The sequence below is a fragment of the Bradyrhizobium oligotrophicum S58 genome, from assembly GCF_000344805.1.
GTDB lineage: Bacteria > Pseudomonadota > Alphaproteobacteria > Rhizobiales > Xanthobacteraceae > Bradyrhizobium > Bradyrhizobium oligotrophicum.
The window spans coordinates 7,937,722-7,995,392 of sequence record NC_020453.1; the positions used below are offsets into that span (position 1 = coordinate 7,937,722).

At 65.8% G+C, this 57,671-nt stretch carries 51 protein-coding genes (2 of these 51 only partly in view); 21 read left to right on the forward strand and 30 right to left on the reverse strand.

Annotated features, from left to right (window positions below; translation table 11 throughout):
• Positions 1-565 carry the start of an ABC transporter substrate-binding protein gene (locus S58_RS34290; RefSeq protein ID WP_042340421.1) on the reverse strand. The gene continues 620 nt to the left of window position 1, outside the view, so 565 of the gene's 1,185 nt are visible here — the first part of the coding sequence; it begins with the start codon at positions 563-565; its stop codon lies beyond the left edge, outside the window.
• 196 nt (positions 566-761) lie between these two features.
• Between S58_RS34290 and S58_RS34295 the strand changes: the two genes are divergently transcribed.
• Complete coding sequence (locus tag S58_RS34295; RefSeq protein WP_015670034.1) at positions 762-1,553, forward strand: thermonuclease family protein; 792 nt, start codon at positions 762-764, stop codon at positions 1,551-1,553.
• A 48-nt stretch (positions 1,554-1,601) separates the two neighbouring features.
• On the forward strand, positions 1,602-3,068 hold the full coding sequence (locus tag S58_RS34300) for a M48 family metalloprotease (RefSeq protein ID WP_042340422.1): 1,467 nt from the start codon (positions 1,602-1,604) through the stop codon (positions 3,066-3,068).
• A gap of 176 nt (positions 3,069-3,244) precedes the next feature.
• Here S58_RS34300 and S58_RS34305 read toward each other — a convergent pair whose 3' ends face one another.
• Together S58_RS34305 and S58_RS34310 are read right to left on the reverse strand one after the other, a co-directional pair.
• Positions 3,245-4,039: an N-acyl homoserine lactonase family protein gene (locus tag S58_RS34305; RefSeq protein WP_015670036.1), complete on the reverse strand. Its 795-nt coding sequence runs from the start codon at positions 4,037-4,039 to the stop codon at positions 3,245-3,247.
• A gap of 25 nt (positions 4,040-4,064) precedes the next feature.
• Positions 4,065-4,820: an SDR family oxidoreductase gene (locus S58_RS34310; RefSeq protein ID WP_015670037.1), complete on the reverse strand. Its 756-nt coding sequence runs from the start codon at positions 4,818-4,820 to the stop codon at positions 4,065-4,067.
• A 135-nt stretch (positions 4,821-4,955) separates the two neighbouring features.
• On the opposite strand from S58_RS34310, the gene S58_RS34315 reads away from it, so the two are divergent.
• Complete coding sequence (locus S58_RS34315) at positions 4,956-5,846, forward strand: AraC family transcriptional regulator (RefSeq protein WP_015670038.1); 891 nt, start codon at positions 4,956-4,958, stop codon at positions 5,844-5,846.
• A gap of 132 nt (positions 5,847-5,978) precedes the next feature.
• On the opposite strand, the gene S58_RS34320 is transcribed toward S58_RS34315, so the two are convergent.
• The 5 genes from S58_RS34320 to S58_RS34340 all read right to left on the reverse strand — a co-directional run bounded on the left by S58_RS34320 (position 5,979) and on the right by S58_RS34340 (position 12,963).
• Positions 5,979-6,809: a CarD family transcriptional regulator gene (locus S58_RS34320; RefSeq protein ID WP_015670039.1), complete on the reverse strand. Its 831-nt coding sequence runs from the start codon at positions 6,807-6,809 to the stop codon at positions 5,979-5,981.
• Positions 6,810-7,306: 497 nt separating this feature from the next.
• Complete coding sequence (gene fdxA / locus S58_RS34325) at positions 7,307-7,645, reverse strand: ferredoxin FdxA (RefSeq protein WP_015670040.1); 339 nt, start codon at positions 7,643-7,645, stop codon at positions 7,307-7,309.
• Positions 7,646-7,758: 113 nt separating this feature from the next.
• Entirely contained in the window at positions 7,759-8,076 is a 318-nt protein-coding gene (locus S58_RS34330) for an RNA-binding S4 domain-containing protein (protein ID WP_015670041.1), read from the reverse strand.
• Positions 8,077-8,089: 13 nt separating this feature from the next.
• Positions 8,090-11,653: a helicase-related protein gene (locus S58_RS34335; protein WP_042340423.1), complete on the reverse strand. Its 3,564-nt coding sequence runs from the start codon at positions 11,651-11,653 to the stop codon at positions 8,090-8,092.
• A gap of 461 nt (positions 11,654-12,114) precedes the next feature.
• The gene (locus S58_RS34340) at positions 12,115-12,963 is read right to left on the reverse strand and encodes a DUF3108 domain-containing protein (protein WP_015670043.1); all 849 of its coding nucleotides are present in this window, start codon (positions 12,961-12,963) and stop codon (positions 12,115-12,117) included.
• A gap of 534 nt (positions 12,964-13,497) precedes the next feature.
• Between S58_RS34340 and rpmB the strand changes: the two genes are divergently transcribed.
• Complete coding sequence (gene rpmB / locus S58_RS34345; protein WP_015670044.1) at positions 13,498-13,806, forward strand: 50S ribosomal protein L28; 309 nt, start codon at positions 13,498-13,500, stop codon at positions 13,804-13,806.
• 337 nt (positions 13,807-14,143) lie between these two features.
• Complete coding sequence (locus S58_RS34350; RefSeq protein WP_015670045.1) at positions 14,144-15,406, forward strand: DUF2235 domain-containing protein; 1,263 nt, start codon at positions 14,144-14,146, stop codon at positions 15,404-15,406.
• A gap of 61 nt (positions 15,407-15,467) precedes the next feature.
• Here the strand turns inward: S58_RS34350 and S58_RS34355 are convergent, their stop codons facing one another.
• The 3 genes from S58_RS34355 to S58_RS34365 all read right to left on the reverse strand — a co-directional run bounded on the left by S58_RS34355 (position 15,468) and on the right by S58_RS34365 (position 16,458).
• Positions 15,468-15,716: a hypothetical protein gene (locus S58_RS34355; protein WP_015670046.1), complete on the reverse strand. Its 249-nt coding sequence runs from the start codon at positions 15,714-15,716 to the stop codon at positions 15,468-15,470.
• A gap of 159 nt (positions 15,717-15,875) precedes the next feature.
• The gene (locus S58_RS34360) at positions 15,876-16,112 is read right to left on the reverse strand and encodes a hypothetical protein (RefSeq protein ID WP_015670047.1); all 237 of its coding nucleotides are present in this window, start codon (positions 16,110-16,112) and stop codon (positions 15,876-15,878) included.
• Between the two features lie 139 nt (positions 16,113-16,251).
• Entirely contained in the window at positions 16,252-16,458 is a 207-nt protein-coding gene (locus tag S58_RS34365; RefSeq protein WP_015670048.1) for a cold-shock protein, read from the reverse strand.
• Between the two features lie 438 nt (positions 16,459-16,896).
• Between S58_RS34365 and rpsU the strand changes: the two genes are divergently transcribed.
• Positions 16,897-17,220 carry a 30S ribosomal protein S21 gene (gene rpsU, locus S58_RS34370; RefSeq protein WP_015670049.1) on the forward strand — a complete coding sequence of 108 codons (324 nt, stop codon included), beginning with the start codon at positions 16,897-16,899 and terminating at the stop codon, positions 17,218-17,220.
• A gap of 46 nt (positions 17,221-17,266) precedes the next feature.
• Here the strand turns inward: rpsU and S58_RS34375 are convergent, their stop codons facing one another.
• The 12 genes from S58_RS34375 to cobS form a co-directional block, all read right to left on the reverse strand.
• Positions 17,267-17,455: a hypothetical protein gene (locus tag S58_RS34375; RefSeq protein WP_015670050.1), complete on the reverse strand. Its 189-nt coding sequence runs from the start codon at positions 17,453-17,455 to the stop codon at positions 17,267-17,269.
• Between the two features lie 228 nt (positions 17,456-17,683).
• Positions 17,684-19,294, reverse strand: a complete 1,611-nt coding sequence (locus S58_RS34380) for an ABC transporter ATP-binding protein (RefSeq protein WP_015670051.1) — start codon at positions 19,292-19,294, stop codon at positions 17,684-17,686.
• Positions 19,295-19,423: 129 nt separating this feature from the next.
• Positions 19,424-20,263 (reverse strand): ABC transporter permease, encoded by an 840-nt coding sequence (locus S58_RS34385; RefSeq protein WP_015670052.1) that lies wholly within the window; start codon positions 20,261-20,263, stop codon positions 19,424-19,426.
• Positions 20,260-21,231, reverse strand: a complete 972-nt coding sequence (locus S58_RS34390; RefSeq protein ID WP_015670053.1) for an ABC transporter permease — start codon at positions 21,229-21,231, stop codon at positions 20,260-20,262. The genes S58_RS34385 and S58_RS34390 overlap by 4 nt, the downstream gene beginning before the upstream one ends.
• A gap of 81 nt (positions 21,232-21,312) precedes the next feature.
• Positions 21,313-22,860 (reverse strand): ABC transporter substrate-binding protein, encoded by a 1,548-nt coding sequence (locus S58_RS34395; RefSeq protein WP_015670054.1) that lies wholly within the window; start codon positions 22,858-22,860, stop codon positions 21,313-21,315.
• A 322-nt stretch (positions 22,861-23,182) separates the two neighbouring features.
• Positions 23,183-23,608, reverse strand: coding sequence for a hypothetical protein (locus tag S58_RS34400; protein WP_015670055.1), 426 nt, complete (start codon positions 23,606-23,608; stop codon positions 23,183-23,185).
• 194 nt (positions 23,609-23,802) lie between these two features.
• Positions 23,803-24,903: an LLM class flavin-dependent oxidoreductase gene (locus S58_RS34405; protein WP_015670056.1), complete on the reverse strand. Its 1,101-nt coding sequence runs from the start codon at positions 24,901-24,903 to the stop codon at positions 23,803-23,805.
• Positions 24,904-25,085: 182 nt separating this feature from the next.
• On the reverse strand, positions 25,086-26,987 hold the full coding sequence (locus tag S58_RS34410; protein ID WP_015670057.1) for a COG3904 family protein: 1,902 nt from the start codon (positions 26,985-26,987) through the stop codon (positions 25,086-25,088).
• 93 nt (positions 26,988-27,080) lie between these two features.
• A complete protein-coding gene (locus S58_RS34415) occupies positions 27,081-28,193 on the reverse strand; it encodes an NADH:flavin oxidoreductase/NADH oxidase (RefSeq protein ID WP_015670058.1) in 1,113 nt (370 codons plus the stop codon).
• A 103-nt stretch (positions 28,194-28,296) separates the two neighbouring features.
• Entirely contained in the window at positions 28,297-29,373 is a 1,077-nt protein-coding gene (locus tag S58_RS34420; RefSeq protein ID WP_015670059.1) for an esterase-like activity of phytase family protein, read from the reverse strand.
• A gap of 69 nt (positions 29,374-29,442) precedes the next feature.
• Positions 29,443-31,344 carry a cobaltochelatase subunit CobT gene (gene cobT, locus S58_RS34425; RefSeq protein WP_015670060.1) on the reverse strand — a complete coding sequence of 634 codons (1,902 nt, stop codon included), beginning with the start codon at positions 31,342-31,344 and terminating at the stop codon, positions 29,443-29,445.
• 152 nt (positions 31,345-31,496) lie between these two features.
• Positions 31,497-32,495, reverse strand: coding sequence for a cobaltochelatase subunit CobS (gene cobS / locus S58_RS34430; RefSeq protein WP_015670061.1), 999 nt, complete (start codon positions 32,493-32,495; stop codon positions 31,497-31,499).
• Positions 32,496-32,792: 297 nt separating this feature from the next.
• Here cobS and S58_RS34435 point away from each other — a divergent pair, with 297 nt between their 5' ends.
• Positions 32,793-33,449, forward strand: a complete 657-nt coding sequence (locus S58_RS34435) for a DedA family protein (RefSeq protein WP_015670062.1) — start codon at positions 32,793-32,795, stop codon at positions 33,447-33,449.
• A 5-nt stretch (positions 33,450-33,454) separates the two neighbouring features.
• Here the strand turns inward: S58_RS34435 and S58_RS34440 are convergent, their stop codons facing one another.
• The gene (locus S58_RS34440) at positions 33,455-34,678 is read right to left on the reverse strand and encodes a citrate synthase family protein (RefSeq protein ID WP_015670063.1); all 1,224 of its coding nucleotides are present in this window, start codon (positions 34,676-34,678) and stop codon (positions 33,455-33,457) included.
• Positions 34,679-34,760: 82 nt separating this feature from the next.
• On the opposite strand from S58_RS34440, the gene S58_RS34445 reads away from it, so the two are divergent.
• Positions 34,761-35,849: a citrate synthase/methylcitrate synthase gene (locus S58_RS34445; RefSeq protein ID WP_015670064.1), complete on the forward strand. Its 1,089-nt coding sequence runs from the start codon at positions 34,761-34,763 to the stop codon at positions 35,847-35,849.
• Positions 35,850-35,912: 63 nt separating this feature from the next.
• Here the strand turns inward: S58_RS34445 and S58_RS34450 are convergent, their stop codons facing one another.
• Positions 35,913-36,557 carry a J domain-containing protein gene (locus tag S58_RS34450; protein WP_015670065.1) on the reverse strand — a complete coding sequence of 215 codons (645 nt, stop codon included), beginning with the start codon at positions 36,555-36,557 and terminating at the stop codon, positions 35,913-35,915.
• Between the two features lie 110 nt (positions 36,558-36,667).
• On the opposite strand from S58_RS34450, the gene S58_RS34455 reads away from it, so the two are divergent.
• Entirely contained in the window at positions 36,668-36,937 is a 270-nt protein-coding gene (locus S58_RS34455; protein WP_015670066.1) for a BolA family protein, read from the forward strand.
• Between the two features lie 21 nt (positions 36,938-36,958).
• Here S58_RS34455 and S58_RS34460 read toward each other — a convergent pair whose 3' ends face one another.
• The 3 genes from S58_RS34460 to S58_RS34470 all read right to left on the reverse strand — a co-directional run bounded on the left by S58_RS34460 (position 36,959) and on the right by S58_RS34470 (position 40,179).
• Positions 36,959-38,263, reverse strand: coding sequence for an HlyC/CorC family transporter (locus S58_RS34460; protein ID WP_015670067.1), 1,305 nt, complete (start codon positions 38,261-38,263; stop codon positions 36,959-36,961).
• 87 nt (positions 38,264-38,350) lie between these two features.
• Positions 38,351-39,499 (reverse strand): 3-dehydroquinate synthase, encoded by a 1,149-nt coding sequence (gene aroB / locus S58_RS34465; RefSeq protein WP_015670068.1) that lies wholly within the window; start codon positions 39,497-39,499, stop codon positions 38,351-38,353.
• Complete coding sequence (locus S58_RS34470; RefSeq protein ID WP_015670069.1) at positions 39,496-40,179, reverse strand: shikimate kinase; 684 nt, start codon at positions 40,177-40,179, stop codon at positions 39,496-39,498. Before S58_RS34470 ends, aroB begins: the two co-directional genes overlap by 4 nt.
• A gap of 345 nt (positions 40,180-40,524) precedes the next feature.
• Here S58_RS34470 and S58_RS34475 point away from each other — a divergent pair, with 345 nt between their 5' ends.
• From S58_RS34475 to S58_RS34510, 8 genes are all read left to right on the forward strand, one after another.
• Positions 40,525-40,671: a hypothetical protein gene (locus S58_RS34475; protein WP_042341091.1), complete on the forward strand. Its 147-nt coding sequence runs from the start codon at positions 40,525-40,527 to the stop codon at positions 40,669-40,671.
• A gap of 171 nt (positions 40,672-40,842) precedes the next feature.
• Positions 40,843-41,799, forward strand: a complete 957-nt coding sequence (gene xerD / locus S58_RS34480; RefSeq protein ID WP_015670071.1) for a site-specific tyrosine recombinase XerD — start codon at positions 40,843-40,845, stop codon at positions 41,797-41,799.
• A gap of 219 nt (positions 41,800-42,018) precedes the next feature.
• The gene (locus S58_RS34485) at positions 42,019-42,981 is read left to right on the forward strand and encodes an acetyl-CoA carboxylase carboxyltransferase subunit alpha (RefSeq protein ID WP_015670072.1); all 963 of its coding nucleotides are present in this window, start codon (positions 42,019-42,021) and stop codon (positions 42,979-42,981) included.
• A gap of 315 nt (positions 42,982-43,296) precedes the next feature.
• Positions 43,297-44,769, forward strand: coding sequence for a L,D-transpeptidase family protein (locus tag S58_RS34490; protein ID WP_015670073.1), 1,473 nt, complete (start codon positions 43,297-43,299; stop codon positions 44,767-44,769).
• Positions 44,770-45,695: 926 nt separating this feature from the next.
• Positions 45,696-46,214: a hypothetical protein gene (locus tag S58_RS34495; protein ID WP_015670074.1), complete on the forward strand. Its 519-nt coding sequence runs from the start codon at positions 45,696-45,698 to the stop codon at positions 46,212-46,214.
• A 70-nt stretch (positions 46,215-46,284) separates the two neighbouring features.
• On the forward strand, positions 46,285-46,749 hold the full coding sequence (locus tag S58_RS34500) for an Rrf2 family transcriptional regulator (RefSeq protein ID WP_015670075.1): 465 nt from the start codon (positions 46,285-46,287) through the stop codon (positions 46,747-46,749).
• The gene (locus tag S58_RS34505) at positions 46,739-47,446 is read left to right on the forward strand and encodes a class I SAM-dependent methyltransferase (RefSeq protein ID WP_015670076.1); all 708 of its coding nucleotides are present in this window, start codon (positions 46,739-46,741) and stop codon (positions 47,444-47,446) included. Before S58_RS34500 ends, S58_RS34505 begins: the two co-directional genes overlap by 11 nt.
• 260 nt (positions 47,447-47,706) lie before the next feature.
• A complete protein-coding gene (locus tag S58_RS34510; protein WP_015670077.1) occupies positions 47,707-49,032 on the forward strand; it encodes a hypothetical protein in 1,326 nt (441 codons plus the stop codon).
• A gap of 55 nt (positions 49,033-49,087) precedes the next feature.
• On the opposite strand, the gene S58_RS34515 is transcribed toward S58_RS34510, so the two are convergent.
• Positions 49,088-49,978: a hypothetical protein gene (locus S58_RS34515; protein ID WP_015670078.1), complete on the reverse strand. Its 891-nt coding sequence runs from the start codon at positions 49,976-49,978 to the stop codon at positions 49,088-49,090.
• 388 nt (positions 49,979-50,366) lie between these two features.
• Here S58_RS34515 and S58_RS34520 point away from each other — a divergent pair, with 388 nt between their 5' ends.
• Both S58_RS34520 and S58_RS34525 read left to right on the forward strand, forming a co-directional pair.
• Positions 50,367-52,766, forward strand: coding sequence for a membrane-bound PQQ-dependent dehydrogenase, glucose/quinate/shikimate family (locus S58_RS34520; protein WP_015670079.1), 2,400 nt, complete (start codon positions 50,367-50,369; stop codon positions 52,764-52,766).
• Between the two features lie 250 nt (positions 52,767-53,016).
• A complete protein-coding gene (locus S58_RS34525) occupies positions 53,017-55,089 on the forward strand; it encodes a putative bifunctional diguanylate cyclase/phosphodiesterase (RefSeq protein ID WP_015670080.1) in 2,073 nt (690 codons plus the stop codon).
• 122 nt (positions 55,090-55,211) lie between these two features.
• Here S58_RS34525 and S58_RS34530 read toward each other — a convergent pair whose 3' ends face one another.
• The gene (locus tag S58_RS34530) at positions 55,212-56,393 is read right to left on the reverse strand and encodes a substrate-binding domain-containing protein (protein ID WP_015670081.1); all 1,182 of its coding nucleotides are present in this window, start codon (positions 56,391-56,393) and stop codon (positions 55,212-55,214) included.
• Between the two features lie 186 nt (positions 56,394-56,579).
• Here S58_RS34530 and S58_RS34535 point away from each other — a divergent pair, with 186 nt between their 5' ends.
• Entirely contained in the window at positions 56,580-57,023 is a 444-nt protein-coding gene (locus S58_RS34535; RefSeq protein WP_015670082.1) for a MarR family winged helix-turn-helix transcriptional regulator, read from the forward strand.
• Between the two features lie 342 nt (positions 57,024-57,365).
• A protein-coding gene (locus tag S58_RS34540; protein ID WP_015670083.1) for an acyl-CoA synthetase crosses the window boundary here: on the forward strand, positions 57,366-57,671 show its start. Its footprint extends 1,599 nt past the window's final position; the window shows 306 of its 1,905 coding nt (coding positions 1-306); it begins with the start codon at positions 57,366-57,368; the stop codon falls past the right edge of the window.

Genomic DNA, 57,671 nt, shown 5'->3' on the forward strand with positions numbered 1-57,671 from the left:
CGAGCACCTTGCCGCCCGACTTCACCACGACCGCGCTGGTATCCTTCTCGAGATCCTGGCCGAACGCGTAGTCGGCGGTGAGAAAGAACCAGCTGTCGAGACCGGACTTCACAGCCGCGAGGCCGGTGACGTTGGCCTGCGCGAACGTGTCGAACACGTAGTGCACGGTGTAAGGGCCGCAGGCCTCGTTGGAGAGACGCACCGAGCCGGGGCCGTTGAAGATGATGATCTTGTTGCGCGCCTTGGCGATCTCGCCGGCGGCCAGCGCCGTGGCGGACGCGGCAACGTCCCAGATCATCTCGACACCCTGGTTGTCGAGCATGTCGCGGGCGATGTTGGCGGCGAGATCGGCCTTGTTGAGATGGTCGGCCGCGAGCACCTCGATCTTGCGCCCGAGCACCTCGCCGCCGAAATCCTCCACCGCCATCTTCGCCGCGGTCTCGCTGCCGGGACCGGTGATGTCGGCGTAGAGGCTCGACATGTCGAGGATGCCACCGATCTTCAGCGGCGGCTTGCTCTGCGCATCCGCCACGCCTGCAGACAGCGTCAGCGCCGACGCCAGCATGAACAATGACGCCGCCGCGCCGCGGATGGTTCTGCTCATCGATATCCTCCCTGCCGGGCACGTCGCTACGTGGCGACGGCCTCGTTGATAGTTCGCATCATGGCGCAGGCCCCGTGATGCGGCAAGCGCTCAACAAAGGCGTCGCATGCCGCTTCTTTCCGCTCAATGGAATGGAAATTTCGTGCGATGGTGATGCATGACGCGCGCGCTCCCGACCCGCTGCAGAAACTGGCTTCACGGCCTGACGCTGAGCGCTGCGTGCACGGCCGCCTCGATCAGTCACGCCGCGCCGTGCATGTTCGCGGAGCTCGGCGAAGGGCATGTCAGCGACATCGTCGATGCGCGCAGCGTCCGCCTCAGCGACGGCCGCGAGGTGAGGCTCGCCGGCATCGAGGCGCCGCCGGCGGAGCAGCGGACAGCGGCGATGGATGCGCTCGGCGCGCTGCTGCGCGACCGCGACGTCGTGCTGCGCGGCGAAGACGACACGCCCGACCGCTACGGCCGGCAGCGAGCCTTTGCCTATGTGGGCGGCGCGGAGACCCCGGCGCAGAGCGAGCTGCTGCGGCAGGGCGCCGTCCTCCGGGGTATCGACGTGCCGGACCGGGAATGCGCCGTCAGCCTGGGGGCGGCGGAGGCCGAGGCTCGCATCGCCGGGCGTGGCGTCTGGTCGGCCGGGACCGTCATAAAAAACACGGAAAGTCCAGACGATATTTTGGCTCGCGTAGGGCTATTTACGGTTGTCGAAGGGAAGGTGTTGTCCGTACGACAGACGGGGACAACAACTTATCTGAACTTCGCTCGTAGCTGGACACGGGGCTTCGCGGTGATTATTCCAAAGCGTATGATGGCGGTATTGGAAGGTGCCGGTATCGACGTCAAATCACTTGCGAATCGGCAAGTTCGCGTGCGCGGTTGGGTTGAGGCGCATGCGGGCCCGAGACTGGAACTGACGCAGATCGCGCAGATCGAGATATTGAGCGGAAATTGACCGCGTAGGTACGTGAGTAGCGACGTGAACCTGTCTGTTCGAAGGCGCATGATGACGGTGAGGTGCGGTTCGCTGATCGCACCAGCCTTGCTGTGCCTGGGGCTGGCGCTGTCCGGCTGCAGTGACATGGGCAAGCTGCAGCAGGCGACGGCGCCGATGCCGACGCCGCGGCCGAAGCCGGCGATGGTGCAGACCACGCCGGCAAGCGATCGCGAGCATGAGCGCATCCTTGCAACTTATGGCGGCGCTTATGAGGACCCGCAGCTCGAAGGGCTGATCTCGCGCATCGTCGATCGGCTCGTCGCAGTCTCGGATCGCCCGGACCAGGGCTACAAGGTCACGATCCTGAACTCCGGCGCGGTCAACGCCTTCGCGCTGCCCACCGGCCAGCTTTACGTCACGCGCGGCCTGATCGCGCTCGCGAACGACACTTCGGAATTGTCCTCGGTGCTGAGCCACGAGATGGCGCATGTGCTGGCGCGCCACGCCGCGATCCGCGAGGACCAGGCACGGCAGGCCGCCGTGGTGACCCGCGTCGTGTCCGACATGGGCAATGATCCGGACCTGACCGCGCTGGCGCTGGCCAAGACCAAGCTGACGATGGCGAGCTTCTCCCGCACCCAGGAGTTCGAGGCCGACGGTATCGGCGTCGGCATCTCCGCCAAGGCGAAGTTCGATCCCTACGGCGCGGCGCGGTTTCTGACCTCGATGGAGCGCAATGCGGAGTTGAAGGCGGGGAAAGTCGCAATCGATCCGCGGGCGCAGGACTTCCTGTCGTCGCATCCGGCAACCCCCGAGCGCGTGCAGAACGCAGCCGCGATCGCCAAGCAATACGTCTCGGCGGACGCCAAGGAGCACGATCGCGAGAGCTATCTGGCGGCGGTCGACAACATCGTCTTCGGCGAGGATCCCAGCGAGGGCTTCGTGCGTGGCCGGCGCTTCCTGCATCCGAAGCTCGGCTTCACCTTCCAGGCGCCGGAGAACTTCACGCTCGACAACACTGCGCAGGCCGTGATCGGCGTGCGGGAGGGCGGTGCGCAGGCGATGCGCTTCGACGTGGTGCGCGTCCCGGCCCAGCAGACGCTCGGCGACTACCTCAACTCCGGCTGGATGGAGAACGTCGACAAGTCGGCGACCGAGGAGCTGACGATCAACGGCTTCCCGGCGGCCTCGACCACCGCGAGCGGCGATCCCTGGCAGTTCAAGGTCTACGCACTGCGCGTCGGCAGTGATGTCTATCGCTTCATCTTTGCGTCGCGGCAGAAGACCACCGAGAGCGAGCGCAATGCGCGGGAGACCGTGAACTCGTTCCGCAGGCTCAGCCTCGAAGAGATCCAGTCGGCCCGCCCGCTGCGCATCAAGGTGATCACCGTGCAGCCCGGCGACACCGTCGAATCCCTCGCGCACCGCATGACCGGCGTCGACCGCCCGATCGAGCGCTTCCGCGTCCTCAACGGCCTCGACGCCCGCGCCCAGGTCAAGGTGCGCGATCGTGTGAAGATCGTGGTGGAGTGAGGCGGTTCTCTCGGGCCTCCAGGTGAACGCCGCGTCCTCGACGAGCTCGGCTGACCGAGGACAAGTGAACGCCGCCGAAAGCGCGATGAGATCAGGATGAATCGTCATCGCGCTTTAGGTTGTTGTTTGCGCATGATCTTTTCGGAAAACGGCTGCGCACTTTTCCGGATCATGCTTCAGTCGAAATACTCCGGTGCGTACGCAAGCGTGGCCGACTGCGCCGTGTCGTGGTTGAGCCACAGTTGGGCACGCTCTGCATTGACCGTCGCAACGAGTCGCTCCATCGACGCCAGCGTCAACTCGGCGCTTGCATTCATTGTCGGGACGCAACGATGCGCCAGATTGTAGCTGTCATGCGCCGCATCGCCCGACAGCAGCACCGGCCCGGTGTTCGCGAGGCACACCAGCAGCGAGCAATGGCCCGGCGTGTGGCCGGGCGTCGAGATGACGCGCACGGAGCCGTCACCAAGCAGATCGACATCGCCCTCCATCAGTTCGACGCGCGCTTGACGGAGACATTCGTAGAGCGACGGAGTGTAGCCGAAGGCGCCGTAGTCCTTGCCGAACATCGCCTCGTGCTCCCGGCGCTGGATGTACCAGGTCGCATCTCGGAACAGACTCGCGTTACCGATGTGATCGAAATGGGCGTGGGATAGCAGCACCGTCCCGACATCGGCCGGCGCAAGGCCAATCTCCGCAAGCTGAGCGGTGATCGACTTTGCGACGATGCCCCTGATGTTGTGGGCGATGATCCGGCCTTCCGGCGCACCGGCCAGGATCTCGTCGATCCCGGTGTCCCACAACATCCATTCGCCCCTCCGCTGCAGCAGATAAGCGTTGCAACTCAACGTCACCGGCTCGCCATGCCATTTTCCCGGCGTGTAGACGGAACGGTCCGGCGCGATTGCCGTGCCGGCATCGAGCACGTACAGACGGTCGATTGTTGCGGGATCTCCGGCACTGGCGCTCATGGCAATCTCCTGCCTGCGATTTCGATCAGATCGCCTGGCCGCCGGAGACCTCGATCCGCTGCGCATTGACCCAGCGGTTGTCCTCCGACAGCAAGCTCGCAATCATCGGCCCGATATCGTCGGGCAGACCGACGCGGCCGAGCGCGGTCATGCCGGCGAACAGCCGGTTGATCTCGGGATTGTCCCGCACGGCGCCGCCGCCGAAGTCGGTTTCGATCGCCCCTGGCGCCACCGTGTTCACCGCGATGCCGCGGCTGCCCAGCTCCTTGGCCAAGTAGATGGAGAGCACCTCCACCGCGCCTTTCGCTGCCGCGTAAGCGGCATACCCCGGAAACGAGACCCGCGTCAGGCCTGACGACAGGTTGACGATGCGGCCGCCATCGGCGAGCAGCGGCTGCAGCGCCTGCGTCAGGAAATAGACGCCCTTGAAGTGAACATCGACCAGCCGGTCGAACTGCGCCGCCGTCGTATCCGCGATCAGAGCATAGTCGCCATGGCCGGCATTGTTGACGAGGTGGTCGAAGGTGTCGCGCTGCCAGATCCGGCGCAGCCCCGCGCGCAACGTCGCGGCAAACGCCGCAAAGGCGGCGACGTCGCCGGTGTCGAGCTGAAGGGCCAGCGCCTTGCGGCCCATCGCCTCGATCTCAGCGACGATGGCCTGCGCCTCCTCCGCCCGGCTCTGATACGTGATGATGAGGTCACCGCCGCGCCGTGCGATGTGACGGGCGGTGCTGCGGCCGAGCCCACGGCTGGCGCCGGTGACGAGGGTGATCTTGGTCATGGTGGTCCTCCGGTCGGGTTTGACCAGGCCGATATTGGAGACCGGGCGCCGGCGGAGTTGCCGGAACCGCGCCGTTCCTTGCCTGATCCTCCAAAACCGGGTGTGCGCAAGCCGAGAGCAGGCTAAGTTGCGCCCATGACCAGCCTGCTCAATGCCGTCAGCCGCCATGCCGCTGTCCACGCCGATGCAGCCGGCATCGCCACGACCCCGATCCCCGGATTGAGCGCAGTGCGCGCGACCACGCCGAGCGAGCTCGTCTATGCGATCTCTCGGCCACTGGTGTGCCTTGTCGTGCAGGGCAGTAAGACGGTCACGATGGGGGCGCGGAGTTTTGCGTTTTCCGCACGTGATTCGCTGATCATCACCGCCGACGTGCCGACCGTCAGCCAGATCACGCGCGCGAGCCGCGCGGCTCCCTATCTGTCGCTGGTGCTGGAGCTGGATCCCGCGCTGATCGCGGAGCTGATCACGCAGATGGATGGCACGATGGCGGCGGACGGTTTCGCCGTCCGGGTCGAGCCGACCGACGCGGAGGCGACTGACGCCGCGCTCCGGCTGATGCACTTGCTCGATCGTCCCGCCGCGGTACCCGTGCTACAGGCGCAACTCGTGCGCGAAATGCATTATTGGCTGCTCGCCGGCCGGCATGGCGCGGCGATCCGCCGGCTCGGCGGACCTGACAGCCACGCCCAACGCATCGCCCGCGCAGTGGCGCTGCTGCGCGCCGAGTTCGCTCAGGCCCTGCCGGTCGAGCGGCTCGCGGCTGTTGCCGGCATGAGCCTGTCCTCCTTCCATCAGCACTTCCGCAGGCAGACCTCGCTCTCGCCGCTGCAATTCCACAAGCAGCTGCGGCTGATCGAGGCGCGGCGGCTGATGCTGGCCGAAGGCATGACCGCGAGCAGTGCGGCGTTTGCCGTGGGGTACGAAAGCGTGCCGCAGTTCACGCGCGAATACGGGCGCCTGTTCGGCCGTCCACCGGTGCGAGACATCAAGGCGGCACGGGCCAAAGTGGAAGCTGTTGCGTGAGCAGCGCGCGAGAGCCGTGACGAAGGACCTTTCCAGCCACGACAGCGCCGCTCGGACTGGGTCCAAACAAAAAGCCCGACCTCTCGGCCGGGCTTTCTTAAGCAACTAATTGGAAAACGCGCTAATGGTCGATCAGGCGGCTTCATCCGCCACGGCGGTATCGTCGCCGTCGATGTCATCGCCTTCGGCCTCGGCATCACCCTCGGCGACCGCATCGGCTTCGGTCTTGGCACCACGGCGCGGGCTCTTGGCGAGCTGCGTCTCGATCTCCTTGACGGCCTCGGTCTCGGTCGAGTGCTGCACGACGGCGATCTCGCGCGACAGACGGTCGAGCGCCGCTTCATAGAGCTGGCGTTCGCTGTAGGACTGCTCCGGCTGCGACTCCGAACGATAGAGATCGCGCACGACCTCGGCGATCGCAACGATGTCGCCCGAATTGATCTTCGCTTCGTATTCCTGGGCGCGGCGCGACCACATCGTGCGCTTGACGCGGGCGCGGCCCTTCAAGGTCTCCAGCGCCTTCTTCACCAGCGTCGGGTCGGACAGCTTGCGCATGCCGACATTGGCGACCTTGGCGGTCGGCACGCGCAGCGTCATCTTGTCCTTGATGAAATTGATGACGAACAGCTCGAGCTTGGCGCCCGCGATCTCCTGCTCCTCGATGGCCAGGATCTGGCCGACGCCGTGAGCCGGATAGACGACGAATTCGTTGGTCTTGAAGCCCTGGCGCTGGGTCGGCAGCTTCTTCTCCTCGACGCGCGGCGCGGCCGCAACGGGAGCAGCCGGCTTGGCGGCGACGGCGGGCTTGGCCACAGGGGCAGCAGCCGCAGGAACGGCGGTCTTGGTGGCAGCCTTCGGCGCAGCGGCGGCCTTGGCGGGCGCGGGCTTCGCAACAGAGTCCTTTGCAAGAGTGGTTTTAGCGGCGGATGCTTTCGCGGCAGTCTTGGCAGTCTTTTCAGGCATTGCGCTTCTTTTGTTCTTGGTGGACTTGGCAGCCGAGGCCTTCGCGGCAGCCCGAATCTCCTTTACAGGAGTACGGGCACGGCCCTTGGAAACGCTGCGGCTCGCCGCGGCGGCTTTTTTTGTACTCTTGGAAGCACTCTTTTTACGCGTTTTCTGTGACACAGCCTGCGCGCGGAACTGCCACGCCCCTGTTTGATGTTGCGGGAACCTAAAAGGGCGGCCAAAAATATACGCATGGCCGGGTTCGGCTCTGAGAATGTGCCATATATAGCACATTTCCCGCAAAAATCAATGATTTAGAGGCCGCAGGGGCGGTATTGTGACGGATCCGCGAAGTTAGGGTTAAGTCAACCGTGCCGGATTAGAACACTCATGCAGCGCTTCCCGCCCGCTGCAACACCTGCTCTAGGCCCTTGTTTCCGCGTAACGATTTCCGATGGGCCGAGACACACCGCAGATGACCGGCGCTGGTCCAGCGCCGGTACCGAGGTGACCCGTCAGTCTCCTGCACCAGGCTTCGACGAAAAATATTTCTCGAATTTTCCGTCCTCGCCGTCGTGCTCCTTGGCATCCGCCGGCGAATCCTTCTTCTGGGTGATGTTCGGCCACGACTTGGCATATTCGGCATTGACGCCCAGCCACTTCTCCAGCCCCGGCTCGGTATCCGGCTTGATCGCGTCGGCCGGGCATTCCGGTTCGCACACGCCGCAATCGATGCATTCGTCCGGATGGATCACCAGCATGTTGTCGCCCTCGTAGAAGCAGTCTACCGGGCAGACCTCAACGCAATCGGTGTATTTGCATTTGATACAGTTTTCGGTGACGACGTAAGTCATCCAGGGCTCCGGAACGGATCGACAAATCGGCTGGCCTGCACTAGCGCAGGACGTGTTGTGCCGCAAGTGAAGCGCGGCGAAGAACTGAATTGGAATTGCGCCGGCGCAACCGATCAGGATCGTCCGCCACCGTCGAGATCGTCGTACAGGCCGAGCACCGAGGTTGCATCGCCGCGGCGTTCGGCGAAGCCGGTCACCTTGAGCACGCGCACGCGGCGATCGAGCGCGACCGTCAGCACATCACCGGTCTTCACGCCATGACCGGGAGAGGTCTCGCGCACACCGTTGACCCGGACATGGCCCGATGACACCAGAGCCGCGGCGCTGGTCCGCGCCTTCACCAGCCGCGCATGCCACAGCCATTTGTCGAGGCGCTGGCGCTCCGACGGGGTGTCGGACGTCGGCGTTGTCCTTCCGACCGCTCTTGCCAACCGATCCTGCCGCTCAATCCTTGCGGTTGTTCGCCGCGAGCTGCTCCTTCAGCGCGGCAAGCTTGGCGAACGGCGAGTTGGGATCGACCGGACGGTCACGATCCCGGCCACCGCCACCGCTCGAAGCATAGGGCCGCAGGGCCGGGCCACTGTCGCGCTTATCGCGGCCGCCCTTGCCGAAGTCACGGCCGCCACGTCCCTCGCGATCGCCGCCGAACTTACCGCCCTTGTTGCGGTCGCGGTTCTGCTCGCGCCCCTTGGCATCGTGATCGCGGCGCGGCCCCCGATCCTCGCGCGCCGGCGCCGCGGCGCCTTCGGCTGGAGCAGCCCCAGCCTCCGGCGGACCCTTGCGGAAGTCCTTGCCGAACTCCTTCATCCGGTCGCGTCGGCCATGGCCGCGATGATGGCGTTCGCGCGCCTCGCCGCCTTCGGCCGGAGTCGCCCCCGCAGGCGCCTGCCCGCCAGCAGCGGCCTGCCCGCGATCATGCTGCGGGCGGTTGTGCCGGCCGCGCTGATGATGGTCATGGCGCGGCCTGCGCTCCTCGGAGCGCCCACCCGGCCGCCAGACCTCGACCAGAACCGGTTCCGCGGCAGCGGCGGCCTCAGCCTCTGCTGGAGCAGATTCAGGGGCAGCCGCCTCGGAGGCAGCAGGCGCGGCGTCCGCGCTGGCAATCTCGGCCGGAGCAGCCTCGGCGGATTCCGTCTGCGCCGCCTCCGCAGGAGCAACGATCTCCGCCTCGGCGACACCGCCCTCGGCGGCCGTCTCCGCCGCGGGCGCTTGATCCGGCGCATTCGGCGTGACGAAATCAACGGTCGGCAGCGACGCCAGTGCAGACACTGGCGCGGCCGGCTCGTCGGCGGCAGCTTCGGGCGTAGCGACGACCTGCTCGGTCACCGGAGCAACCGCAGCCTCGGCGACCGTCGGAACCTGTTCATCGGCCGACTCAGCGGCGACCACCACGACGTCTTCGCTCGGCGCAGCCTGGGCTTCAGCAGGTTCGGCCGGAGCGGCGCCGGGAGCAGCGGCCTCGGCGGGCTTCTCGGCCGCTGTCTCAGGCGCCTTTTCAGTTGCCTTTTCAGTTGCCTTGGGCGGCAGCGGCGGCCGCTTCTCCATGCGATAGCCGAGCGCGCGCAGGATCGAGGCGAAATCCTCCCCGGCAGAGCCGGTGAGCGAGGTCATCGCCTGCGTCACCACGAAGCCACGGCCGTCGAAAGCGCCTGCCGGCTTCTCACCCTGCGCATTTTCGCGCCAGGCCAGAGCAGGACGAATCAGGTCGGCGAGGCGTTCCAGAATATCGACGCGGACGGCGCGCTCGCCGGCCTGCTTGTAGCCGAGCACCCGGTAGGCATCGCGCGGCAGCGCCTTGTCGACGGGGAAAGACGTGCGCCCCGAGCTTGCCAGGTGCTGCGCGCCGGTCAGCGCCGACATGTCGACATTGCCCTGCTTCTCGGCCCACAGCAGCGCTGCCAGCGCCCGCCCGGCCGGCTTGAGCAGCGCCGGGACGTAGATGTGATAGGCGCCGAAACGGACACCATATTTACGCAGCACCGCGCGCGAAGGCTGGTCGAGGTCCTTCATCTCGCCGGCGATCTTGGCGCGCTCAATGACGCCGAGCGCCTCTACCAGCTGGAAGGCGATGCCGCGTGCGATGCCCGTGATGTCCTCGGCCTTGGACAATTCGAACAGCGGGCCGAGCAGCTTCTCGATATGCGTCTTCAGCCACAGATCGAGCCGCGCCTGCACCTTGTCGCGTGCCGCGCCGGTGAGCCGCTCGTCCGCAATGATCCGCAGCCGCGGATGCAGCGCGTCGTCGGCCGCGACCAGCTTGGCGACCGCGTCACCGGTCCAGCGGACGGTGCCGTCGGCTGTGAGCACGATGTGCTCGTCGGGCGCGTTGGAGAGCTTCTCGGCGCGCGTCTCGATCTCGCCGGCCAGCGCCTTCTGGGCAGCAGCCTGCAAGGCCTTGGCCTCCGAGCCGGCTTCGGCGGCGTCGGGCGCAAAGGTGAAGCCATCCAGGCGGCCGATCGCGTGCCCTTCAACGATCACTTCGCCGGTCTTGCCGATTTCCGTATTCAAAACACTGTTCTCCCGCAGGCGCCGCATCAATACACTGGTACGACGATCAACGAAACGCTCCGTGAGCCGTTCATGAAGGGCGTCTGACAATTTATTTTCGAGTTCGCGGGTAATCCCCTGCCAATGGTCGGGATCACCAAGCCAATCCGGCCGGTTGGCAACGAAAGTCCAGGTACGAATCTGTGCAATCCGCCCCGACAGCGTATCGATGTCGCCGTCGACGCGGTCGGCCTGATCAACCTGGGCAGCATACCAGGCGTCCGGAATCCGTCCCTTCTGCATCAGGAAACCGAACACGGTGGTCACCAGCTCGGAATGCGCGGCCGGCGAAAGCCTGCGATAGTCAGGGATCTGGCAGGTTTCCCATAGACGCTCGACAGCCGCAGCGCCATGCGCCATGTCGCGCACCTCGGCGTCGCGGACGGCGTGATCGAGCACGCGCAAATCTTCCGTGGTCGGCGCACGCGTCAGCGCCTCGTGCCCGGGCGCCAGTGCCAGCGACACCTGGAGGGCGCTCAGAGACGAGAAATCCAGCTTCGAGTTGCGCCATTGCAAAACCTTCACACTGTCGAAGGCGTGGCTCTGCAGCGCATTGACGAGCTCGGGCTCGAACGGCGCACAACGCCCGGTAGTGCCGAAGGTGCCGTTACGCGTTGCGCGCCCGGCGCGGCCGGCGATCTGGGCGAATTCGGACGGGGTCAGGCGCCGGAACTGATAGCCGTCATACTTTCGGTCCGAGGCAAAGGCGACGTGGTCGACATCGAGATTGAGCCCCATGCCGATGGCGTCGGTGGCGACGAGATAGTCGACATCACCGTTCTGGAACATCGCCACCTGCGCGTTGCGGGTGCGTGGCGACAGCGAGCCGAGCACGACAGCGGCGCCGCCATGCTGGCGGCGGATCAGCTCGGCGATCGCATAGACTTCGTCGGCGGAGAACGCGACGATCGCGGTCCGGCGCGGCTGCCGCGTGATCTTGCGATCGCCGGCGAATTCGAGCTGCGACAATCGCGGCCGCGTCACCATCGAGGCGCCCGGCAACAGCCGCTCGATCATGGGCCGCATCGTCGCTGCACCTAACAGCAGCGTCTCGTCGCGGCCACGACGGTTGAGGATGCGATCGGTGAAGACGTGGCCGCGCTCGAGATCGGAGGCGATCTGGATCTCGTCGACGGCGAGGAACGACACGTCGAGATCCCTCGGCATAGCCTCGACGGTCGACACCCAATAACGCGGGTTCTTCGGCTTGATCTTCTCTTCGCCGGTGATCAGCGCCACGGCCTCGCTGCCGACCCGATCGGCGATCTTGTTGTAGACCTCGCGCGCGAGCAGCCGCAGCGGCAGGCCGATGATGCCGGAGGAATGCGCGAGCATGCGCTCGATCGCCAGATGCGTCTTGCCGGTGTTGGTCGGGCCGAGCACGGCAGTGACGCCGTTTCCAGCAACGCGATCGGGCGTACGCTCGAAAGGCGAGGCAGCCGAAGAAGACGAAAAAGCCATTCGTTAAATTTGGGTCTCGAAGCCGGCGTTGCAGGCGCGCGGGTCAGGCGCGATGGATGCTGGATTTGTCGTGTTTCTGAGAGGCTGCGATCCTCACCCCTGTCTCACATTGCTACGCATATAGGGACGCAGCTTAAGCTTCGGAACGCCTTGGGAACGAATCGCGAAGGAATCGCTGACTCCTGCGGCTTTCCGGCTTCGTTCACCGCAACATCTCGCGCCCTGCGTTTGGTACTCCACTAGATCAAGCTTTTTGCTGATCCACAAGCAACGCTTTCGCCATGGAACCGACACACCTTTCCCTGAGGTCCGAGTCGAATCAGAATCAGGGAAGAGTCAAACGGATTCGTGAGAGCACGGACGGCATAGCAGCGCGTGCCGTGACACCAACATTTCGGACCGCGGGGCGCGAATCCGGGACGACGAGCATGGGACACACAGGAAAGCGGTCGTGCGCACCGCTACTGCGTCTTGGCGACGTGCGGCATGGCCTGGGTGATGAACGACGTCGCCTCCAGCGTTGCGGTTCCCAGCGGCGTCGGAATCACCATCTTGAACGGCACCAGCACGCGGGTGCCCGCGATCGGCACGAAGAAGATCTCCATGTTGCGGGCCTGGGCCAGATATTTCACGACCGGCCGGTCAGGGATGTAGCCCGCAACGGGGGTGAAGTAGATCGCGCAGACCAGCGCCGGGCCGCGATACCCCTTATCCGCCTTCACGTTCTCCATGCGCTTGTAGTCGAGCTTGAGCTCGTAGCGCATGCGGCCGTCGAACACCGGCGCCGCGCCATGACACGATTCCGGCGCTAGCAACTCGCCATTCCCGGGCACCCGCACCAGCGACGCGGTCATCGGATCGAGCACGCCACGCTTGTGCGCGTCTGTTACCGGAATACGGTCGGGATCGACCGGCGGCGCGGGCTCGATGGCAAAATCCTTCACATTGCCATTCTGCAGATTGATGCGAATCTGCTCGGATTTCTTTCCCGTGCTGGTCGAGGCCTGATAGCTCTGGCCGACCAGAGCGCCGTTGACGACGCGCCCCTGCACCGAGCCGGTGCCCGACCCTTGCGAGAAGCTCTTGAGCAGCCCGGCGGTGCCGCCTTGCGCGGAGGCGCCATACTGATCGTCGCCAATCTCGATGGCCCAGGTGCCTTTGCCTACGGGAATACCGGCTAGCGACGCCGTGTATTGCGCATCGAGCCGGGCCTGCGCCTGGGCGTTCTGCGCCAGCAGCAGCAGGCATAGGGCGGAACCGGCCGCGACCAGGCGGCAGAAGCGAAATAAGGGAGCCGAAATGATGGTCACGTGAGGGATGATCCTGCCGATCCGCCTGCCTGAGCACCGGGCCAATCCGGCGCACCGTCCTTGCTACTTAAGCCAAAAACGCCTTCGAACAACGCGAACCGTCCCACAATGGCGGATTGTCCAGCGCTTTGCGCCCGGATAGCCCCTCGGACCGCCGCCTGCGGTCCCGCCGGGCCGCGTGAACCTGTCCGGCCCCGGTCGGCTCCGCAGACTACCGCCGGACATTGTTCATCCCACCCGAATACGCCCAATATATGGTCGTGCGCCCCGGCTATATCCTTGATTGTACGCCAGCTTTCCGGTTAACCGGCGGCGTCGCGGCGGAACGCCGCGGCAAACGGAACGCGGCCCGGACGCCCCCTCCCCTCGGCATCAGGTAGATCGGCATCACTCCGGCCCTCAAATCCTTGACGAAAAGCCGCATCCCCCCTATAGGACCGCATCTCCCAGAGACGAGCTGGACGAGTTTTGGACCCCCGCGGCCCACCGACACAGGTGGGCGAAGGGTGCGGGGATGAGAGAGGATTTATTGCCATGTCGCGGCGCTGTGAACTGACGGCCAAGGGCCCCCAGGTTGGCCACAAGGTGAGCCACTCCAACATCAAGACCAAGCGGCGCTTCCTGCCGAACCTGTGCAACGTGACCTTCATCTCCGATGCACTCGGCCGCAACGTGCGCCTGCGCGTTTCGACCAACGCGCTCAAGAGCGTCGACCACAATGGCGGCCTCGACGCCTACCTGCTCAAGGCCAACGCTGCCGTCCTGTCGCCGCGTGCGCTGGAGCTGAAGCGCGCCATCGAGAAGAAGGCCGCCGACGCTGCGCCGGTCGCTCAGGCGAGCTGAAGTTCAGATTGACGCAATAGTCCGGCGCATCGCGCGCAGGGCTCAGAGCGAACTGAGTAGACGGAACGGTCGGGTCGCAAGATCCGGCCGTTCTTGCTTGCGGATGACACGGCCTCGCGGAAGTCACGGACGACGGCGTGCAAGGCACACCTAGTGACCTGATGTGCGCACAATGGCTGCGCGTCATCGGGTGCTTCGGGCTCTCGGCCTTACCGCACGCAAAGCGGCCCCCGGGACAACTGCACCCCGGACGAAGTGCCATACGAACCGGCCTCCCCAAGCTCCGCAGGATATTCTACACTCGCCCGGGTAGCATTATTCCGGACATTCCTTTGCCATGAAGAATATTGTCATCTGTTGCGACGGCACCGGTAACGAGATCAGCGAGAACATTTCCAACGTCCTCAAGCTCTATCGCTGTCTGCGCAAGACCGACAAGACGACGCCGCATCAGGCGGTGTTCTACGATCCCGGCGTCGGCACGCTGACTCAGCCTGACAGCTGGCACCGCTTCAAGGCGAATTTCAATCTCGTGCTCGGGCTCGCGACCGGCTACGGCCTCGATGACAACGTCATCAACGCCTACAGCTTCCTTGCCACGCACTACGAGGAGGGCGACCGCATCTTCCTGTTCGGCTTCTCGCGCGGCGCCTACACCGTGCGCGTGCTGGCCGGCCTGGTGCACAAGATCGGACTGATCTCGCCCGACCAGATCAATCTCGCGGGCTCGGGCGTAATCGCCTACAAGAAGTACTCCTCCGACAATCCGAAGGCCGGCCGCGGTATCACCACCGAGGTCGAGAGTACCGACGAAGAGGGACCGATCCCCGAGAACCGCGACGACCAGGCCGCACAGTTCGCACGCATCACCTCGGCACGCTGGCCGACGATCCACTTCGTCGGCGTGTGGGACACGGTGGCCAGCGTGATCGTGCCGCGCACCGATCGCCTGTTCGCGCTGCCGAGCCTCGAGGAGCTCGCCTTCACGATCCAGAATCCAACCGTGAAGATTTTCCGCCAGGCGGCGGCGATGGACGAGCGGCGCTGCATGTTCCGGCTGAAGCCGTGGGACATGCCGCAGACCTTCACGCCGAACCGCTTCAACAAGGCTCAGGCGGGCCCGCAGGATGCCAAGCAGGTATGGTTCGCGGGCGTCCATTCCGACGTCGGCGGCGGCTATCCCGAAGTGCAATCGGCGGTCTCCAAGTATCCGCTGCTATGGATGATCGACGAGGCGGTCGAGGCGGGGCTCGCAGTCAATCCGCGCACGGTGAACCAACTCGCCTGGGGCGTACAGCGCAAGAACAGCCCGTTCTCCTATGTGCCGCCAAGCATTCAGGGCCAGTTGCACAATTCAATGACGCCGGCCTGGCGCCTGCTTGAATTTGTACCGAAGAGCGCGAAGTACAAGGAATGGCCGGAGCGCCGGGTGCATTTCGGATTCTACATTCCGAATTGCGAGCCGCGCTTCATTCCCGACGGCGCCTTCATCCATGAGAGCGTGCTGATGCGGATCGCCGAGTCGCAGGACTATCGACCGGTGAATCTTCCGGTATCCTATGAACGCGTGGCGCTCCCGATCAAACAGAAGACGGAGTAGCAGCGCGGCGCGCCTTTGCCTGCCTCGCGGCTTCTTCGGAAGGCGACCGCAGCGGATTGCCTCAGATCATCCGCAGATGGATGACGCCGTCCGTCACCTCGCCGCGGGCGAACTGCTCGCGCGCCATCTGCTCGAACGCCGTGCGGTTCCGCTGCAGATAGGCCAACGCCTGATTGCGCGTGCAGAAGCTGGTTTCGAGATGACAGACCTGTCGCGTGGCCCCGATTGCGAGCGCGAACGCGATCGTATGGCCGCCGCTACTTGTATCATCTTTGGCAATGCGAACGTCTGTTGCGGTCGACTTGGCCACGTCAGCCTCCTCGGCAAGGAAGGTCGGATCTGTACGCGGAACACTGTCGGGCGTCGCAAGCGCGCATGACCTCCGCGTCTCTTCAAACGCGGACAACGGAGTTGAGGCTCCGATCAATTCTGCTGCGCATCCGCCATCGGAACCTCAGATAGAGAGGTATTAGCGAGCGACCTTCTTCCGTCGCTTCGGCGCCGGGGCGGCATCAGGGACGGCCAGCGCAGCCTCCGCCTCCTTGGCGAGCCTCAACACGCGCAGCCGCTCCATGTTCTTGCGGACCGCGATCGCGCGCTGATCCCATTCGGCACGCGCCTTTGCTCCGTCTTCGGCAGCGACGCGCTGACGCTCTGCCCGCGCCACGCTTTCGGGAGAACGCTCCGACAGCTTCTTGGTGGTCATCGACTGATCCTTCCGAAGAGACGGGTTATCGTCGAGACGCAGAAAGCCCGCTCAATACGGGATCGAGCGGGCAAACCAGCCATTTCAGTACATCCGTGAAATGGCCCGTGACGTCGGACGAGACGTCAGATCAGTGCGATCAGGCCAGCGAGAGATTCTCTGCGCTGGTCTTGCCGCGCATCTTGTCGGTCTTGACCTCGAAGTTCACCTTCTGGCCCTCGGCCAGACCAGCCAGACCAGCGCGCTCAACGGCGCTGATGTGAACGAACACGTCGTTCCCGCCATCCTGCGGCTGAATGAAACCAAAGCCCTTCTGGCCGTTGAACCACTTGACAGTACCTTGCATGTCTATCTCCAAATCATTCATCGCGCGACCATCACGCGATCTCATTCAACTGAGCAATGACTTTGGAAATAGCCCACGGGCACATTCAGAAAGGCACAGCGGCTAATCGAACGACCCCAAGGTAGAGACTTTCCTGGGGATTACAAGGCCGCGGGGGGAAATAGTTTTCCTGGCGGCAAGGCTCGGGACCGACAAAGCTGGCGTTCCCCGCCCACAGGCCTTATCTTCAGAACACCATCGGTATCGGGCAAGGCCTTCGATGGCTGAGAGACACATTCGTGCTCCCGCCTTCCAACGAAGGGGATCACCGTGTCTGATCGCGACGAACAACGTTCATTTGATTGAAGTCGCCTGTTGAACGCGACGCCCTATCAGGCGCAGCGCCTATCAACTCAACAACACAGAATTCATCGCGAGATGAAGGTAAGGAGGACGCTTTTGCAGGTTCTTGTGCGTGACAACGACGTCGAAAAGGCATTGCGCATCCTGAAGAGGAAGATGCAGCGCGAGGGTGTCTTTCGTGAAATGAAGCGCCGCAGGTCCTACGAAAAGCCGTCGGAGCGCAAGACGCGCGAGAAATCAGACGCGATCCGGCGTCAGCGCAAGGTCGCGCGCAAGCAGGCCATCCGCGAAGGGCTGCTGCCGGCGCCGGTCAAGAAGGTGCCCGTGGCGCGGGCGGGCGTGCTCCCCTCGACGACATCAACGCGGACTGAGCGCGAACGGCCGCAGGGCCAGCTCACACCCGCGACGCCGCGTAGCTAGGCAAGGGGCCGGCAGGCCGGTCGATCGACGCGAACGGAGCTGGCGTTCAAGCCAGCTTTTCCGGCTGTTTGCGGTCGCGAACAGCCGCTTCACGCGCCAGGCGCTCAGCCTTCAACCGCTCCCGGTTCTGGTCGAAGGCGTTCTGCGCTTTTTCATAGTCAGTTCTCGCCGGCTCGGCCGGCTTGAAAGCCTTGTTGGCTTCGAGCACGGTGGCCTTGGGCCTTCGCTCTGACATGGTGATGTCCTCGTTGGAATGGTGAACGCCGTTGCCGCAGCGCGCGCGAGACTCGCACAAGACGGCCACCGTTCAATGACGGTTTCGGCGAAGCCGGGCGCGCGCTCGCTGTCTCGGAAGCAGGTGCTGTTCGGAACCACTGGTGCGGATATGCCAACTGCGTCGTCGAGACAGCATCTGTTATAACCGGAATGCGCCAATTGTGTTGCAACACATTCACGTAAACCATCAGACGACCTGCTGCTTGCGGCCGGGCACGGCGGCGAGTAGCTCGCGCGTATAAGCGTGCTCCGGATTGGCAAACAGCGCCGCCGTGGGCTTCAGCTCGACGATCTCGCCCTTCTGCATCACAGCAATCCGATCGCAGATCTGCGCGGCCACGCGCAGATCATGGGTGATGAACAGCATTGATAGACCGAGCCGCGCTTTCAGATCTTCCAACAGAAGCAGCACCTGCGCCTGCACGGAGACGTCGAGCGCGGACACCGCTTCGTCGGCGACGATGATCTCCGGATCGAGCGCGAGCGCACGCGCAATGCCGATGCGCTGGCGCTGGCCGCCGGAGAATTCGTGCGGATAGCGGCCGATGGCGCCGGCATCGAGCCCGACGAGAGCGAGCAGCTCCTGCGTGCGCTGCAGCGCAGCGGCGATCGGCGTGCCACGCGCGACCATGCCGTCGGCGATGATGCGGCCGACCTTGCGGCGCGGGTTCAGCGAGGCAAACGGATCCTGGAAGATCATCTGGATGCGATGGCGCTGCGCCCGCAGTGCGCGGCCCGAAAGCCGCGTGAGGTCGATGTCGCCGATGCGCACGGTGCCGCGATCGGCCTCGATCAGCCGCATCACCAGCCGCGCGACCGACGATTTGCCTGAGCCGGATTCACCGACGAGACCGAGCGTCTCGCCCTGATGGATCGCGAAATTCACCGCATGCGCGGCGCACGTTTCGCGGTTCGGCCGGAACCAGCCGGTCGGCGTCACGTAGGTCTTGTCGAGACCGATCACCTCCACGGCGCGCGGCGCATCCTCGCGCGACTGGCGCGGCGGCGGGTCGAAGGACGGCACGGCCGCGAGCAGCGCCTTGGTGTAGTCGTGCCGGGGATTGCCCAGCACGGCCTCGGCCGCGCCCTCCTCCACCACCTTGCCATGACGGAGCACCACGACCTGGTCGGCGATGTCCGCGACGACGCCGAAATCATGGGTGATGAACATCACCGCCATGTTGTGGCTGGCCTGCAGGTTGCGGATCAGCTTCAGGATCTGCGCCTGCGTCGTGACATCGAGCGCGGTGGTCGGCTCGTCGGCGACCAGCACCGCCGGCTCGAGCGCCAGCGCCATTGCGATCATCGCGCGCTGGCGCTGGCCGCCGGACAGCTGATGCGGATAGGCGCGGATGATGCGCTCCGGATCGGGCAGCCCGACCTCGCGCACCAGCGCCAGCGCCTTGGCGCGGCGCTCCCGCGGCGTCAGCAGGTCGTGCGCCTCGAACACCTCCATCAGCTGGTCGCCGATGCGCATCAAGGGATTGAGCGCGGTCATCGGCTCCTGGAACACCATCGCTATGCGCCGGCCGCGCAGATCGCGCCAGCCATCTTCATCCACGGTGAGCAGGTCGCGGCCGTCGAAGCGAATCTCGCCGCCCTCGACGTTGACCGTATCCGGCAACAGGCCGAGCAGCGCATGCGCGCACATCGACTTGCCGGAGCCGGACTCGCCGACGACGCAGACGATCTTGCCGGCCGTGAGATCGAACGACACGCCATCGACGGCATGCGCACGCTCGGCACCCTTGGGCAGCGCGATGCGGAGATTTTTGATGGCAACGACGGGATCAGCCATGCCTCACCGCCACCGGTCCGTAGGGTGGGCAAAGTGGAGCGTGCCCACCATCGGCAGCTGAGCTTGGCAATCGGTGGGCACGGCGCGTTGCGCCTTGCCCACCCTACGACAGCAATGGTCAAACACCGCTCACCTGCCCTCTCGCGAGAGGCGCGGGTTGAGCGCATCGTTCAACCCCTCGCCGATCAGATTGAGGCCGAGCACCGACAGCAGGATCGCGACGCCGGGGAACACCGTGATCCACCACGCCTGCCGAATGACGGTGCGGCCGGCGCCGACCATGTAGCCCCATGAGATCAGGTTGGGATCGCCGAGGCCGAGGAACGACAGCGATGACTCCAGCAGGATGGCGGTCGCGACCATCAGCGAAGCCAGCACGATGACAGGCGACAGCGCGTTGGGCAGGATCTCGCGCCAGATGATCCACGAGTTGCTCTGCCCCGTGACGATCGCGGCCTGGACGTATTCGCGGGTGCGCAGGCTCAGCACCTCGCCGCGCACCAGCCGTGCGACCGGCGGCCAGCTGACGAGACCGATCGCGGCAACGATCGAATAGATCGAGGGCTGCAGGATCGCGACCAGCACGATGGCGAGCGCAAAGCTCGGGATGGTCTGGAAGAACTCGGTGAAGCGCATCAGCGCGTCGTCGACGCGGCCGCCGAAATAGCCAGCGATGGCGCCGAGCGGCACGCCGACGATCAGCGCCACCAGCGTCGAAACGAGGCCGACCAACAAAGACACGCGCGCACCGAAGATCAGCCCGGCGAGCACGTCGCGTCCCAGTGCATCGGTGCCGAGCGGCACGGCGGACAGCGTGAACGGGGCCACGAACGGCCGCTGCACCATGCGCCACGGCGAGTTCGGGAAATAGAACGGTCCGGTCACGGCGATCAGGATCGCCAGAAGCAGGATGACCAGTCCGATGACGCCGCTCGGGCTACGCAGCATGGTCCGCCAGAACTGCCTCATGCCGAGAACTCGATGCGAGGATCGACCAGACGGTAGACGAGATCGGTGACGAGGTTGAAGATCAGCACCATGGCCGAGGAGACCACGAACACGCCGAGGAGCAGATTGTAGTCGCGCTGGATCAGCGCGTCATACATCAGCCGGCCGATCCCGGGCCACGCGAACACCGTCTCGGTCAGCACGGCGCCGCCGACCAGCGTTCCGGCATGGACGCCCGCCAGCGTGACCACCGGCAGCAGCGCATTGCGCAGGACGTGCCGGCGCAGGATGACGCCGTCGCGCAGCCCCTTGGCCCGTGCAGTCTTGACGAAATCGAGCCGCTTGACCTCCAGCATCGAGGCGCGGGTCATGCGGGTGTAGGTCGCCATGAAGAACAGGCCGAGCGTTGCGGCCGGCATCACCAGATGCGCGCCGACGTCGAGCGCATGGCGGAGACCGACATAGCCCGCGCCGACGGTCTCGTAGCCGAAGCTCGGCAGCCAGTCGGCCCAGACCGAGAACAGCAGGATCGCGATCAGCGCGATCCAGAACAGCGGCGTGGCGTAGAAGACCAGTGCGAGCACCGTGATCGCTGTATCGAGAACGGTGCCGGCAAAGCGCGCCGCCAGCACGCCGAACAGGATGCCGAGACCGAGCGAGATGGCAAACGCCGTGAGCGTCAGCAGCAAGGTCGCCGGCAGCCGCTCGGCAATCAGCCTGGCGACCGGGGCCTGCTGGCGGAACGAGAAGCCGAGGTCGAGGCTGGCGATGCCCTTGACGTAGATGAGAAGCTGCTCCGGCAGCGGACGATCGAGCCCGAATTTCTCGCGCAGCTGCGCCACGAAGATCTGGTCGGAGGCGCCGGCCTCACCGGCCATGACTACGGCGGGATCACCCGGCGCCAGCCGGATGAGAAAAAAGTTCAGTACGATGATGGCGAGTAGGACGATGACGCCCTTCACGAGGCGCTGGGCGATGAAGGAGAGCATGAAAGGCCCGTGGTGGTCGGCGCGGCAGGATCGATGATGCAGCGGAGCGCGGCGTCCATGGCCGCGCCCCGCGACATACCCCTATTTGTCGAGCCAGGCGTCGCGGAAGCCGTCATTGACGCCGATGCCGGTGGTGATGAGGTTCTTCACCTTGCATTTGGTGATGGTCGGGAACTGCAGCTCCAGCAGCCAGGCCACGGGGACGTCCTCGGCCAGGATCTTCTGCACCTTGTCGTAGGCCTCCTTGCGCTTGGCGTCCGTCGGCGCCGTGGCACCGTCCGCGAACAGCTTGTCGACCTCGGGATTGGAATAGCCCTCAACGTTGTTGAACAGCTGGCCCTTGGCGATCGCCGAGGTGATATAGTTGCGGGAGACGCCGAGCGCGGGATCGCCGTACTGATAGAGATAGGTGAAGGCGATGTCGTAGTCCCACTCCATGATCTTCTGGTTGCCGCCGGGCACGTCGGTCGCGATCGTCTCGATGTTCATGCCGACGTCCTGCAGATTCTGCTTCACGGCCTCGCCCCAGCGCTGCCAGGTCTCGCCATAGGCGAGCGGCAGCATGCGGATCTTCTCGCCCTTGTAGCCGGCCTCCTTCAAGAGCGCCTTGGCCTTGGCCGGGTCGTAAGCGTATTTCGGCACGTCGTCGCTGTAGAACTTGATCGTCGACACGGACGGGCCAGTGGCGACCTTGCCCAGGCCGTTCCAGATCACGTCCTTGGCGAAGTCGCGGTCGACGGCGTACATGATCGCCTGCCGCACCTTCTTGTTGGCGAGAATGGGATTGCGGTTGTTCAGCCACAGCCAGGATATCGGCGAGAAGAATTCCCAGCCGGCGCCGGTGACGCAGGCGCCGGGTAGCTTGGAAACCCGCGGCACGTCGAAATTCTCGATCGAGCCGCCGGGCAGCACGTCGACCTTGCCGGTCTCGAACGCGACCGAGCGCGCGGCCGCGTCGGGAATGATCTGCCAGTAGATCTCGTCGAGATAGGGCTTGCCCTTCTCGTGGTAGTTGGGGTTTTTCACGAGGCGGATGAACGAGCCCTTCTGCCATTCCTTGAACATGAAGGGGCCGGTGCCGACAGGCGTATTGTTGTTGGGATTGGTCTTGTAGTCGGTGCCGTCATAGAGATGCTTCGGCACCATCGGCATCGAGCCGACCTCGAAGATGCCGATGAACGGGCCGAACGGCTCCTTCAGCGTGAACACCACGGTCAGGTCGTCCGGCGCCTCCACCTTCTCGACCATGACGAGGTTGTTGCGGGCGCGCGCGTGGGTCTGCTTCAGCATCTCGATCGAGAACAGCACGTCGGCCGAGGTGAAGGGCTTGCCGTCGTGCCAGGTGACGCCCGGCTTGAGCTTGAAGGTATAGACCTTGGCATCCGGACTGATGGTCCAGCTTTCGGCGAGGCCGGGCAGCGGCTCGAGCTTCGGGCTGTAGCGCAGCAGGCCTTCGAAGATGTTGCCCGATACCATCTGGGTCGGGCCGTTCTGGACCATCGCCAGCATCAGGCCTGGCGGCTCGGGCTGGATGACCGCGTTGACCACCCCGCCGAGCTTCGGCTCCTCCGCATGCACGGCGGTCAATCCGCAGCCGACGACCAGACCGAGCAACACCCGTTTCAACATGATGAACTTCCCAAATGTTTTCGATCGCCGCGATGCATCAAGCGCGCCAACGTGCACGATGTCGCCATGCGGCTTCTGATGTGACGCTTGCTCTGGGCGCATGGACTGTTGGATCGTCCGCGCGCGCCGCTGCAGAAATAGGCCCCGACACGACCACGGGCGACGCTTTGGAAACGTCACCAGGACCTGTCTCGGTCGCACGTTGCGCCGCAGACGACGCTGCTCACAGGTCGAGCCCCGTGACGTAGAGGCTCACACAGCCGCCAGCGCGGCCGCAAGATGAAACTCGCGACAGCGATAGCCCAAAAAATGAACAGCGAAATCAGCTCCGCAGACGCGCGATCGCGCCGGCAACGATCTGCATGATCACGCCGATGATCCAGCCGAGCATGATCAGCGACGTCCAGGCGATGTGCGGATCTTCGCGCAGGATGATGATGGCGACGGCGAAGAACGCCGTCAGGGTCGCAAGGAAAGTGCCGACGGCGCTCAGGAATTCGGCCGTATCGATCTTCGGCTCCTCCGGAGACGCCTCATCGTGGGGATGAAACGGAAGCTGCGGCGTGTCGATACCGAGATAGAAGCCCAATGCCCCGGAGAGCATCATCAACACCAGGAAGCCCTGCGTGGTCAGCAACGGTACGCTGGAGCCGACATGCGCTGCGACGAAGACGCCGCAGGCGGCGCCTGCCAGAGCCAGGCCCGAGCGCTCGAGGATATGGGCAAACTTCCTGACGCGAAACCGCATGACCTGCCCCCGACTATCGAATCCGCCACACGCGTGCAGCGGATTCGACGCTTGGATCCCCTCCTAACGGCAATACCGTCACCCAAACGTCAAATCCGAAGCTGCACTCGCGCGAAAATTTTAGCTAGTTTTCCTTTGACGCCAGCATTCGCTGAGGTGCACCCGAGAGGGACAGCGAATGCTGGCGTCGGAGATTAGGCGGCCTTGGTCAGGCCGGCATTGAGATGGCGCAACCTCGGCAGGACTTCCTGCTTCAGCAGCCGCAGCGAATTGTGCCAGGCTTCCGGCTTGTGCTTGTAGTCGAAGCCGAAGACGCAGAGCGTGCCGAATCCGCCGACCTCATGCCAGATCTTCTCGATCTTCTCGGTCACCGTGGCCGGCGAGCCGATGATCCAGTTGCGCTTGGCGCAATAGTCGACGGTGACGTCGGAATCCGGCACATCAGGCGCATGCTTCAGATAGTCCTTGAAGCCGAAATGGCCGAGCAAGGGCAGGAAGTATTCGCCCATCATCCGGCCCATCATGTCGCCGGAGGACAAACGCCAGGCCTCCTCGTCGGTCTCGGCAACGAACACTTCGCGCACCAGCCGCCAATCGCTGCGACTGGGCGTCCGGCCGGATTTGGCGGCGCCGGCCTCGACCGAGTCCCAGTGCGACGACACATAGGCCGGGTTGAGGTTGAGGCTCATCGGAATGAAGCCGCGCTCGCCCGCGAGCTTCAGCGTGTCGGAGTTCTTCGACAGCCCGGCGACCCCGATCGGCGGATGCGGCGCCTGCACCGGCTTGATGTGCGGCTTGAGGAAATCGAACATCACGTCCGGCTTGGTCACCGTCCAGTATTTGCCCTTGTGGGTGAACGGTGCGGGCTCGGACCACAGCCGCAGGATGATCTCCAGCGCCTCACGCGTCATCTCGCGGTTCTGGCCGCTCATGCCGTCGACGTTGAACATCGCCCAGTCGCTCGGCAGTCCCGAGGCGGCAATGCCGAAATTGAGCCGACCGTCGGACAGATGGTCGAGCATCGCGACGCGATTGGCGAGTTCGGCGGGGTGATGATAGGGCAGCAGGAATCCACCAGGCCCCAACCGGATGTTCTTGGTCTCGCGGAAGGCCTGCGCCAGGATCAGGTCGGGCGCCGGGTGCGGCTCCCACGGCGCGGTATGATGCTCGCCGATCCACGCTTCCTGATAGCCGAACTCATCGAGCCAGCGCAGGACCTGCAGGTCCCACTCCTGGCCCTCCTTCAATCCGCACTCCGGCGGATGCGACGGCATCGTGAAGTATCCGATTTCCATGGTGCTTTCCTCTCGCGTTTGTTTTGCGGCGCATCTTTGCGATGCACTCATCGTCACGCGAGACGAAGACACGACCAACGGAGTCGGCAGCGCCGCACGTGGTTTGCGAAGTCTAGCACGTCGCGAGACGTCGACAATCACCGCCGGTGTCGCGGACGAGCACGCGACACCGCAACTCGCGGCTATTTGAGGCCCGTGACGGGCGACGGGAAGCGACCAGGAGGCTTTGACGATTGAAGCCGCTGGACGAGGTCCGGCGGCAGGGGCACGGAGACCGTGGGCCGCGGCCACGGGGGCGCAGCCGCCTGCCCGCGGTCCGCGGCGGTGCCTGCATCCACCGCAATGGTCCGAACCGTTTTTGCCGTGGCAGCCGCGGCCGTTGCGTGCGCGGGCAAGACTTCGGTCGCGACATGCTCTCTGAGCAGCTCGGCATGATCTGGAAACCACATCGAGTTCGGCTCAGCGCTGTTGGCGCGTTCGGCAAAGGCGCGGGTCAATCCCAGTTTCTGCAGCCGTTCTTCCTCGATTGCTATGGTTCGGCTGCGCTCGGCGGAGGTGATTCCCCGATAGGAGGGTTGGTGGAATCCGAGCCGTGCATCTGACAGGATGACCCGGTCCTTGCCACCCAGGAAGACAATGGTGCAGGCTGACAAGCATTGCTTCTCGACCATGGTCGACAATCCACGCGCCTTGATGAGATCGGACATCGCTTGCGCCTCGCGGATGCGGCCTCCAGTGGAGTCGAGCCGCACCGTCTTGACCTCCGGCATCGCGCTCAGGAAACCCTCCAGCTCCTTGGCCACGCCGAATTTGATGCCGCCGGTGAATTCCAGCAGCTCGCCAGAGGCAAGGACCCTGAACTGATGCGGTCCCAGCGCGCTGTCGCCGGCAACGATTTCCGCAATGCCTGCGATCTGCGGCAGGCCTTGCGTGAAGAAATGCCAAAGCGTGATTCCGACACCGAGCGCGACCATGATCTTCGCGATGCCGCCCCATGCGCTGTCGCCGGCGTCGCGATAGCGCGTCGCCGAGCGCCAGATGCCGACGGTCTGCCAAAGCGTGAACAACGAGATGCAGAGCCATATCACGCAGATCAGGACGAGCGCCGGCACCGGCTGCGCATCGAACCCCTGCTGCACGACCAGCGAGGTCGCGACCGCGATCGCTAGCGTCGCAATCACGCCAAGCAGCGCTCCATTGACCCAGTACGACGCGGCCAAGGACAGCTCACCGCGCCAATGACGGACAAGGTAGCTCCGCTGCACGCGCACTGGCCCGTCCGCGAGCGGAGGTGGCGGCTCGACACTCGCCTCACTCCGGTCAAGGCAATAGACGGCGGTTGCAGCAAACCGGTCGTACCAAGCATCCGTCCGGGTGTAGACCTGTCGCCATGCGGCGAGGCCGACAATCAGCAGCGGACAATAGGATGCGAGCGTCAGGCCAAGGAGGAGAGATGCGGGTAGCGCGGCAATGTCCAGGAATGACACCACGACCGGCCAGATCAACGCTGGACTCGCGATCAGAATCAGCAGGCCGTAACGCCGTCTGACCGCGGCGTTCGTCACCGCACTGCCATCTGCGCTCGCCAGGCGACTACGGCAGATCCGTCGGCCTGGCGTACCGGCGTTGATGTCGAACATGGCGCGCCAAGCCAGCAACAGCGGCAGCAGGAAAAGTCCGAGCGAGAGACCCTTGATCGGAGTGCCCTCGGCATCGAGCATACTGTCGATGTGGATTTCCTTGGTGAACGGACCTTCCTGCGTGACCTGTGCGACCCGCAGCATCCGAGCGGAGGGCAGACCGAACACGGCGTTTGTGCAATCGACGATCCGGTTCGGCTTGAGATCGGCAGGTATGGCGACCCCGGGCGGGATCGCGTCAAGCTTTCTGCAACTGATGGCATAGACGCCGTCGGCGAACTGAATGTGCCCGTGGCTCAAGGGAAACAGCACCAGCGCGCAGACTTGCAGCACGACCGCGATAGCCGTCATGTCGATCAGCACGGCACCCAGGCGGCGCCAGACGCCGGCACGCTTGAGCTTGCTGCTGAGATCCTGGTCTGTCACGAACCGCTCGGCGAACATCGCTGGCCATGGCCGCCACATGCGGCAGTCTATCCGGATGCTGCCTGGAATCGATTACCGTGACAAGCGGGACCGGCCTTAAAAGGCGAGCGTTTAGCGTGCGCCGAACGTCGTCCTGCCAAACAGCTCCTTGTGCGACGACGGCTGCGAGCGCCAATATTGCGGAGGCACCGACACCTGTCCGCCAAGCTCGGCGGCAGCATGCCAGCCCCAGCGCGGATCGTAGAGCATGCCGCGGGCGAGCGCGACCATGTCGGCCTTGCCCGATGCAACGATCTCCTCGGCTTGCTGCGCCTGCGTGATGAGGCCGACCGCCATGGTTGGAAGTCCCGTCGCCTGCTTCACGGCCTCAGCGAACGGCACCTGATAGCCGGGTCCGAGCGTGATCTTCTGCAACGGAGAGACACCGCCAGAGGAAACGTCGATCCAGTCGACGCCGCGATGTTTCAGTGCCTCGGCGAAGGCGATCGTCTGCGGCAGGTCCCAGCCACCTTCGACCCAATCGGTCGCCGAGACGCGTACGCCGACCGGCTTGTCGGCGGGGAATGTCTCGCGCACGGCGTCGAAGACTTCCAGTGGAAACCGCATGCGGTTTTCGAGCGAGCCGCCGTATTGATCGGTACGCTGATTGGCGAGCGGCGACAGGAACTGATGCAGCAGATAGCCGTGGGCGCCATGAAGTTCGAGCGCGTCGATGCCGAGTCGTTCGGCGCGCTTGGCGGCGTCGACGAAGGCGTCGCGGATGCGCACCAGCCCGGCGGCATCGACCGCAAGCGGCGCCAGCTCGCCCTCCTTGTGCGCGATCGCGGACGGCGCCACCGTCTGCCAGCCACCTTGCTCCAGCGGAATCTGCTGACCGCCGTCCCATGGCCGTTGGCTCGATCCCTTGCGCCCGGCATGGGCGAGCTGCATTGCAACGGCGGCCTTTGAATGTTTGCGGACCGACGCCAAGATCGGCTTCAGTGCTGCTTCGGTCGCGTCGTCCCACAGCCCTAGACAGCCGGGCGTGATACGCCCGATCGGCTCGACATGCGTCGCCTCGATGCAGAACATCGCCGCGCCCGACAGCGCCAGCGTGTTGATGTGCGTGAAATGCCAGTCATTGGCCGCGCCATCATCGGCCGAGTACTGGCACATCGGCGACACCATGATGCGGTTGGCGAGTTCGAGACTGCGCAGCTTGATCGGAGAGAACAGAACGCTCATGCTGAGTTCCAGGCTGGGAATGTTGACGCGATGATCTGACGGCCGCGAGTGTCGATCATCGATGGGCCGCGGTCAACGCGGGCGGCTGCAGCGACGTCGCGGCTCATTGCATCAGCGTGAACTGCAGCAGCAGGGTCCGCTGGATCATCGAGAAATTGTCGTCGGACACCAGGGTCAGCACGGTCTCGCCCTCCGGCGTGACATGCGCGTCGATGCCCTCGAGATTGTCGATCTCCTGGCCGAGATCGGCGGAGAAGATTGCGGGGCCGTCGACCAGCGCGCCCGGTGCAATGTCGGCAAGACGGATGCGGCGGATCCGGATGCCTACTCCCGTGAACAGGGAGAACTTCCGTTCCAGCACCAGCAGGTCACCCGACGGCAGCAGCACCGCATCGCTGACGTCGAAATCATTGCTGCGGACGATGCCGAACTGTCCCGCGGACGGACCACCGACCAGGAACGCCAGCAGATTGCCGTTGGCGTCCAGGCCGCGCTCGGAGAGCGCGATCAAGGTGCCGGCGAGCGGCAGGCCCTTCGGCACCACCACCAGCGCTTCCAGCCCCTTGTTGTTCGGCAGGCGCCTGGCGGCCGGCGGCAGCGGCACGATCTCACTGCGCGCGCCGGTCCCACCCTTGGCGAAGTCGTAGCGCAGCAGCTGATTGACGCGCTCCAGGCCGACATAGACGATGTCGCCATCGCGCGCGAGGGACTCGGAATCGTACCAGCCGCGATCGGTGATGGGCCGCCCGTCGGGCCCGAGCAGCGGCGCCGCCTCGACATCCGCGAGCCCCGCGATGTCGCGGCCGGAATACGCAATGCGCCCGGTGAACCAGCCGCCCTTGTCGCTGATGGCGAGGAAGTGTTCGCCCTTGGCATCGAGCCGGAGGCCGGACAGCCCGCCGAAGCCTGGATAGGCCGAGGTCAGCGCCACGCCGCTGCGATAGTCCAGCAAGCCGAACCTGAGGCGGGTGCGGTCGCGCAGGTCGAACGCAGGCAATGGCCGCGCCTTGACCTCGATCCTGACCGCTGACGTGACGGAGTGCTCGTCGGTGACGGCGCGCCTCCGCACAGGCGTCGGCGCGAGCTGCGCGCGGGCCGTGCTGGACCATGCGAGGGCGGACACTCCGCCCATGGTCAGCGCAAGGACGCGCCTGCGATCAGAGAGCGCATCCAGCGACATCGGCGGCGGGGCCCCCTCCCCCACACCTCCTCCGCTGCGGAGGAGGGACGCAACCGGCCAAGGCCGGGCTCAGGAATGCAGCTTGCGCTTCTGCCCGTGCGCAGGCTGCGGCGCCGCGTGGGTCTCGGTGAACAATTCGGCGAGCTTCTCGGTGATGGCGCCGCCGAGCTCCTCGGCGTCGACGATCGTGACCGCACGGCGATAATAGCGCGTGACGTCGTGGCCGATGCCGATCGCGATCAGCTCGACCGGTGAGCGGGTCTCGATCTCCTCGATGATGTGGCGCAGATGCCGCTCCAGATAGTTGCCGGGATTGACCGACAGCGTGGAGTCGTCGACCGGGGCGCCGTCCGAGATCATCATCAGGATTTTGCGCTGCTCGGGACGCCCGAGCAGGCGCTTGTGCGCCCAGTCGAGCGCCTCGCCGTCGATGTTCTCCTTGAGCAGCCCTTCGCGCATCATCAGGCCGAGATTCTTGCGCGCACGGCGCCACGGCGCATCGGCGGACTTGTAGATGATGTGGCGGAGATCGTTGAGGCGGCCGGGATTGGCCGGCTTTCCGGCCGCGAGCCAGGCCTCGCGCGACTGTCCGCCCTTCCAGGCCCGCGTCGTGAAGCCGAGGATCTCGACCTTGACGCCGCAGCGCTCCAAGGTGCGGGCGAGAATGTCGGCGCACGTCGCAGCCACCGTGATCGGCCGCCCGCGCATCGAGCCGGAATTGTCGAGCAGCAGGGTGACGACGGTGTCGCGGAAGGTCGCTTCCTTTTCGCGCATGAACGACAGCGGCTGGTAGGGATCGATGACGACACGCGACAACCGGGCCGGATCGAGGATGCCCTCCTCGAGATCGAACTCCCAGGCGCGGTTCTGCTGCGCCATCAGCCGCCGCTGCAGCCGGTTGGCGAGCCGCGCCACGATGCCCTGCAGATGCGCCAGCTGCTTGTCGAGATAGGAGCGCAACCGCTCCAGTTCGTCGTGATCGCACAGATCCTCGGCGGCGATGATCTCATCGAATTTCGGCGCGAAGGCGTGATACTCGGGACCGCGCGGCTCGTTGGCGCCGCCGCGGTTCGGTCGCGTCGCCTCGCCCGGCGTCTCGTCGTCGCCGAGCTCGCCGTCGTCGAGCGTATCGGACGCCGAGGCCTGGGCAGCCTCCATCGCGCTCTCCGACATCTCGTCCGAGGTCGTCTGCGCCTGGTCGGCGCTCATCTCCTGCGCAGCGTCGGAATCGGGCGAGCCCTCGGCGCCGGACTGCTCGTTGTCGCCATCGCGATTGTCGTCGTTGTCCTCGTCCTCTTCCGAATCCGCATTGCGCTCGTCGCCGAGATCGAGCGCCGACAGCAGATCGTGAACGAGGTCGCCGAATTTGGCCTGATCCTCGGTGAAGCGGCCAAGCTCATCGAGACGCTGACCGATCCTGTCCTCCAGGAACGGACGCCAGAGATCGACCACCTTGCGCGCCGCGTTCGGCGGCGCCATGCCGGTGAGCCGCTCGCGCACCATCATCGCCAGTGCATCCGACAGCGGCGCGTCGGCGCGATCGGTGATCTCGTCATATTTGCCGCGATGGAAATGATCGTCGAGCATCGCCGTGAGATTCTTGGCGACGCCGGCCATGCGCCGCGCACCGATCGCCTCGACGCGCGCCTGCTCGACCGCCTCGAACACACCGCGCGCCTGCGGATTGCCGGGGATCAGCTTGCGGTGCACCTTCGGATCATGACAGGCGAGCTTCAGCGCGATCGAGTCGGCGTGGCCGCGCACGATTGCGGCGTCGCGCTTGGTCATCTTGCGCGCCGGCTCCGGCAGCCGCGCCTTGCCCGGCGCGAGGCCCGGCCGCTCGGCCGCGAACGAGACTTCGAGCTCGGGCGCCTTGGCGATGGCGCGCAGGCAGCCCGTCACCGAGCGCTTGAACGGCTCGGTCGGGGCTTCCTTGGTTCCGGTGCGGAATTTGCTGTTCGATGTCGTCATCGCCACCTCACCGCCGTCGTCCCGGCGAACGCCAGGAGCCAGAATCACCAGCGGAAGTTGTTGTCCCGTGTTCTGACAGCATCGCCTTACTGAAATTTCTCAGAGTATGGGTCCCGGCATTCGCCGGGACGACATCTCAACAACAGGCCGCGTCAGCTCAGCGCGACGTTGATGGCGGATTCCGGCAGCTCCGCATTGAAGCAGCGCTGATAGAACTCCGCCACCAGCGGACGCTCGAGCTCGTCGCATTTGTTGAGGAAGGTGACGCGGAATGCGAAGCCGATGTCGCCGAAGATCTCGGCGTTCTCGGCCCAGGTGATCACCGTGCGCGGACTCATCACCGTGGACAGATCACCATTGGCGAAGGCGTTGCGCGTCAGGTCGGCGAGCCGCACCATCTTGTTGACGGTGTCGCGGCCCTGCGCATTCCGGTAATGCTTGGCCTTGGCCAGCACGATTTCGACCTCCTCGTCATGGGCGAGGTAGTTCAGCGTCGTGACGATCGACCAGCGGTCCATCTGGCCCTGGTTGATCTGCTGCGTGCCGTGATAGAGGCCCGAAGTATCGCCAAGGCCGATGGTGTTGGCGGTGGCGAACAGGCGGAACGCCGGGTGTGGCTTGATCACCTTGTTCTGGTCGAGCAGCGTCAGCCGGCCCGAAACTTCGAGCACGCGCTGGATCACGAACATCACGTCCGGGCGGCCGGCGTCATATTCGTCGAACACCAGGGCGACGTTGTGCTGCAGCGCCCAGGGCAGGATGCCGTCGCGGAACTCGGTGACCTGCTTGCCGTCCTTGACCACGATCGCGTCCTTGCCGACGAGGTCGATACGGCTGATGTGGCTGTCGAGGTTGACGCGCACGCACGGCCAGTTGAGGCGCGCCGCGACCTGCTCGATATGGGTCGACTTGCCGGTCCCGTGGTATCCAGTCACCATCACACGGCGGTTCTTGGCGAAGCCGGCCAGGATCGCAAGCGTCGTGGCGCGGTCGAAGCGGTAGTCGGCGTCGACTTCGGGGACATGCGGGTCGCTTGCGGAAAAGGCCGGCACCTCAAGGTCGCTGTCGATCCCGAACACCTGACGCACCGACACCTTCATGTCGGGCACACCGGTGATCTCCTGCGCATTGGTCGTAGCGGCGGTCGTCATTCATCCTCCGAGGTCCCGGGCATTCCCGAAACCAGATTTCATGTTTGGCTGCGGTTGAAAGGCTTCGTTGCCAGCCTAGCAGAGAGCACGCGCGGGCAGAAGCCTAAGCCTTGATCAAAGTTCCGTCGTTATATCATCGAGATAGGCCTGGGACGTCGTTTTCGAAAGGCTGCCCTGCGGAAAGCGCCACCTTTTCGCCCCAGCAGCCCTTCCAGCATTTGACGTGGCACCCGCAGCCGGGGTTCCTACTTATCGACCAGTTCGTCGCTCACCCTCGTCCATCCCAGCAGGAACCGCGTGACCCATTTGCTCGACCCTCTCATCGCCTTCGTCTCGGATCACGCGGGACTGGCCTATCTGACCCTGTTTCTGGCGGCGCTGCTCGAGGCCGTCCCGATCGCGGGATCGATCATTCCGGGCACCACCATCATCCTGGCGCTGAGCGCGCTGATCCCGGGCGGTGAATTGCAGCTGCAATGGGTGCTGGCGGCCGCCATCCTGGGCGCGGTGCTCGGCGATGGCGGGGCATTCTGGATCGGGCACCGCAGCCAGCGCGAGATCCTGACGACCTGGCCGTTCTCGAACTATCCTCGGCTGGTGGCGCAAAGCGAGGCCTTTTTCCATCGCTTCGGCACCTTGGCGATCTTTTTCGCCCGCTTCGTCGCGCCGATCCGCGCCGTGGTGCCGATCACCGCGGGGGCGCTCGACATCCCCCCTGTCCGGTTCTACGCCGTCAACATTCCCGCTATCGTGCTCTGGGCCTGCGCCCACGTCCTGCCCGGAGTGTTCGCGGTGCAGCTGCTGCATCGGTATGGCGGCCTTCCGCATCACGGTCACATTGCCAAGTCGACCTGGATCATCGCCGCGGTCGCTGGCACGATCGTGGTCTGGCTGGTGCTCCGAATGCTGCGGAAGCGGCGCGAGACCCAGCTCGCGCCTGGCGCCGCGAACTAGGACCGCTACAGCGAGCCCACGAAGGCGCTGCGGCCCGGCGTGGGTCCGGTGTAGCGCGCGCGCGGCCGGATCAGGCGGCCGGACTGCAGCTGTTCGCAGGCATGGGCGATCCAGCCGACGCAGCGTGCCATCGCGAACAGCGCCAGCTCGCTGCCGGCAGGCAGCCTCAGGCTGTGCACCAGCACGGCGAGCGCATAATCGATGTTGACGAACTCGCCGGTCGCCTCCGCGATCCGCTCCGGCACCTCCCGGGTGAATTTGCGCGGCGCGCCGACGCGCGTCAGCGCCTCCAGCAGCGAGATCGCGCGGGGGTCCCCGCGCTTGTAGACGCCATGGCCGAACCCGGCGAAGCGCTCGCCCAGCGCCACCCGCTCCCGGATCAGCGGCGCGACATCGCGGTCGATCAGGGTTTTCACCAGCTGCGACGCCAGCACGCCGGCGCCGCCATGCTGCGGGCCTTTCAGTGCTGCCAAGCCCGCAATGACTGCATCATAGAGGCTGAGCCCGGTCGACGCCGCGCAGCGGACGGTGAAGGTCGACGCATTCAGCTCATGATCGGCCAGCAGCACCAAGGTCCGCCGAATGAGGTCCGGCGCATGCTTGTGGTCGGGCGCCCAGGCGTTCGCGACCTGGACGTGAAGGGGCTCGGCTGAAGGCGCGGCGTTCAGCATGGTCGCGACCACGAGACGGATGATGCGCGCACCCACCAGGGTGCGGCCATCCGGCGCGCGATTGAAGGCCGCGGGATCGGCACTCGCCGCCAGTGCCAGCACGGCGATGGCGCGGTCGATCGGCGCCGCGCGGTGCGCCGCCTCTGAGATGAGGCGCATCTCCTCCGAGATTCGTGGAAGATTGTCGGGGGTGAACGGGTCGATGGCGGTGACGTCCCACAGCAGTGTCGCGGCATGTTCGAGCGTGTCCCGCTCCGCCAGATCGACGCAGTTGACGCCCCGATAGATCGGCCCCGCTTCCGTGATCGTCGACACCGCCGAATCGAACACCGGCAGGTCCGCGTCGAAGCTGCGGAAGGCGCGCGGCTCGGGGGCAGGCGCACGCCGCTCCTTCAGGGCCCTGATGTCCTCGGCGCGATAGCGGTTGCTGCGCGAATTCGGCGACGGCTCGGAGCGGACCAGGCCCCGGCTGACATAGGCGTAGAGCGTGGCCGGCGAGATCGCGAGCTCCGCGGAAGCCTCGCGGGCCGAAAGGTAAAGGCCGCCGTCTTTTTTCATATTGATCAGCTTAATCAAGATTGATCAAGCTGTCGACCGGGCGGATCTTGCCGGTGTGATCACTCAGCAAGGAGATCCCGCCATGACCCTTCACCTCGGCAAGACCCCCGTTGGCCTCGATGGCATCGCCGCCGCCGAGACCGTGCTCAGCCATGTCGATGGCCAGCAGGGCGAGCTCATCATCGCCGGCGCCCGAGTGGCCGATCTCGCCGCCGGCAGCGGGTTCGAGGGCGTGACGGCCCGGCTGTGGAGCGCGGCGACCAAGCGCAGCATCGGCGAGGCCAACGTCCGCGCCAGCCTCGCGCTCGCGCGCCAGCGCGCTTTTGCCCGGCTGCCTGAGCTACTCGCCGCGACCGCCGGCCTGTCGATCATCGACGGCTTCCGCGCCGCGGTTGCGGCGCTGCGGCCTGAGGCCGGACTCGACGACGAGGCGACCATCGTCGGCGCCTGTCCGGTGATCGCCGGCGCATTGGTCCAGCGCGCGCGCGGAGCCAAGCCGGTCGCTCCCGATGCTGACGCCAGCCACGCCGCCGACACCTTGCGCATGGTGCGCGGCGATACGCCGGATCGGGGCGAGGTGGCCGCACTGGACACCTATCTCGTCACCGTCAGCGATCACGGGATGAACGCCTCGACCTTTGCCGCGCGCGTGGTCGCCTCGACGCAGGCCGACCTGTTCGCGTCAGTCACTGCAGGCTATTGCGCGCTGACCGGCCCGCTGCATGGCGGTGCGCCGGAGCCGGTGCTGGAGATGCTGAACGCGATCGGCACGCGCGACAACATCAAGCCGTGGGTCGACGCGGCGCTTTCGCGCGGCGAGCGACTGATGGGCTTTGGCCATCGCATCTACCGGGTGCGCGATCCGCGCGCCGATGTCCTCAGGAGCGCGATCGAGCGGCTGGCGGGCAGCGGGGCTGATCTGCCGTTTGCGAGCGAGGTGGAGGCCTATATCCGCACAGCGCTGCGGCAGAAGAATCCGGAGCGGGTGCTCGACACCAATGTCGAGTTCTTCACCGCCATCCTGCTCGATGCGCTGAAGATTCCGCGCCAGGCCTTCACGCCGATCTTCGCGGTGGCGCGGGCCGCCGGCTGGACTGCGCACGCCCGCGAGCAGCAGCGTACCGGGCGGCTGATCCGGCCGAGTTCGGCCTATATCGGGCCGAAGCCCTGAGCAATCCAGGGAAGCAATGGTCGCTGCGCGGCGGCCTCAGACCCTGTCGCGCAGCAAAGACGGTCAGGCCTTCACGACCGTCTTCAGATAATTGTAGGCCTTGATGATCTCGATCAGGCGATCCTCGGTGGAGCGGTCGCCGCCATTGGCGTCGGGATGGTGCTGCTTCACCAGCGCCTTGTACTTGGCCTTGACGTCTTCCAGCGTGACGTCGGGACCGAGACCCATCACCTGCAGCGCCTTGCGCTCGGCATTGAAGACCTTGCGCTGCTCCGCCTTCGGCGCCGACTGCGGATCCGGGCGCCAGCTGCCGCGGCCGTTGATTTCGGCGAACACGCTGAACGGATCCGAGGCATCGCCGAGATCACCCTCGGGGCCGCCGGCGCCGCGCTTGGCCGACGTATTGGCGCCCATCTTCCAGGTCGGGCGGTGTCCGGTCAGCGCATCCTTCTGATAGCGCGCCACCGCCTCGGCATTCATGCCCGAGAAGAAATTATACGACTGGTTGTACTCGCGCACATGGTCGAGACAGAAGTGCCAATATTCGCGCACGTTCTCCCGGCCCTTGGGCGCGCGGTGCGAGCCACGGTTCTTGCAGTCCGGCCACTGGCACGGCTGGGCCTCCTCGCGCACCACCGGCTGCCGCGCAGCCGCCTTCTTGGGCTTGATGCGGATGGAGTCGAAGAATTTGGATGAATCGATCGGCATGGCGGACTTTGACTACGCAACGCCGAAAGCTTCAAGTCTTGACATTACGAATACCTCAGGCGGGGCCCGCCGATTGACGAAAAATAATTTGATGCGTATTTGCGGAGACCATGAGAACGCAAGATGCTATCATCGAAAAGTTGCGCGAAGCTTTCTCGCCGGAAAGCCTCGAGGTCGTGGACGAGTCACATTTGCATGAAGGCCATATGGGTCATCAGCCAAGCGGCGAGACCCATTTCCGAGTGTATATTGTGTCGCAGGCCTTCGCCGGCAAGAGCCGCGTCGATCGCCACCGCCTGATCAACGCCGCATTGGCAGCGGAACTTGCCGGCTCGGTGCACGCGCTGGCGCTGCATGCGAAGGCGCCGGGCGAGGCCTGACGCCAATAATCCTGATACCAATCAGAACGCCGTGCCGGCGCGGCGCGGCCGTGTCTCCTCGGTTTCGCCGCGTGGCACCGGTACTATGCGGAGCGCGGTGATGCGATTGCGCTCACGGCGCAGCACGCGAAAGCGGAAGCCGTGGAACGTGAAGCTCTGGCCGCGCTCCGGGATCGAGCGCGCCTCGTGGATCACGAGACCAGCGACCGTCGTTGCTTCTTCATCAGGCAGTCCCCAGTCCATCGCGCGATTGAGATCTCGGATCGGCACCGAGCCGTCGACGACGACCGATCCATCCGGCTGCACACGAACGCCGGCGACCTGCACATCCTGCTCGTCGGAAATGTCGCCGACGATCTCTTCAAGGATGTCCTCGAGCGTGACGATGCCTTCAACCTCGCCATACTCGTCGACGACGAGCGCGAAATGCGTCTTGCGGCGGCGGAACGCTTTCAGCTGTTCCGACACCGATCGCATCTCCGGAACGAACCAGGGCGGCAGCGCCAGCGAGGCGACATCGATGTGCGACACATCGCCCTCGGCGGCGCGGATCGCCCGCAGCAGATCCTTCGCATGCAGCACGCCGATGATGTTCTCCGGCGTGTCGCGCCACAGCGGAATGCGCGTATATTCGGTGGCGAGCACCTCGCGCACAAGATCCTCCTGCGGCAGGTCCGCATTCACCATCACCATCTCGGTGCGGTGAACCATCACGTCGGACACCTGCAATTCGCGCAAATCGAGCAGACCGCCGAGCATGTCGCGGTCCTGCTTCTCGACCTTGCCTTCGTGATGCAACAAATCCACCGCTCCGCGTAGACGCTCGGTCGGTGACAGGATCGGCTGATTGGCCCCGACCTTGAAGCCGATCAGCCGCATCAAAAAGCGCACGATCGCTTCGATCACGGCAAGCACCGGACCAAGCACGAACACGGTCGCGCGCATCGGTCTGGCAACCGCGAGCGACACGCGATCCGGCGCGTTGATCGCGATCGTCTTCGGCAGCACCTCGGCGAAGATCACCACCAGCGCGGTCATCACGCCGGTCGCGTAGAGCACGCCGACCTCGCCGAACCACGCCGTGAAAATACCGGTCGCCAGCGCCGAGGCACCAATATTGGCGATGTTGTTGCCGAGCAGCAGTGCGCCGATCAGCCGCTCGCGCATGTCGAACAGGCGCGACACCACGTCGGCATCGCGATTGCCCTGCTTCGACAGCCGCAGCATCGAGGCGCGGGAGGCGCCGGTCAGGGCGGTCTCGCTCAGCGCAAAGAAGGCAGATGCGGCGAGGAGGATGATGACGACGGAGAGTGTGAACCAGTCCATGACGCCGATGTCGCTCTCAATGGAGGCCGCCGATGATGCGCTGCCACTGCTCAACACGGCGTAAAGCCCTGGCGATCAGCTTGGGGATCAGCTGCGGCTTTGCAATTTGGCCTGCAGGAAGTCGCGCACCCGCGTGGGATCCACGTCCTTCGCAATGATGGCGCGGCCGATGGCTTCCATCAGGATGAAGGTGAGCTTGCCGCGCTTGACCTTCTTGTCCTGCGCCATCAGCGCCAGCAGCCGATCGGCGTCGCCGATCCCCTCCTGGGCGAAGCCGGCGATGTCCTGCAGATGGGTCGGCAGGCCGACCGCGGCAAGGTGACGCTCGATGCGCACGACATCGTCGGGCGGCAGCATGCCGAGCTCGGCCGAGAACTGCGCTGCCAGCACCATGCCGACCGCGACGCCTTCGCCATGGAACAGCCGGTCGGAGAAGCCGGTGACGGCCTCCAGCGCATGGCCGAAGGTGTGGCCGAGATTGAGCAGCGCCCGGTCGCCGGTCTCGCGCTCGTCGCGGGCGACGATCGCCGCCTTGGCGCGGCAGGACGTCGCCACCGCATGTTCGCGTGCCGCACCGCCCTTGACGATGTCGGCATGGTTGGCCTCGAGCCAGGCAAAGAAGCTGGCATCGCCGAGCAGGCCGTATTTGGCGACCTCGGCATAGCCGGCGCGGAACTGGCGTGGCGACAACGTGTCGAGCACGGCGGTGTCGGCGATGACCAGCACCGGCTGGTGGAAGGCGCCGAGCAAATTCTTGCCCTGCGGCGAGTTGATGCCGGTCTTGCCGCCGACGGAGGAATCCACCTGCGCCAGCAGCGAGGTCGGTACCTGCACGAAATCGACGCCGCGGCGCAGGATCGCGGCGGCAAAGCCGGCGAGATCCCCGACCACGCCGCCGCCGAGCGCGATGACGAGATCATTGCGCTCGATCCTGGCTGCGATCAGCGCCTCGCTCACCTTCTCCAGGCCAGCATAGGTCTTGGAGCCCTCGCCTTCCTCGACCACGATGGTGGACGACGGAATGCCCGCCTCCGCCAGGATGGCCTCGGTGGGCTTCAGCCAGTGCTTGGCCACGGTGCGGTCGGTGACGACAGCCGTGCGCACACCGGGCCGCAGCGCGGCAATGCGCTGGCCGAGCGTGGCCAGCACGCCGCGGCCGATGACGATGTCATAGGCACGCTCGCCCAGCGCGACGTCGACGGTGATGGGATCGGAATGCTTCAGGGGTGCCGTCATCGGAGCGCGCTCATTGCCTGCACAGAATCGGCCTGCACGGAATTGGATGGACCTGGATCGGATTGCGGAGGGACGGGCTGAGCCTCGGCCGCCTGTACAGGCGCCAGGAACGCTTGCAGCGCCTCCAGGCAATCCTCGACGACCCGGTCGTGCGGCACGTCGCGCGAGAAGATCGTCAGGTCCGCGAGTTGGTACACCGGCTCGCGCTCGATCAGCAGCCGCGCGATCGTGCCTTCGGGATCGGCGGTCTGCAGCAGCGGCCGGTCGGCCCGTCGCCTGACACGGCGCATGATCACGTCGGCGTCGGCCTTCAACCACACCGAGACGGCCTTGTCCTGGATGCGGCGCCGCGTTTCCTCGCGCATGAAGGCCCCGCCGCCGGTCGCCAGCACCCCAGGCCCGCTTTCGAGCAGGCGGGCGATCACCCGGGCCTCGCCGTTGCGGAAATAGTCCTCGCCGCGCGACTCGAAGATTTCCGGTATGGTCATGCCGGCCGCGGTCTCGATCTCGGTGTCCGCATCGACGAAGGGCAGCCGCAGCCGCGCTGCCAGCCGCCGGCCGACGGTCGACTTGCCGACGCCCATCATGCCGACCAGCACGATCAGCCGCTTGCCGAGGCCCGCGAGAATCGCGGCCTCCGGGGCGGCTGGGGTGGGTGCGGGTTGCGTCGTGTCGGTCATCTCTTCGCTTCTAGCCCAGCCCCTGCCGCTTTCAAAGGCATCCTGTTCCGCATCTGCACCGCCACGGCGCTCGCATTCGACGTCGTTCCGGGGCGCGCGCAGCGCGAGCCCGGAACCCATACCCGCAGGGCCACGCGTGGGGCACGCTGGTGGCCGGCATCTCGCCTCACCTTCCTCCCTGTGGTTATGGATTCCGGGCTCATTCGCGCTGCTCCAGAATGGCTTCGCCATTCTGCGCGCGAATGCCCCGGAATGACGAAGCAAGGAGGGCAGCGCCGGACTTGCAAGCCCGATGCGAACATGTTGGATGCAACAGTTCCTTCCCTGGTGGCCTGCGCGACCGATATGCCCAGCCTGTTCCGCTTCCTGACCGTGATCGCCGTGATCGTCGGCGTGGTCTATGGCGCGATCTACGCGCTCGCGAATTTCGTCAACCCGAAGCCGCGCGAGATGACGGTGACGATCCCACCGGACAAGTTCCAGAAGAAATGATCCACACCGCTGTGGCCGACCGAAAAGCCACAGGGCATTGATTAAGATTTTTACGATTGTCTGAGGCGGGCCGGCGCCGCGATATCGGCCATATTTGCAGTCACCGCTCGAAGCGCCGGCGCGAACTCCTCGTACTGATTCGATCGCCTCGGACGCAGCGGATTTCACGACATGAAGGTCAAGGCCTCCGACGCCGGGCTGATGAGCCTGTTCCTCGACATGATGGCAGCCGAGCAAGGCGCCGGTCAGAACACGCTGGACGCCTATCGCCGCGATCTCACGGATCTCTCCGAGTTTCTCGGCGGCAAGGCCAACGGCTTCGCCACCGCCGACACCCAGGCATTGCGCGACTATCTCGCCGATCTCGACACCAGGGGCTTCAAATCCTCCAGCGTGGCGCGGCGGCTGTCGTCGATGCGCCACCTGTTTCGCTTCCTGCTCAACGAGCGCATCCGCAGCGACGATCCCGCCGCGATCCTGTCGGGGCCGAAGCGCGGCCGTCCCCTGCCCAAGGTGCTGTCGATCGGCGACGTCGACCGCATGCTGACCCGCGCCAAGGAGCTTTCGGAGGTCGTCGACGCCTCGCCGGCGCAGCGGCTGCGCGGCTTGCGGCTGTATTGCCTGCTCGAAGTGCTGTACGCGACCGGCTTGCGCGTCTCCGAGCTGGTGGCGCTGCCGCGTACGGCCGCCCGCAATGACGCCCGCATGATCGTGGTGCGCGGCAAGGGCAACAAGGAGCGGCTGGTGCCACTGAACCAGGCCTCGCGCCAGGCGATGGCGGACTATCTGGCGATGCTGGACAGGCAGAAGCCGGAGAAGAAGGCCAGCGCCGCGTTCGGCAAATGGCTGTTTCCCTCGTTCGGCGAAAGCGGCCATCTGACCCGCCAGCACTTCGCCCGCGACCTCAAGGAGCTCGCGGTGGCCAGCGGCCTGCCGGCCCGGCTGGTCTCGCCGCACGTGCTGCGCCACGCCTTCGCCAGCCACCTGCTGCACAATGGCGCCGACCTGCGCATCGTGCAGACCCTGCTGGGCCACACCGATATCTCGACCACGCAGATCTATACCCATGTGGTCGAGGAACGGCTCAAGAGCCTGGTGCGCGACCTGCACCCGCTGGCCGAGACCTGAGCCCGCAGCACACCCTCCCGAAACCAAATCCCCCGGCGTGATGCCCGGCCCGCTTGACTTCGGGCCCGTCTGCCCCGAAAGAGCGCCATCCTGCCCGTTCTCCCGGCATGACGCCTGGACGCGGCGCACTGATCTCACCCTAAGCTCCTGAGGCCGCTCGGCTTCAGGTCCGAAGGCCGAACCGATTTCGTCTCCCAGCGCTCTTCCTTCAGCTCTTCCATGCCGGATCCCATGCGCAGCTACCTCGATTTCGAAAAGCCCGTTGCCGAGCTCGATTCCAAGGTCGACGAACTCCGGGCGATGGCCGCCTCCGGCACCGATATCGGCGAGGAGGTCGGCCGGATCGAGGAGAAGGCCGGGCAGGCGCTGGCCGAGCTCTACGCCACGCTGACGCCATGGCAGAAGACCATGGTGGCCCGCCATCCGCAGCGGCCGCACTTCTCCGACTTCGTCGGCGGCCTGATCACCGAGTTCACGCCGCTGGCCGGCGACCGCAAGTTCGGCGAGGACGCCGCTTTGCTCGGCGGCTTCGGCCGCTTCCGCGGCGAGCCGATCTGCGTGATGGGCCAGGAGAAGGGCGCCACCACCGAATCCCGCCTCAAGCACAATTTCGGCATGGCCCGGCCCGAAGGCTACCGCAAGGCGGTTCGGCTGATGGAGATGGCCGAGCGCTTCGGCATCCCCGTGCTGTCGCTGGTCGATTCCGCGGGCGCCTATCCGGGCATCGGCGCCGAGGAGCGCGGCCAGGCCGAGGCCATCGCGCGCTCGACGGACGCCTGCTTGGCGCTCGGTGTGCCAAATGTTGCGATCATCACCGGCGAGGGCATGTCGGGCGGCGCGATCGCGCTGACCACCGCCAACCGCGTCCTGATGCTGGAGCACGCGATCTACAGCGTGATCTCGCCGGAAGCCGCCTCCTCGATCCTCTGGCGCGACGGCACCAAGGCGCAGGAAGCCGCCAACAGCATGAAGATCACCGCCCAGGACATGCTCCGCTTCGGCGTGGTCGACACCATCCTCAAAGAGCCGGTCGGCGGCGCCCACCGCGATCCCGCGGCGATGATCGCGGCCACCGGCGAGGCGATCGCCCAGGCGTTCGAGGAGATGAAGGGCCTCGACGCCGATGCCATCCGCAAGCAGCGCCGGCAGAAGTTCATCGACATCGGCCGCAAGCTCGGCTGACCTGGTCCAAGAGCGGTCGGGCGCGCCAAGGCCGCTCTCGGTTTTGTGAGTCATTCCAAGGACTTTGCCAGCCCCTCGGCCGTATTTCGGCCCCGCCGGCAGCGTCTGCTGTTTAGAACTTGTTGACCAAGCGGGCCAGGGGACTGCGCGCCCACCGGTCCGTGGGTTGCGGGGTTCGGGGTCAAAGGCTACAATTTTAATCAATGGTTCGACGGCATGACGCAGGGTCGACCCGAACTCCATCCAGCTTTCGGGCCGATCTGGTAAGATGAGCGTGGGGTTTTGCGGCATGCGGGGTTTGCGGGGAGCTTTGTCTTGATCAACCGCGCTTTCGTCCGGGTTCTCATGACCTCGGCGGCGTTGGCCGCCGGCGCGTTGCTGACCGGTTGCAACAGCGATCAGGTCGCACTCGCCACCAGTGCCAAGGCCAATCAGCCGGTCCCGCCCAAGCTCGTCGCGACGATCGCCGAGAAGGACATGGACACGCAGTCGCCGATCCTGGTCCGTGTCTTCAAGCAGGAAGCCGAGCTCGAGGTCTGGAAGCAGGACCGCTCCGGCCGTTTCGCGCTGCTCAAGACCTATCCGATCTGCCGCTGGTCGGGCGATCTCGGCCCCAAGGTGCGCGAGGGTGACCGCCAGGCGCCGGAGGGCTTCTACTCGATCAACCCGAGCCAGATGAACCCGCAATCGGCCTACTACCTCTCCTTCAACACCGGCTATCCGAACGCCTTCGACAAGGCGCTGGGACGCAGCGGCTCGCAGCTGATGGTGCATGGCGACTGCTCCTCGCGCGGCTGCTTCGCGATGACCGACGAGCAGATCGCCGAGATCTATGCGCTCGGGCGCGAGTCGTTCTTCGGCGGCCAGCGCGCCTTCCAGTTCCAGGCCTATCCGTTCCGGATGACGCCGGTGAACATGGCGAGGCACCGCAACAATCCGAACATGCCGTTCTGGCGCATGATCAAGGAAGGCTACGACCATTTCGAGGTCACCCGCCAGGAGCCGAAGGTCGACTTCTGCGAGAAGAAGTATGTGTTCGACGCCCAGAAGCCGCCCGGCGCGACGCATGATCCGGTGTTCGACGCCTCCGCCAAATGCCCGGCCTATGTCGTGCCCGACGAGATCACCGCCGCCGTGCGCGACAAGCAGCAGGCCGACGAGGCCGAATACGCCAAGCTCGTCGCCAAGGGCACGCCGGTCGCCAAGCTCAACACCGGCATCGATGGCGGCATGAATCCCATCTTCGCCAATCGCGTTCCGGGTGCCTCGACCGGCCTGTCCGATGCCGGCGAAGCGCCGGGCCTGTCGCTCGCCAACTTCACGCCGGCTCCGGGCACGATCCCCGGTCACGTCAACCCGCCGCGCGCGCCCGGCGCCGACGAGGTCGCCGCGATGCCGGCCAGTGCCGCGCCGGCTCCAGTGGCAGCGCCGTCGACCCGCGTCGCAGCCGTCAGCGCGCCGGAGAAGCCGAGCTTCATGTCGAGCCTCGCCCGCAAGGTCGGGATCGGCGGCAACGCGGCGGCCGACACCACGGCCGCGACGGCCAAGCCGGAGAGCAGGACCGCGGAGGCCAAGCCTTCCGAGGTCAAGCCTGCGCCGAAGCCTGTGGCGGCGAAGCCCGCCGAGACCAGGCAGGCCGCCGCGCGGCCGCCGTTCAAGCCCGCCACCAGCGACGCGCCCGCCACCACGGCCTCCGCACCCGCCCAGACCCAGACCGCGCTGGTCTCCGGCGCCGTTCCGGTACTGCAGTCGAACTCGTTCGACAGCCGCTTTGCAGGGTTCAAGTAAGGCAGGCGTCGGCGCCGCCATTTTGCGCGATGCCGCCGGCTTGGGAGAGCCAGGCCGCACCCGTGATGCCACCCTCCTCTGGAGGGGGAGGGTCGAGCGCACGCGAAGTGGGCGAGCGGGGTGGGGTGATCTCTCCACGAACGCTTTTGCTCGCGGAGAGATCACCCCACCCCGCCTCACGTTTCGCTTCGCTCCTCGTGAGGCGACCCTCCCCCTCCAGGGGAGGGTGAGCACTGCGTTCACGTGGTCAACAACCTCAAACTGCATGTGGGGATGTGCGTCTTTGTCCTCGCGGCGCGCTTGGCGTCCGAGTGATGCATCGATCTCACCCTCTCGAAGCGAGGGTGCAGGGAAGGCCGGACCTCGACTGAGGCCCGTGGCCCGCCTGCGAAAAAAATGCAGGCGGCAGGAACCACAGGTCCAGCCGGACGATCCGGCCCTCCCTGCGCGACGGTTTGAACGGCTGCTTCGCGATCTCCCTGGGGACCGGGCTGTCTTGCCCCCATCACCGGCGAGATGCACCAGGCATCATCAACCGGCTTGACCTCAGCATCGGGAGGCCAGGACCACGCGACTTGACCGTACGGATCGGTGTTGTTCGTCGGCGCGAATGATCACGCTGCAAACCGGCCCGCCCATCACATCCCACCTCCACGCTTCGTGACGACCGCGCAGCGCCCCTCGTCGATGAGGCGGGATGACGGGAGAAGACCATAGTTTTCCGAAAAAACGAAGCTGAATATTTTTGCCGCCGGGACTGGACAGCCCAAATCAGCTTGAACCCACAGGCGAAATCAGTTTTTCCGCGCACGACGTTTCTCATCGTGGCGAGGCACGGACACGCCCGCCGCACACGGGACGCGGGACCCGAGTCGCCCGACGGGCAGGCCCTTGATGCGCGGCCCCATCGGCGAGACGATGTCGGCATGACGTCCTCGAGCGACACTTCGAAACGCTGCGGCGATTGCACGCTGTGCTGCAAGGTCATGGAGATCGAGCAGCTCGCGAAACCCGCGCACGCATGGTGCCCGCATTGCCGACCCCGGCAAGGCTGCACGATCTATCAGGATCGCCCGGCTGAATGCCGCGATTTCAGTTGCCTGTGGCTGGTGAATGATCTGCTCGACGAGGCCTGGCAGCCGAGCAGAGCCAAGTTCGTGCTGACGACGTCGGAGGACGGCATCGAGGTGCGCTGTGATCCCGGCTTTCCTGACGCCTGGCGACGTGTCCCCTACTACGCCGAGATCCGCGAATGGGCCGTCTCCGGCGAACAGCACGACGTCACCGTCATCGTCATCACCGGCCGCCGCGTAGTCCTCATCACCCCCGAGCGCGAGTTCGATCTCGGCGAGGTCGGTCCTGACGAGCGCATCGTGCGCGAGCTCGAAGGCACGCGCGTCGTCGATGCACGCGTCGTCAGAGTCGATCCGCCCGTCGAACCCTGACGTGCAATGCGCCGCCGCGCCCGGGCCGCCGGGTTGACCGCGGGGGATATCATGCAATATTAAAAGTTACATGAGACCCAACAGCCAGCTGTCCGGCATCCTGCACGTCCTGCTCCATATGGCGGAGCACGACGGTCCGGTCACGTCCGAGGCCCTCGCATCGATGATACAGACCAATCCGGTCGTGATCCGCAGAATCATGGCCGGCCTCCGCGACGGCGGCCATGTGCGCTCCGAGAAAGGCCATGGCGGCGGATGGACGCTCGCCCGCGATCTGGCGACCGTCACCCTGCGCGACGTCTACGATTCACTCGGGCGGCCATCGCTGTTCGCCATCGGGAATCGAACCGAGAATCCGGACTGCCTCGTCGAGCAGGCCGTCAACGCAGCGCTCGACACCTCCCTGCAGGCTGCAGAGACGCTGCTGCTGTCCCGCCTCGGCGCCATCACGCTCGCGGCGCTGAGCGCTGATTTCCACGACCGCCTCGAACGACGAAAGCGACCTCGCAAAGGAGACGTTTGTCATGACGGCTGAGATTGCCGACGGCGCGCAGCAATTCATGCGCGCGTTTTCCGATCCGGAGTTCGTCGCGCGCTACACCGACGGACCGCGCCGCTTCGTGCCCGGCCTCGACGGACTGCATCGGATGACGGCCGTCCTGCTGGCCGAACGGGCGCCCAAACATGCGAAGGTGCTGGTGCTCGGCGCCGGTGGAGGGCTCGAGCTCAACGCGCTGGCGGAAGCCCATCCATCCTGGACATTCGTCGGTGTCGATCCGGCGCCGCAGATGCTGCAACTCGCCGAACGCACGCTCGGCGCGCGGATGAACAGGGTCGAGCTGATCGAGGGCACCATCGACCATGCGCCTGCCGGCCCGTTCGACGCGGCGACTTGCCTGCTGACGCTGCATTTTCTGGCTGCGCCGGAACGTTTGAGGACAGTGCGCGCCGTGCATGACCGGCTTCGTCCTGAAGCGCCTTTCGTGGTCGCGCATAGTTGCCTGCCCAAGGAGCGGGTCGAGAGGTCGCTGTGGCTGGACCGCTACGCCGCCTATGCGGTGGCGTCCGGCACCGACCCGGAGCAGGCCAGGACGATGCGCGCGACCGTCGATGCCAGCGTCAACATGCTGAGCCCCGACGAGGATGAAGCCGTCCTGCGCGACGGCGGCTTTCGCAACGCCCGTCCATTCTTCGCCGCGCTGACCTGGCATGGCTGGATCGGCCACGCCTGAAACACGGCGGCAAGGCCATCGGGCCAACGGGCCATCGAACGAGCGCGGCATGGACAGCCTGCCAATTAGTTGCCCGTCATGCCCGGCCCCCCGTCTCGCGGCTCCGGAAGACGTAGACGGCCGGCCTCGCGGAGAAGCTTCAGGCCGGAGCCTTGCCACCTCAAAGCCTTGCGTGATGTCGCGCACGGAGCGCGCGGCTGACATCTGCGACAACGGGGCCGTCACCCGAGGCGAGGTGACGCAACCGAGAGGAGCAGATCATGAGCTTTTGGGATGACATCGGAGATGCAGTCAGTTCCGCCGTCGATGACGTGAAGGACGTCGCGAAGGACGTGGCGGGTGCGGTCGGCGGCGCGGCGGGCGCGGTGGTCAACACGGTGGAGCATGTGGCCGGCGATGCGGCGCATGCGGTGGGCAGCGTGGTGCATGGCATCGGCGCGCTCGGCGGCGAGGCGATCCATACCGTGGGCGGCGTGCTCGGCGCGATCGGACACGGTGCCGAGGCGATCGGCGGCGGCCTGCTGCATACGGCCGGAGACGTGGCGTCGACCGTCGTCCATGTCGGCGGCGACCTGCTCCATACCGGGGTCAGTGTCGTCGGTGACGTGGCGTCCGGCGTCGGCCATCTGGTGCATGGCGACATCAACGGCGCCATCAACGACGTGACGCATATCGGCAGCGACATCGTCGACGGCGGACTGCACGTCGCGGGCGACGTGGCGCATGGCGCGCTCGGTGTTGCCGGCGACCTCGCACACACCGCGGTCGGCCTCGGCGAAGCCGGGCTGGAAGCGGCCGGCGCGGTCGGCCAGGGCGCGCTCGGCATGGCCGGCACCATCGTCGGGACGGTGGCCGATGTCGGGACGGATGCGCTCGACGCCGCCGGCGCCGTGGTGAAAGGCGGCTTCGACGCCGGCGTGGCGGTCGCTGACGGCGCCATCGGCGTGGTCACCGATACGGCTTCTGCTGCGGGCCACCTGATCGGCGGGCCGATCGGTGAAGCGATCTCCGGCATCGCCCACGGCGCCGACGCGGTCGGCACCGGCATCGTCAATGGCGTCGGCCACTTCGTTGGCGAAGGTCTCAACGGACTGGCGCAGACCGCTGGCGACATGACGAACACGATCGGTCATCAGCTCGACGCGATCGGGCACGACCTCGGCTCGCTGGTCAACGATCTCGGGCATGGCGATTTCGGCGCCGTGATCAACGACGTGTTCAAGCTGGCGCAGGACGGCCTGCGCAGCGACGGCAGCATCCAGATCGCGCATGCGGGGACGGACGGCGGCAGCCATGGCGGGTTCTGGGACTCGATCGCGCAGGCGATCCACCAGGCGGGCGACAGCGCCCAGGGCGGCGCTGGCTCTGGTCCTGGCCTCAGCCCCCCCGGCCCGCTGCATGGCGAGGGTTCGTCGCACAACCCGATCATCGTCGACAATTTCGGCGACCATGGCCACGCCGGCAACACCGGCATCGTGCCGCCGAACTTCGACCACGCGCCGGTGGCCGTGCACGACGCCCCGCATGTCGACTACAGCCACGTCGTTCAGATGGACGACTCGCATCACTTCGCGATGCACGGCTGAGATCGGCCACATACGAGCTATCACCCCGCCGCACGCAGCGCGGCGGGGTGTCGCGTCAGGACCGATCGGCGCTGTGCTGGACGATCGCCGGCGGCGCCACCGTGGTCTGCGCGCGATAGCCCGGCAGATGATCGTTCATCGCGGAGAGCGCGCACAGCGCCAGCGAGCCCCAGACGGCGGCGCTGAAATACAGCGACATCCAGGCGATCTCTTCCTTCCAATGCTCGAACTCGTGGGTGACGGTCCAGCGGGTCGCGACGTCGCGCAGACCGTCGAGCGGATGCAGCAGCGGCGTGCCGGCGGCATGCTCGATGCGCCAGCGTCGCAGATACATCGGCACGTCGACCACGATCAGGAAGGCGAGATAGCAGGCGATACCGACGAGACCGGCGATCAGCAGCCAGCGCACCATGCCGTCGAACTCCGGCAGCAGCCGGCCGAGCCCGATGCCGACCAACAGGAAGGCGACGGCCCACAGCGAATTCTCGATCGCGTTGTAGAAGAAGTTCCTGGTCAGCACGGCGTACCAGGAGCAGATCTCGGCGACGACGATCAAGGGCACGATGATGCGGCTCATGTTGATCGCGGTCTCGGCATCGGCAATGGCGCCGAGCTGCGCCAGGATGATGGCCCATTGCGCCGCGAAGGCGATCTCGGCGATGGTCGCGACGCTGCGGCCGATGAACACGCTCGATAGCCAGCTGTCGACCAGGCAGATGCGCTGCACGTCGGCGCGCGGCAGCACCGAGCGGAAGGCGCAGCCGAACACATAGGCCGCCGACAGCGCCAGCATCGGGCCGGTCTGCGAGGCCTGGCTGATCGCGCCGCCGCCGTTGAGCTGGCGGTACAGGATGAACCAGAACGCGATGTTGGCCAGGCTGACGAGCGTCAGCATCGCCCACCACAGGGCGACCGGGTTCGACAAGGCTCGCTGCTGCGCACGCATCCGGCACTCCAACTTTCATGTGACTGACATCCGATCGTATTAATTCCGTCACGGAGCGGCAACCCGTTCCGGTCCCGGGGGACGCAAAAGCGCGTGTGGTGGGGGAATCGTAGCCCGGATGAGCGGAAGCCTGCGCCCGGAGGGCGGAGGCGGACGCGACATCCGGGTTCTCACGACCTGTCACCGGTGAACCCGGATATCGCTGACGCCGACGCCGAAGCGGCGTCGGCTGGCGCTCATCCGGGCTACCAGGCGCCGCTCCCCGGCGGAACGCAAGCGAAAGCCCATCGTCGCCAACCCGCAGCAAGGAACTTCCGTGTCGCAGCGCCGTTCATGACGCGATTGCGGCATCGCGCCGCGCCTTTTCGTCGTCAGCCTGGAGCCGCGCATGGCCGCCGCCCGCGATCTGCAGCGCGCGCCGCTGCTCATTCTCACCGCCATCGTCATCGGCCTGATGGGGCTGGCGCTGCTCGCCGGCGGCGCCTGGCTCGCCGCGATCGGCGGCTCGTTCTATTATCTGATCACGGGCGCTACGCTGCTGATCACGGCGTGGCTGCTGTGGCAGCGGCGCGCTGCGGCGCTGTGGCTCTATGCGGCGCTGCTGCTGGGCACCATGATCTGGGCCGTTTCCGAGGTCGGGCTGGATTTCTGGTCGCTGGCGCCGCGTGGCGACGTGCTGGCGCCGCTCGGCGTCTGGCTGCTGCTGCCATTCATCACGACGCATCTGGTCGGCGACGTCAGCGCGGCGCGCTGGGGTCTGCTCGCCGTGCTGGCCGTCGCCGTCGTCGTGCTCGGCGCCTCGCTGCGCGGCGATCGCTTCGGCGTTGCCGGCAGCCTGCCGCAAGCCTCTGCCGCGACGGCAGGCACCGATACCGCACCGGCGGAGGCGCAAGCGGACTGGACCGCCTATGGCGCCAGCAATTTCGGCACGCGGTTTTCGAGCCTGAAGCAGATCACCAGGGACAATGTGAAGAACCTGACGCTGACCTGGGAATTCCGGACCGGCGATCGCAAGGGCCCCGACGATCCCGACGAATTCACCAATGAGGTGACGCCGCTGAAGATCGGCGAGACCCTCTACACCTGCTCGCCGCACCAGCTCGTGTTCGCGCTCGATGCCGCCACCGGCAAGCTGCGCTGGAAGTTCGATCCCAAGATCGAGCACCACAAGAATTTCCAGCACATGACCTGCCGCGGCGTGGCCTATCACGAGACCAAGCCGGGTGCGGTCGACGTCGCCGGCGCAGCGGCGCCGGCGGACTGCGCCAAGCGCATCTTCCTGCCGACCAATGACGGAAGGCTGTTCGCGCTCGATGCCGACAGCGGCAGGCCGTGCGCGGGTTTTGGCGATCACGGCCAGATCGACCTCAAGGCCGGCAACGAGATCACCACGCTTGGCTTCTACGAGGGCACCTCGCCGCCCGTCGTCACCGACAAGGTGGTGATCATGGCCGGCGCCGTGATCGACAACTACTCCAACAAGGTGCCGTCGGGCGCGATCCGCGGCTTCGATGTCTACACGGGCAAGCTGCTGTGGGCGTTCGATCCCGGCAATCCCGATCCCAACGAGATGCCGTCGGCGACGCATCACTTCACGCCGGGCTCACCGAACGGCTGGAGCGTCGGTGCCGCCGACGAGGCGCTCGGCCTCGTCTACATCCCGCTCGGCTCGAGCTCGCCGGACATCTGGGCCGGCAACCGCAGCGCCGACAATGAACGCTATGATTCCGCACTGATCGCGCTCGATATCGCCACCGGCAAATTGCGCTGGTCGTTCCAGAACGTGCATCACGATCTCTGGGACATGGACATGCCGTCGCAACCGAGCCTCGTCGACATGCCGGGCAAGGACGGCGTGGTGCCGGCGATCTACGTGCCGGCCAAGACCGGCAACATCTTCGTGCTCGACCGCCGCGATGGGCATCTGTTGGTCCCCGCGCCGGAGAAGCCGGTGCCGCAGGGTGCTGCGCCCGGCGACCGGCTGTCACCGACGCAGCCGTTCTCGGAGCTCAGCTTCCGCCCGCGCCAGGAGCTGACGGGCGCGCAGATGTGGGGCGCGACGATGTTCGATCAGCTCGCCTGCCGCATCATGTTCAAGCGGCTGCGCTACGAGGGCCCGTTCACACCGCCCTCCGAGCAGGGCACCCTGGTGTTTCCCGGCGATTTCGGCATGTTCGAATGGGGCGGCATCGCCATCGATCCCGTGAGAAAAATAGCGATCGCCAATCCGCAATCGATCCCGTTCGTGTCGCGGCTGGTGCCGCGCGGCAAGGACAATCCGGCCGAGCCCAACGAAGCGCATCCGCCGGGCACCGAGCTCGGCGTGCAGCCGATGTACGGCACGCCCTACGGCGTCTCTCTCGGCATCTTCCTGTCGCCGCTCGGCATCCCTTGCATGGCGCCGCCCTGGGGCAGCCTCGCCGCCATCGATCTCAAGACCAACGCGATCATCTGGCAGCATCGCGTCGGCACCATCCGCGACCAGGCGCCGCTGCCGCTGCCGTTCAAGCTCGGCGTGCCGATGCTCGGCGGACCGATGGTCACCGCCGGCGGCGTCGCCTTCCTCAGCGGCACGATGGACGACTACATCCGCGCCTTCGACGTCAATGACGGCCGTATGCTGTGGCAGGACCGGCTGCCGGCCGGCGGCCAGTCGACGCCGATGACCTATGAGGCCGGTGGCCGGCAGTACGTCGTCACCGTCGACGGCGGCCACGGCTCGTTCGGTACCAGGCTCGGCGACTACGTCCGCGCCTATGCGCTGCCGGGCAACGTCGCAAGCCGGTAGACAGGTAGCGTCCGTTCCAATACCTGCCGCATTCGCGCCTCGCCGTTGAGACTTTGGTCACGATGTTTTTGGTTCCGTGAACGCATCCTGCGGCCCCCGCAGACGTATTAATCAGGAGATCGCCAGACCTCATGCATCACGAGGCGGGCGCAACCTCCACACGGATTGACGCTTCGGTAACCACGATGGCGGCGGCGACAAGCCGACGACACTGCGGCGCGTAGTTCGCCCAAACGAGGGGCCCCGTTTGATGTTGACGATCCTGTCCTGCCTGCCCGCCGAATACGATCTGCGCTACGTCGCCGCCGCGCTGCTGGTGTGCGTGCTCGGCTCCCTGCTGTCGATGCGGCTGCTGGCGCGGGTCCGGCGCAACGCCGGCCTGCGACGCTTCCATCTGCTGTTCCTGGCCGGGCTGGTCGCCGGCGGCACGGTCTGGACCACGCACTTCGCCGCCATTCTCGGCTATGACGCGACGGGACAACGCTCGTTCGAACCGGGCATGACATTCACCTCGCTCGGCCTTGCGGTGGTGTTCGCGTGGCTCGGCTTCTTCATCACGACCCGGACGCAGCGCGGCCCCCTGATCGAAGCCGGCGGCGCGGTGTTCGGCTTCGGCATCGCCGCCATGCACTACACCGGCATGAACGCGCTCAATCTGCAGGGCGTGCTGACCTGGAACATGCCGGTGGTGTGGCTGTCGATCGCCCTTGCCATGGGCTTCGGCGCCATCGCCACCAACCGCATCGCGCGTCCGGTGACGCGCTTCTGCAAATATGGCAGCTCGCTGGCGATGGTGCTCGCGATCCTCAGCCTGCATTTCACCGGCATGTACGCGCTGACATTGGCGCCGATGGCGGCCACCGGCGCAGCCGTGCAGTCGCTCTCGGACAGCGTCATGCTGGTCACCGTCGTCACCGGCATCGGCCTGATCATGGCGATGGCCGCCTCGGCCTACACGATCGACATGCAGGCGACGCAGGAAGCGGTCGAGAGCTATCGGCAGCTGGCACTGCAGGATCCGCTCACCGGCCTGCCCAACCGCAACGGTCTCGGCCAGCGGCTGGCACCGCTGACGTCCGGCGACGGCGACGAGACCGCGCATCTGGCCGTGCTGGCCATCGACCTCGACGGCTTCAAGGACATCAACGACGCGCACGGCCGCTCTGCCGGCGATGCGGTGCTGACGACGATCTCACAGCGGATTTCCGCCACGCTGCAGCCCGGCGAATTCCTGGCGCGGATCGGCGGCGACGAGTTCGTGGCCGTCAAGAGCAAGATCTTCGCGCGCACCGAGGTCGCGAAGTTCGCAGAGCGCATGCGTGCGCTCGTGCTCAGCCCGGTCGATTGGGAGGAGCGCAGCCTCTCGGTCGGCTGCAGCATCGGCATTGCGCTCTACCCCGATCACGGCCTCACCGCCGACGAACTCTGCACCCGCGCCGATCTCGCGATGTATCGCGCCAAGAGTCTCGGCCAGGGCAAGATCTGCACCTACGAGACGGCGATGGACGAGACCAGCCGGCGCCGCGCCGAGCTCGCCATCGACCTCAAGCGCGCCCTGGTGCGCAACGAGTTCGAGCTGCACTACCAGGTGCAGAACGACACCCAGAGTGGCGACATCATCGGTTTCGAGGCGCTGCTGCGCTGGAATCATCCGAAGAAGGGCCGCGTGCCGCCGAACGATTTCATCCCGCTGGCCGAGCAGACCGGGCTGATCGTCGACATCGGCGACTGGGTGCTGCGCACCGCCTGCGCTACCGCGGCCAGCTGGAGCCGGCCGTTCAAGGTGGCCGTCAACGTCGCGCCGATGCAGCTCAACTACGATCTGGCGAAGCGCGTCGCCGAGGTGCTGCGCGAGACCGGGCTCCCACCCGAGCGGCTCGAGATCGAGCTGACCGAGACCGGCATCATCGCCGACCGCCAGCACGCGCTGCAGGTGGTGCTGGCGCTGAAGGCGCTCGGCGTCACCGTGGCGATGGACGATTTCGGCACCGGCTATTCGTCGCTGTCGACCTTGCAGGTGTTTCCGTTCGACAAGATCAAGGTCGACAAGAGCTTCATCCAGTCGGTCGAGACCAGCGTGCACGCCGCCGCCATCGTCAAGGCGACGCTGCTGCTCGGACGCAGCCTCAACATTCCCGTGCTGGCCGAGGGCGTCGAGACCGAGCAGCACCTCGCCTTCCTGCGCAGCGAAGGCTGCACCAGCGTGCAGGGCTTCCTGTTCGGCAAGCCGATGCCGCGCGAGGCGATCAGCCGCATGATCCGCGAGGTGTCGGAGGCAAAGGCCCCCACGCAGCCAAGGCCGAGCGCGAGCGCCGCGGCGTGAGTTGCTGCATCTCAGCGTCGTGATCGCCAGTTGCTGAACCGAACAACCGGCTGCGAATACCCCCTCCCCCTCCAGGGGAGGGTGGGCATCGGCACCCAGTTCGGCCGACTTCGCAGCGTTGCTCAGAACGTGCGGATGATCTTGAAATCCAGCCCGTCGGCGGCGGCGAGATGCATCGCCATGCCGGCGCGGCCCTGGCGGATCGTCACCTCGCCGCGGGCGCCGGAATAGACGATGTTGCGGCCGGACGTGGCCAGCGGACGCAGCGACAGCGAGCCGGCGCGTTCGGCAGCCGCCTTCAGGAAACGCAGGCCTTCGTAGTTCGACTGTCCGACCGAGCCGACGGGCGGCGCGTTGGCGCCGAACATCGCGGTATACAGGCCCATGAACTCGTCGTTGGCACCAGAGCCGATGCAGCTGAAATAGCCGGAGGCGGAGTACAAGTTCTCGGTGTTGTCGGCGCCGATGCCGAGCAGCACGGTCTCGTCGACCGCACCGGCGAGTCGCAAGGTGGTCGCGGCCAGCCCGGATTCGGCGAACGCGCGGTTGAAGGTGATGCTGTCGGTGCCGATCAGCGAAACCAGCACGACGTCCGGCTTGGCGGCGCGGATGCGCGCCAGATGCGCCTCGTGGTCATCATTGCCGACCGGCACGAACTCCTCGCCGACGACCTGGCCGCCGGCCTCGGCGATGTAGGTCTTGGTCTGGCGGTGCGACCGCCACGGCCAGACATAGTCGCTGCCGATCAGGTACCAGCGCCTGGCGCCCCTGTTCTCCGCCAGCCAGTGAATGGCCGGGCGGGTCTGGCTGTGCGGCGTCTCGCCGATCGCCATCACGCCGGGCGTACGCTCGCCGCCTTCATAGACCGGCGTGTAGACGTAGGGGATGCGGCCACCCAACAGCGGACGGAGCGCCAGCCTGACGGCGCTGATATGCGAGCCCATCACGACGTCGATGTCGTCGAATTCGAGCGCATCCCTCGCGCGCGCGACGACGTCTTCGACCGGCCCGCCGGAATCATAGAACGACAATTCGATCTCGCGGCCGAGGATGCCGCCGCGACGATTGATCTCGGACACCGCGAGCAGCGCGCTGTTGGTCGCCGCCGGGCCCCAGATGCCGGGGGAGCCGGAGAAGGTCAGGAAATTGCCGATGCGCAGCCTGCTCCGGGAGCCGCGCCGCTGGATGCGGTCGGGATCGAAGGGGGCGAGTGCAGGAAGGCCGGCCCGCCAGGGCGGGCTCCTGAACAGCAGGGATGACGGCAGACTGAGACGCCCGGCCGGGACAGATCCTGTCGAGAGCACACCCACTCCTTGGCCCGCAACCATGGTTGGCCCGCTGTGGGCCGGCGGTCATACGCCGTCAAAATCAGCACGCGTTCGGCAAATATCCTATTCGAAAATGTTGAATGTTCAAGAATTGGGATGCATATAGATCGGGCAGCAACTGCCGGACAATCATTCAAACCGGGACCGCAAGCGAAGTTCATCGTGGCCAAATCGCCCCACCCCAACACGCCCCTCACCGAACACCTCGCCTATCTGCTGGCGCAAGCCAACCGGGAGATCAACCGGCAGCTGGAGACGCGCCTGAGCACGGAGGGCGTGCCAGTCGAGCAGTGGCGCATCCTCAAGGTTCTCTCGGACGGCGAGGGGCACTCGATGGGCGATCTCGCCGATGCGGTGCTCTTGAACCATCCGACCCTGACCAAGATGACCGACCGGATGGTGTCGGACTCGCTGGTCTACCGCCGCCAGGACGCCAATGACCGCCGCAAGGTGCTGATGTTCATCAGCGACCGCGGCAAGGCGCTGTGCAAGCGGCTGAACTCGCTGACCGCCAGCCAGGAGGCGCACATCCTGGAGAATTACGGCGACAAGGCCACCGGCGAGCTCAAGCGACTGCTGGAAAATTTGATCGACGCTGCGGGTTGAGACACGCTGCGCTGCAGCCGTTCAGGACCGAACTCCATCCTCCCGTCATTGCGAGCGCAGCGAAGCAATCCAGAGTCCCGCCCACCACCCTGGATTGCTTCGCTGCGCTCGCAATGACGCGGAGTTCGGAGCGACGTTCGCGCCGCATCAAAAGACTTGGCCCTTCCCACCTACTTTGCCTGCGGCAAATCGGTCCCTTCGCCCGGAAACGCCGGGATAGACGCAAGACGAATCCTCCCTCATCCTGTCCTCTAGAGATCGCGATGAACGGGCCATAGAGCCCGCGCGCGACCACCGGCCACGTTTCGGCCGGACGAGGACACGACAGAGGGAGGACAGGCCATGGGCATTCATTTGCTCGATCGCGCCATCGGCAGCGACTATCCGACATTCGCCAGCACGGCCGACATCCGTGCCTTCGAGCAGATGCCGTACGGCGAACGGATCGCCGCTCAAAGCACCTACGACGCGTTGAAGTGCGGCGCGGCGGCCAATCCGGACGCACCGGCAATCCAGTTTCTGCCCAACGCCGATCCGGCCGATACGCCGGTCGTGATCTCCTATCGCGACTTCGTCGCCCGGGTGACGCAGGCGGCCAACTTGTTTCATGCGCTGGGCGTCGGCCCGGACGACGTCGTCAGCTTCATG

Coding starts and splice junctions, on each gene's coding strand:
- S58_RS34515 (WP_015670078.1), bottom strand. CDS start 49,978: ATGCGTGCGCAGCAGCGAGCCTTGTCGAACCCGGTCGCCCTGTGGTGG.
- xerD (WP_015670071.1), top strand. CDS start 40,843: ATGAAGGTCAAGGCCTCCGACGCCGGGCTGATGAGCCTGTTCCTCGAC.
- S58_RS34510 (WP_015670077.1), top strand. CDS start 47,707: ATGAGCTTTTGGGATGACATCGGAGATGCAGTCAGTTCCGCCGTCGAT.
- S58_RS34455 (WP_015670066.1), top strand. CDS start 36,668: ATGAGAACGCAAGATGCTATCATCGAAAAGTTGCGCGAAGCTTTCTCG.
- S58_RS34445 (WP_015670064.1), top strand. CDS start 34,761: ATGACCCTTCACCTCGGCAAGACCCCCGTTGGCCTCGATGGCATCGCC.
- S58_RS34485 (WP_015670072.1), top strand. CDS start 42,019: ATGCCGGATCCCATGCGCAGCTACCTCGATTTCGAAAAGCCCGTTGCC.
- S58_RS34315 (WP_015670038.1), top strand. CDS start 4,956: ATGACCAGCCTGCTCAATGCCGTCAGCCGCCATGCCGCTGTCCACGCC.
- cobT (WP_015670060.1), bottom strand. CDS start 31,344: ATGACGACATCGAACAGCAAATTCCGCACCGGAACCAAGGAAGCCCCG.
- S58_RS34500 (WP_015670075.1), top strand. CDS start 46,285: ATGAGACCCAACAGCCAGCTGTCCGGCATCCTGCACGTCCTGCTCCAT.
- S58_RS34360 (WP_015670047.1), bottom strand. CDS start 16,112: ATGACCACCAAGAAGCTGTCGGAGCGTTCTCCCGAAAGCGTGGCGCGG.
- S58_RS34300 (WP_042340422.1), top strand. CDS start 1,602: ATGATGACGGTGAGGTGCGGTTCGCTGATCGCACCAGCCTTGCTGTGC.
- S58_RS34390 (WP_015670053.1), bottom strand. CDS start 21,231: ATGCTCTCCTTCATCGCCCAGCGCCTCGTGAAGGGCGTCATCGTCCTA.
- S58_RS34380 (WP_015670051.1), bottom strand. CDS start 19,294: ATGGCTGATCCCGTCGTTGCCATCAAAAATCTCCGCATCGCGCTGCCC.
- S58_RS34295 (WP_015670034.1), top strand. CDS start 762: ATGACGCGCGCGCTCCCGACCCGCTGCAGAAACTGGCTTCACGGCCTG.
- S58_RS34400 (WP_015670055.1), bottom strand. CDS start 23,608: ATGCGGTTTCGCGTCAGGAAGTTTGCCCATATCCTCGAGCGCTCGGGC.
- S58_RS34525 (WP_015670080.1), top strand. CDS start 53,017: ATGTTGACGATCCTGTCCTGCCTGCCCGCCGAATACGATCTGCGCTAC.
- S58_RS34310 (WP_015670037.1), bottom strand. CDS start 4,820: ATGACCAAGATCACCCTCGTCACCGGCGCCAGCCGTGGGCTCGGCCGC.
- S58_RS34470 (WP_015670069.1), bottom strand. CDS start 40,179: ATGACCGACACGACGCAACCCGCACCCACCCCAGCCGCCCCGGAGGCC.
- S58_RS34410 (WP_015670057.1), bottom strand. CDS start 26,987: ATGTTCGCCGAGCGGTTCGTGACAGACCAGGATCTCAGCAGCAAGCTC.
- S58_RS34460 (WP_015670067.1), bottom strand. CDS start 38,263: ATGGACTGGTTCACACTCTCCGTCGTCATCATCCTCCTCGCCGCATCT.
- S58_RS34350 (WP_015670045.1), top strand. CDS start 14,144: ATGAAGAATATTGTCATCTGTTGCGACGGCACCGGTAACGAGATCAGC.
- rpmB (WP_015670044.1), top strand. CDS start 13,498: ATGTCGCGGCGCTGTGAACTGACGGCCAAGGGCCCCCAGGTTGGCCAC.
- S58_RS34320 (WP_015670039.1), bottom strand. CDS start 6,809: ATGCCTGAAAAGACTGCCAAGACTGCCGCGAAAGCATCCGCCGCTAAA.
- S58_RS34335 (WP_042340423.1), bottom strand. CDS start 11,653: ATGGCTTTTTCGTCTTCTTCGGCTGCCTCGCCTTTCGAGCGTACGCCC.
- cobS (WP_015670061.1), bottom strand. CDS start 32,495: ATGACGACCGCCGCTACGACCAATGCGCAGGAGATCACCGGTGTGCCC.
- aroB (WP_015670068.1), bottom strand. CDS start 39,499: ATGACGGCACCCCTGAAGCATTCCGATCCCATCACCGTCGACGTCGCG.
- S58_RS34440 (WP_015670063.1), bottom strand. CDS start 34,678: ATGAAAAAAGACGGCGGCCTTTACCTTTCGGCCCGCGAGGCTTCCGCG.
- S58_RS34365 (WP_015670048.1), bottom strand. CDS start 16,458: ATGCAAGGTACTGTCAAGTGGTTCAACGGCCAGAAGGGCTTTGGTTTC.
- S58_RS34405 (WP_015670056.1), bottom strand. CDS start 24,903: ATGGAAATCGGATACTTCACGATGCCGTCGCATCCGCCGGAGTGCGGA.
- S58_RS34385 (WP_015670052.1), bottom strand. CDS start 20,263: ATGAGGCAGTTCTGGCGGACCATGCTGCGTAGCCCGAGCGGCGTCATC.
- S58_RS34495 (WP_015670074.1), top strand. CDS start 45,696: ATGACGTCCTCGAGCGACACTTCGAAACGCTGCGGCGATTGCACGCTG.
- fdxA (WP_015670040.1), bottom strand. CDS start 7,645: ATGACTTACGTCGTCACCGAAAACTGTATCAAATGCAAATACACCGAT.
- S58_RS34395 (WP_015670054.1), bottom strand. CDS start 22,860: ATGTTGAAACGGGTGTTGCTCGGTCTGGTCGTCGGCTGCGGATTGACC.
- S58_RS34505 (WP_015670076.1), top strand. CDS start 46,739: ATGACGGCTGAGATTGCCGACGGCGCGCAGCAATTCATGCGCGCGTTT.
- S58_RS34375 (WP_015670050.1), bottom strand. CDS start 17,455: ATGTCAGAGCGAAGGCCCAAGGCCACCGTGCTCGAAGCCAACAAGGCT.
- S58_RS34420 (WP_015670059.1), bottom strand. CDS start 29,373: ATGTCGCTGGATGCGCTCTCTGATCGCAGGCGCGTCCTTGCGCTGACC.
- S58_RS34475 (WP_042341091.1), top strand. CDS start 40,525: ATGCCCAGCCTGTTCCGCTTCCTGACCGTGATCGCCGTGATCGTCGGC.
- S58_RS34520 (WP_015670079.1), top strand. CDS start 50,367: ATGGCCGCCGCCCGCGATCTGCAGCGCGCGCCGCTGCTCATTCTCACC.
- S58_RS34305 (WP_015670036.1), bottom strand. CDS start 4,039: ATGAGCGCCAGTGCCGGAGATCCCGCAACAATCGACCGTCTGTACGTG.
- S58_RS34450 (WP_015670065.1), bottom strand. CDS start 36,557: ATGCCGATCGATTCATCCAAATTCTTCGACTCCATCCGCATCAAGCCC.
- S58_RS34415 (WP_015670058.1), bottom strand. CDS start 28,193: ATGAGCGTTCTGTTCTCTCCGATCAAGCTGCGCAGTCTCGAACTCGCC.